Origin of the sequence: Hymenobacter negativus (assembly GCF_016056375.1) — a bacterium.
In the GTDB taxonomy this organism is placed as follows: Bacteria; Bacteroidota; Bacteroidia; order Cytophagales; family Hymenobacteraceae; genus Hymenobacter; species Hymenobacter negativus_A.
In genome coordinates this window covers 568,156-625,377 of sequence record NZ_JAEDAE010000001.1, presented here as the reverse complement: position 1 = coordinate 625,377, position 57,222 = coordinate 568,156, and the positions used below count along the sequence as shown (strand labels likewise).

General features: G+C 61.4%; 50 protein-coding genes (2 of these 50 cut by a window edge). 30 read left to right on the top strand and 20 right to left on the bottom strand.

What is annotated here, in order from left to right; genetic code table 11:
• Positions 1–1,088: the 5' portion of a BON domain-containing protein gene (locus I7X13_RS02750; RefSeq protein WP_198068237.1), read on the bottom strand. It extends 331 nt beyond the left edge of the window; 1,088 of the gene's 1,419 nt are visible here — the first part of the coding sequence; it begins with the start codon at positions 1,086–1,088; the stop codon falls past the left edge of the window.
• A 465-nt stretch (positions 1,089–1,553) separates the two neighbouring features.
• Between I7X13_RS02750 and I7X13_RS02745 the strand changes: the two genes are divergently transcribed.
• From I7X13_RS02745 to I7X13_RS02715, 7 genes are all read left to right on the top strand, one after another.
• Positions 1,554–2,402 carry a hypothetical protein gene (locus tag I7X13_RS02745; protein ID WP_198068236.1) on the top strand — a complete coding sequence of 283 codons (849 nt, stop codon included), beginning with the start codon at positions 1,554–1,556 and terminating at the stop codon, positions 2,400–2,402.
• A gap of 110 nt (positions 2,403–2,512) precedes the next feature.
• Positions 2,513–2,980 carry a hypothetical protein gene (locus tag I7X13_RS02740; protein ID WP_198074255.1) on the top strand — a complete coding sequence of 156 codons (468 nt, stop codon included), beginning with the start codon at positions 2,513–2,515 and terminating at the stop codon, positions 2,978–2,980.
• Positions 2,981–3,106: 126 nt separating this feature from the next.
• Positions 3,107–6,526 carry a methylmalonyl-CoA mutase family protein gene (locus I7X13_RS02735; protein ID WP_198074254.1) on the top strand — a complete coding sequence of 1,140 codons (3,420 nt, stop codon included), beginning with the start codon at positions 3,107–3,109 and terminating at the stop codon, positions 6,524–6,526.
• A 105-nt stretch (positions 6,527–6,631) separates the two neighbouring features.
• Positions 6,632–7,894, top strand: coding sequence for a putative phage abortive infection protein (locus I7X13_RS02730; RefSeq protein ID WP_198074253.1), 1,263 nt, complete (start codon positions 6,632–6,634; stop codon positions 7,892–7,894).
• Positions 7,895–8,232: 338 nt separating this feature from the next.
• Positions 8,233–11,346, top strand: coding sequence for a T9SS type A sorting domain-containing protein (locus I7X13_RS02725; RefSeq protein WP_198074252.1), 3,114 nt, complete (start codon positions 8,233–8,235; stop codon positions 11,344–11,346).
• 398 nt (positions 11,347–11,744) lie between these two features.
• Positions 11,745–12,785 (top strand): Fic family protein, encoded by a 1,041-nt coding sequence (locus I7X13_RS02720; protein WP_198074251.1) that lies wholly within the window; start codon positions 11,745–11,747, stop codon positions 12,783–12,785.
• Between the two features lie 316 nt (positions 12,786–13,101).
• Positions 13,102–13,776 carry a hypothetical protein gene (locus tag I7X13_RS02715; protein ID WP_198074250.1) on the top strand — a complete coding sequence of 225 codons (675 nt, stop codon included), beginning with the start codon at positions 13,102–13,104 and terminating at the stop codon, positions 13,774–13,776.
• A 205-nt stretch (positions 13,777–13,981) separates the two neighbouring features.
• Here the strand turns inward: I7X13_RS02715 and I7X13_RS02710 are convergent, their stop codons facing one another.
• The gene (locus I7X13_RS02710; RefSeq protein ID WP_198074249.1) at positions 13,982–14,893 is read right to left on the bottom strand and encodes an outer membrane beta-barrel protein; all 912 of its coding nucleotides are present in this window, start codon (positions 14,891–14,893) and stop codon (positions 13,982–13,984) included.
• Positions 14,894–15,108: 215 nt separating this feature from the next.
• On the opposite strand from I7X13_RS02710, the gene I7X13_RS02705 reads away from it, so the two are divergent.
• A complete protein-coding gene (locus tag I7X13_RS02705) occupies positions 15,109–17,046 on the top strand; it encodes an acyl-CoA synthetase (protein ID WP_198074248.1) in 1,938 nt (645 codons plus the stop codon).
• Between the two features lie 139 nt (positions 17,047–17,185).
• Here the strand turns inward: I7X13_RS02705 and I7X13_RS02700 are convergent, their stop codons facing one another.
• Positions 17,186–17,623 (bottom strand): hypothetical protein, encoded by a 438-nt coding sequence (locus tag I7X13_RS02700; RefSeq protein ID WP_198068230.1) that lies wholly within the window; start codon positions 17,621–17,623, stop codon positions 17,186–17,188.
• A 72-nt stretch (positions 17,624–17,695) separates the two neighbouring features.
• The gene (locus I7X13_RS02695) at positions 17,696–18,784 is read right to left on the bottom strand and encodes an adenylate/guanylate cyclase domain-containing protein (protein WP_198074247.1); all 1,089 of its coding nucleotides are present in this window, start codon (positions 18,782–18,784) and stop codon (positions 17,696–17,698) included.
• Between the two features lie 109 nt (positions 18,785–18,893).
• On the opposite strand from I7X13_RS02695, the gene I7X13_RS02690 reads away from it, so the two are divergent.
• The 8 genes from I7X13_RS02690 (at position 18,894) to I7X13_RS02660 (ending at position 26,129) form a co-directional block, all read left to right on the top strand.
• A complete protein-coding gene (locus I7X13_RS02690) occupies positions 18,894–19,766 on the top strand; it encodes an aldo/keto reductase (RefSeq protein WP_198074246.1) in 873 nt (290 codons plus the stop codon).
• Positions 19,767–19,907: 141 nt separating this feature from the next.
• A complete protein-coding gene (locus I7X13_RS02685) occupies positions 19,908–20,390 on the top strand; it encodes a DUF1572 family protein (RefSeq protein ID WP_317191515.1) in 483 nt (160 codons plus the stop codon).
• A 78-nt stretch (positions 20,391–20,468) separates the two neighbouring features.
• Positions 20,469–21,578 (top strand): OmpA family protein, encoded by a 1,110-nt coding sequence (locus I7X13_RS02680; RefSeq protein WP_198074245.1) that lies wholly within the window; start codon positions 20,469–20,471, stop codon positions 21,576–21,578.
• 9 nt (positions 21,579–21,587) lie between these two features.
• On the top strand, positions 21,588–22,151 hold the full coding sequence (locus I7X13_RS02675) for a pseudouridine synthase (RefSeq protein ID WP_198074244.1): 564 nt from the start codon (positions 21,588–21,590) through the stop codon (positions 22,149–22,151).
• A gap of 113 nt (positions 22,152–22,264) precedes the next feature.
• Entirely contained in the window at positions 22,265–22,399 is a 135-nt protein-coding gene (locus I7X13_RS21725; protein WP_262894965.1) for a hypothetical protein, read from the top strand.
• Between the two features lie 238 nt (positions 22,400–22,637).
• Positions 22,638–23,267, top strand: a complete 630-nt coding sequence (locus I7X13_RS02670; protein WP_198074243.1) for an FKBP-type peptidyl-prolyl cis-trans isomerase — start codon at positions 22,638–22,640, stop codon at positions 23,265–23,267.
• Positions 23,268–23,363: 96 nt separating this feature from the next.
• Positions 23,364–24,047, top strand: coding sequence for a hypothetical protein (locus tag I7X13_RS02665; protein WP_198074242.1), 684 nt, complete (start codon positions 23,364–23,366; stop codon positions 24,045–24,047).
• 117 nt (positions 24,048–24,164) lie between these two features.
• Positions 24,165–26,129 carry a KUP/HAK/KT family potassium transporter gene (locus I7X13_RS02660; protein ID WP_198068223.1) on the top strand — a complete coding sequence of 655 codons (1,965 nt, stop codon included), beginning with the start codon at positions 24,165–24,167 and terminating at the stop codon, positions 26,127–26,129.
• 111 nt (positions 26,130–26,240) lie between these two features.
• Here the strand turns inward: I7X13_RS02660 and I7X13_RS02655 are convergent, their stop codons facing one another.
• Positions 26,241–28,052 carry a M61 family metallopeptidase gene (locus I7X13_RS02655; protein ID WP_233454641.1) on the bottom strand — a complete coding sequence of 604 codons (1,812 nt, stop codon included), beginning with the start codon at positions 28,050–28,052 and terminating at the stop codon, positions 26,241–26,243.
• Positions 28,053–28,187: 135 nt separating this feature from the next.
• Here I7X13_RS02655 and I7X13_RS02650 point away from each other — a divergent pair, with 135 nt between their 5' ends.
• The 3 genes from I7X13_RS02650 to I7X13_RS02640 all read left to right on the top strand — a co-directional run bounded on the left by I7X13_RS02650 (position 28,188) and on the right by I7X13_RS02640 (position 30,990).
• Entirely contained in the window at positions 28,188–29,105 is a 918-nt protein-coding gene (locus I7X13_RS02650) for a C40 family peptidase (protein WP_198074241.1), read from the top strand.
• Positions 29,106–29,717: 612 nt separating this feature from the next.
• On the top strand, positions 29,718–30,158 hold the full coding sequence (locus I7X13_RS02645; RefSeq protein WP_198068221.1) for a DUF2147 domain-containing protein: 441 nt from the start codon (positions 29,718–29,720) through the stop codon (positions 30,156–30,158).
• A 196-nt stretch (positions 30,159–30,354) separates the two neighbouring features.
• On the top strand, positions 30,355–30,990 hold the full coding sequence (locus I7X13_RS02640; RefSeq protein ID WP_198068220.1) for a hypothetical protein: 636 nt from the start codon (positions 30,355–30,357) through the stop codon (positions 30,988–30,990).
• 78 nt (positions 30,991–31,068) lie between these two features.
• On the opposite strand, the gene I7X13_RS02635 is transcribed toward I7X13_RS02640, so the two are convergent.
• Positions 31,069–33,141 carry a M1 family metallopeptidase gene (locus I7X13_RS02635; protein ID WP_198074240.1) on the bottom strand — a complete coding sequence of 691 codons (2,073 nt, stop codon included), beginning with the start codon at positions 33,139–33,141 and terminating at the stop codon, positions 31,069–31,071.
• A gap of 188 nt (positions 33,142–33,329) precedes the next feature.
• Between I7X13_RS02635 and I7X13_RS02630 the strand changes: the two genes are divergently transcribed.
• Positions 33,330–35,624: a T9SS type B sorting domain-containing protein gene (locus I7X13_RS02630; protein WP_198074239.1), complete on the top strand. Its 2,295-nt coding sequence runs from the start codon at positions 33,330–33,332 to the stop codon at positions 35,622–35,624.
• A 99-nt stretch (positions 35,625–35,723) separates the two neighbouring features.
• On the opposite strand, the gene I7X13_RS02625 is transcribed toward I7X13_RS02630, so the two are convergent.
• The 3 genes from I7X13_RS02625 to I7X13_RS02615 form a co-directional block, all read right to left on the bottom strand.
• Complete coding sequence (locus I7X13_RS02625) at positions 35,724–36,377, bottom strand: cytochrome c oxidase subunit 3 (RefSeq protein ID WP_198074238.1); 654 nt, start codon at positions 36,375–36,377, stop codon at positions 35,724–35,726.
• Positions 36,378–36,462: 85 nt separating this feature from the next.
• Positions 36,463–36,801, bottom strand: coding sequence for a hypothetical protein (locus I7X13_RS02620; protein ID WP_198068216.1), 339 nt, complete (start codon positions 36,799–36,801; stop codon positions 36,463–36,465).
• On the bottom strand, positions 36,794–37,039 hold the full coding sequence (locus I7X13_RS02615; protein WP_198068215.1) for a hypothetical protein: 246 nt from the start codon (positions 37,037–37,039) through the stop codon (positions 36,794–36,796). The genes I7X13_RS02620 and I7X13_RS02615 overlap by 8 nt, the downstream gene beginning before the upstream one ends.
• Positions 37,040–37,219: 180 nt before the next feature.
• Here I7X13_RS02615 and I7X13_RS02610 point away from each other — a divergent pair, with 180 nt between their 5' ends.
• The 4 genes from I7X13_RS02610 (at position 37,220) to I7X13_RS02595 (ending at position 40,734) form a co-directional block, all read left to right on the top strand.
• Positions 37,220–37,753 (top strand): TapB family protein, encoded by a 534-nt coding sequence (locus I7X13_RS02610; RefSeq protein WP_198074237.1) that lies wholly within the window; start codon positions 37,220–37,222, stop codon positions 37,751–37,753.
• Between the two features lie 67 nt (positions 37,754–37,820).
• Entirely contained in the window at positions 37,821–38,672 is an 852-nt protein-coding gene (locus I7X13_RS02605; RefSeq protein ID WP_198074236.1) for a hydroxymethylglutaryl-CoA lyase, read from the top strand.
• Between the two features lie 12 nt (positions 38,673–38,684).
• Positions 38,685–39,428: a (Fe-S)-binding protein gene (locus I7X13_RS02600; protein WP_198074235.1), complete on the top strand. Its 744-nt coding sequence runs from the start codon at positions 38,685–38,687 to the stop codon at positions 39,426–39,428.
• A 46-nt stretch (positions 39,429–39,474) separates the two neighbouring features.
• A complete protein-coding gene (locus I7X13_RS02595; protein ID WP_198074234.1) occupies positions 39,475–40,734 on the top strand; it encodes an O-antigen ligase family protein in 1,260 nt (419 codons plus the stop codon).
• Positions 40,735–40,770: 36 nt separating this feature from the next.
• Here the strand turns inward: I7X13_RS02595 and dapA are convergent, their stop codons facing one another.
• Positions 40,771–41,655: a 4-hydroxy-tetrahydrodipicolinate synthase gene (gene dapA, locus I7X13_RS02590; RefSeq protein ID WP_198074233.1), complete on the bottom strand. Its 885-nt coding sequence runs from the start codon at positions 41,653–41,655 to the stop codon at positions 40,771–40,773.
• A gap of 191 nt (positions 41,656–41,846) precedes the next feature.
• Between dapA and I7X13_RS02585 the strand changes: the two genes are divergently transcribed.
• Together I7X13_RS02585 and I7X13_RS02580 are read left to right on the top strand one after the other, a co-directional pair.
• Entirely contained in the window at positions 41,847–42,782 is a 936-nt protein-coding gene (locus I7X13_RS02585; RefSeq protein ID WP_198074232.1) for a polysaccharide deacetylase family protein, read from the top strand.
• Between the two features lie 12 nt (positions 42,783–42,794).
• Positions 42,795–43,130, top strand: a complete 336-nt coding sequence (locus tag I7X13_RS02580; RefSeq protein WP_198074231.1) for a hypothetical protein — start codon at positions 42,795–42,797, stop codon at positions 43,128–43,130.
• Positions 43,131–43,223: 93 nt separating this feature from the next.
• Here I7X13_RS02580 and I7X13_RS02575 read toward each other — a convergent pair whose 3' ends face one another.
• The 9 genes from I7X13_RS02575 to I7X13_RS02535 all read right to left on the bottom strand — a co-directional run bounded on the left by I7X13_RS02575 (position 43,224) and on the right by I7X13_RS02535 (position 53,175).
• Complete coding sequence (locus tag I7X13_RS02575) at positions 43,224–43,745, bottom strand: hypothetical protein (RefSeq protein WP_198068208.1); 522 nt, start codon at positions 43,743–43,745, stop codon at positions 43,224–43,226.
• Positions 43,746–43,883: 138 nt separating this feature from the next.
• Positions 43,884–46,004, bottom strand: a complete 2,121-nt coding sequence (gene ligA, locus I7X13_RS02570) for an NAD-dependent DNA ligase LigA (protein WP_198074230.1) — start codon at positions 46,002–46,004, stop codon at positions 43,884–43,886.
• A 145-nt stretch (positions 46,005–46,149) separates the two neighbouring features.
• On the bottom strand, positions 46,150–46,521 hold the full coding sequence (locus tag I7X13_RS02565) for a hypothetical protein (RefSeq protein WP_198074229.1): 372 nt from the start codon (positions 46,519–46,521) through the stop codon (positions 46,150–46,152).
• Positions 46,522–46,655: 134 nt separating this feature from the next.
• Positions 46,656–47,267, bottom strand: coding sequence for a DUF4920 domain-containing protein (locus tag I7X13_RS21385; RefSeq protein WP_233454640.1), 612 nt, complete (start codon positions 47,265–47,267; stop codon positions 46,656–46,658).
• A 93-nt stretch (positions 47,268–47,360) separates the two neighbouring features.
• Positions 47,361–47,981 carry a hypothetical protein gene (locus tag I7X13_RS02555; RefSeq protein ID WP_198068205.1) on the bottom strand — a complete coding sequence of 207 codons (621 nt, stop codon included), beginning with the start codon at positions 47,979–47,981 and terminating at the stop codon, positions 47,361–47,363.
• 244 nt (positions 47,982–48,225) lie between these two features.
• Entirely contained in the window at positions 48,226–48,978 is a 753-nt protein-coding gene (locus I7X13_RS02550) for a hypothetical protein (protein WP_198074228.1), read from the bottom strand.
• Complete coding sequence (locus I7X13_RS02545) at positions 48,978–50,696, bottom strand: S8 family serine peptidase (RefSeq protein ID WP_198074227.1); 1,719 nt, start codon at positions 50,694–50,696, stop codon at positions 48,978–48,980. Before I7X13_RS02545 ends, I7X13_RS02550 begins: the two co-directional genes overlap by 1 nt.
• Positions 50,697–50,886: 190 nt before the next feature.
• Positions 50,887–52,308, bottom strand: coding sequence for a M28 family peptidase (locus I7X13_RS02540; protein ID WP_233454639.1), 1,422 nt, complete (start codon positions 52,306–52,308; stop codon positions 50,887–50,889).
• Positions 52,309–52,554: 246 nt separating this feature from the next.
• On the bottom strand, positions 52,555–53,175 hold the full coding sequence (locus tag I7X13_RS02535; protein WP_198074225.1) for a phosphoglycerate mutase family protein: 621 nt from the start codon (positions 53,173–53,175) through the stop codon (positions 52,555–52,557).
• A 184-nt stretch (positions 53,176–53,359) separates the two neighbouring features.
• Here I7X13_RS02535 and I7X13_RS02530 point away from each other — a divergent pair, with 184 nt between their 5' ends.
• The 3 genes from I7X13_RS02530 to I7X13_RS02520 all read left to right on the top strand — a co-directional run bounded on the left by I7X13_RS02530 (position 53,360) and on the right by I7X13_RS02520 (position 55,822).
• Positions 53,360–54,040: a response regulator transcription factor gene (locus tag I7X13_RS02530; RefSeq protein ID WP_198068200.1), complete on the top strand. Its 681-nt coding sequence runs from the start codon at positions 53,360–53,362 to the stop codon at positions 54,038–54,040.
• 117 nt (positions 54,041–54,157) lie between these two features.
• Complete coding sequence (locus tag I7X13_RS02525; protein WP_198074224.1) at positions 54,158–55,537, top strand: sensor histidine kinase; 1,380 nt, start codon at positions 54,158–54,160, stop codon at positions 55,535–55,537.
• A gap of 36 nt (positions 55,538–55,573) precedes the next feature.
• Complete coding sequence (locus I7X13_RS02520; protein WP_198074223.1) at positions 55,574–55,822, top strand: hypothetical protein; 249 nt, start codon at positions 55,574–55,576, stop codon at positions 55,820–55,822.
• A 28-nt stretch (positions 55,823–55,850) separates the two neighbouring features.
• On the opposite strand, the gene surE is transcribed toward I7X13_RS02520, so the two are convergent.
• Entirely contained in the window at positions 55,851–56,717 is an 867-nt protein-coding gene (surE, locus tag I7X13_RS02515) for a 5'/3'-nucleotidase SurE (protein ID WP_198074222.1), read from the bottom strand.
• 258 nt (positions 56,718–56,975) lie between these two features.
• On the opposite strand from surE, the gene I7X13_RS02510 reads away from it, so the two are divergent.
• On the top strand, positions 56,976–57,222 hold the beginning of the coding sequence (locus I7X13_RS02510; protein WP_198074221.1) for a M14 family metallopeptidase. Its footprint extends 1,514 nt past the window's final position; 247 of the gene's 1,761 nt are visible here — the first part of the coding sequence; the start codon lies at positions 56,976–56,978; its stop codon lies beyond the right edge, outside the window.

The following is a 57,222-nucleotide window of genomic DNA, read 5'->3' as shown; positions in this document are numbered from 1 at the left end:
TGCTGGTCGAAATGCGAATCGACGGAGCCGCCCACCTGCACCCGGCCCTGGTCCACGCTCACCAGCAGGTGGTAGCCCGTCAGGTAGGCATCGGCGGTCAGGGCCGCCTTCACCTGCTGACGAATCACGTCATCGTCCACGGATTTGGCGGGGTGAACTTCGAGCTGGTTGTGCACATCTGTCACCCCCAGCACGTTGCGCGCATCCTGGCCGGCGGCGCGGCGGGCGCGCAGGTTGCTCACCGCACCGGTCAGCGTCACGGTGCCGTGCTCGACCTGTACGGTGGGCGTATCGGGGTGGCAGCGGGGGTCATAGCGCAGGGCATCGCGCACGGCCTGGGCCACGTCCTCATCGGCTTTCGGCGCGTAGCGCTGGTGCCGCAGCACTTTGTCAAGCGCCCACGGGGCCACTTGCAGCTGCGCGGCATCCACGCTGGTGGCCCCGGCCCGGTGGGCGGTGGCCAGCACGTGGTCGAACTCGGCCGCCGTGCCCACGGTACCGGTCAGGCGCACCGCGCCGTGGTCGGCATCGACGGATACCAGCGGGCTTTTCACGCGCAGGTCCCACGCCAGGCAGTTGCGGATATGGGCGGCAATGTCCTCATCGGCAGCGGTTACCGGGCTGCCCTGCACCACCAGGCGATTGTGCAGGTGGCGCACGCCGGGCACGCCGCGCAAGGCCCGCAGCACCAGCAGTTCTTCGGCCCAGGTTTGCACGTTGCCTTCCAGGATTACTTCGCCGTCGTTGGCGTAGCTGCGCACTTGGTAGCGGCGCACGGCGGGGTCGTTTTGCAGGGCCCGCACCACCCGGCGCTGAAGCTCGGCATTGGGCACGTCGGGGGTGCGGATGACCAACTCGTTCACCACGCCGCGCACGCCGCGCACGGCTTTGGCTATTTCGGCCGCCCGCTCCCGCGCCAGCAGGTTGTCGGTGAAGCCGCTCAGTACCACAATGCCATCGTGCGTGGCCACGTCCACCAGGTGCGAAGTGACGCCCTTTTTGAGCATGAAGAGCAGTTCGATGGCCGCCGTAATGTCGGCATCGGCCAAATGCTCATCCGTATGAATGGTGACGGGTTGGCTTTTCATGGCGAAGAGACAAAAACAAAGAGGAATGCGCGGGCGCGGGCAGCGCGCGGGGCGCTGTCCACTGCCGCGGCCAGTTGGGCCGTCCCGGGCGGCTTAATAAGCTGCAGACGGTGATGAGGCCGTAGCGCCCTTGCGTAGGCTAATTGCTAGCAAGCCTAGCACCAGCATCAGGGAAAACAGAAGCGAGGACGTAACCATAACCGAGCGATTTAAAGGCCAGCAGAACAGTGTTAATCGGTAGCTTACCAATTACTGCAAGTTGCACCTTTCAGCTACTCTGGCGCGGTGACAACAATCATATATTTCTATGATTTTGATTACCCCTCCTACGATTCAGCTATACGCCACCCAAGTGGTGCTCCCAGGGCCCGATGCGCTCTTCCCACGTAGCGCGGCATCGCAATTGCAGCCCAACTGCTTAGTTTTGCTGATTCCCCAATTTTGCCCGCCTTAGTAAAGCTGCCTATGCAACCGGAAACCACTACTTACACTTCACTTCAAGCCGACCGCCGCAAGTTCTACATCGTAGCCGCCAATGGCACGGCGCTCTATGTGCTGGCCTATTATCTGGTGTGGGGGCTGCACCAGGCGGCCAAGCTGGCCGTGTCGCACCACTTCCAGCTGCGCGGCATCTGGGACCCCAGCACCATTCGCTACACCCTGGCCGATAACGAGTGGTGGCGCACGGCCATCATCGCGGTGTACGGCAGCGGGCCGGTGGTGTGCCTTGTGCTGGGGCTGGTGGCGTTTCGCTGGTATTGGCGGGGCGAACGGGCCCGGCGGGGGCAATTTAAGCTGCTGCTGCTGTGGGTTGCTTTTCACGCCTGCAACGCCGTATTCGGCGCCCTGCTGGCCGATACGTTCACGCATTCGGGCTTCTGGTACGTGCCCGATTGGCTCCTGGGCCTCGGCGGGGCCATGAACGTGGTGCTGGCGCTGCTGGCCGGGCTGGTGCAGCTGGGCCTGGGCTATTTCGGGGCCATCGCCTTCCTGCAGGCTCACGATTCGCACACGGTGATGCGCTACGACAAGCGCCAGCTCATGGTGGTGAGCACGCTCATTGTGCCCTGGGTGGCGGGCGGCATCTTCATTGCCCTCACCAAAATGCCCTACCTCACCGTGCAGGAGACCCTGCACCTAGCCATGATGGGCCTGCTGGTGACCCCACTGGCCCTGGGCTGTCTCAACGAAGTATTCTCGGAAACCGTGAAACGCCCCCAGGCCACGCGCGTGGCCTGGGGCTTGGTGGGCCTGGCCATCGTGGTAGCCGTGGTGTGGCGACTGGCCCTTAGCCCGCCGCTGACGTTCGGCTAAGGCTTCGGTGAACGAGTATCTCCTAAAATATCCAAAACCGAAACGCCCCGGCCCGCCCGCCGGGGCGTTTTTCGTGCCTTTTAATTGCTTACTTTATTTCACTGCTTCAAATGTCACATTCCTTCTTCAAACGCAAGCAAAACCAAGAAATCTCTCGAGACGATGCCTTCTTTGACCGGGTGGTAGACGCCCGAAAATTGATTGGCTTTATGAGCAATCCGAAGTGGGTCAAGCTGCTTCACGTCATGGTTGAAAATCATAGCTTAATCAGGGAATGTCATGTCAAATTGATTTGGGAGCAAGAATACACTGGCCGCTGGCTTCTTATAAATGAGTTCACTGACTACCAGTTTGATTATTACGACAAGTCGATGGAGGCCATGATTACCGGCAAGCCGCGCGGATGGTATGATTATCGAGAAATTGAGTGGCTGGAATTTCAGTGCCATCTTACAGACCAACCTGGGAAACAAGACCTTGAAGCTATTCAGTCAGCACTTGAGCAAGTCGGTCAGCTTCCACTTGTTCTAACCGATGGCTCATTAAGACTTGAGGCTTATCGAGTCACGGCTGCCTAAGATTCTGTTCTCACTAATACCTGCGTACACCCTGCCCCGGCCACCCCGCCGGGGCGTTTTTCGTACCTTCGCCCACGGTTTCCACCCTCACGGTCGCGGACTATTGGTCCGCCCTACTCCTACTATATGCATCCCGCCCCAGTAGCACCCTACAAGCCCAAAAACCACGTTCGCATCGTCACGGCCGCCGCTTTGTTTGATGGCCACGATGCTGCTATCAACATCATGCGCCGCATTATTCAGAGCAGCGGTGCGGAGGTGATTCACCTCGGGCACAACCGCTCGGTGCAGGAAATTGTGGACTGCGCCATTCAGGAAGATGCCCAGGCCATTGCCATTACGAGCTACCAGGGCGGGCACAACGAGTACTTCAAGTACATGTATGACCTGCTGAAGGAGCGTGGCGCGGGCCACATTAAAATCTTCGGCGGCGGCGGCGGCGTGATTCTGCCCACCGAGATTGAAGAACTGATGGGCTACGGCATTACCCGCATCTACTCGCCCGACGATGGCCGCGCCATGGGTTTGCAGGGCATGATTAACAACCTGCTGGAGCAGGCGGACTTCCCGACGGGCCAGAACCTCAATGGCGAGGCCGGCCACATTCAGGACAAGGATGCTCGCAGCATTGGGCGTTTGATTTCGGCGGCGGAGAACTTCCCCGAGGAGTTTGAGCGGGTGAAAGGGCAGCTGGTGGCTGACTTCCAGCAGAGCGAGGCCGACCAGAACCAGAAGCTGGCTTCGAAGTCCTCCGCTCCTATTCTGGGCATCACGGGCACGGGCGGCGCGGGCAAGTCGTCGCTGGTGGATGAGCTGGTGCGGCGCTTCCTGTTCGACTTTCCGGAGAAGACCATTGCCATTATTTCCGTCGACCCCAGCAAGCGCAAGACGGGCGGCGCGCTGCTCGGCGACCGGATTCGGATGAACTCCATCAACTCGCCGCGGGTGTATATGCGCAGCCTGGCCACGCGCCAGAGCAATTTGGCATTAAGCCGCTACGTGCAGGATGCCGTGGACGTGGTGCGCGCCGCCAACTACGATTTGATTATTCTGGAGACTTCGGGCATCGGCCAGTCCGACACCGAAATCATTGAGCATTCCGATGCCAGCCTGTATGTGATGACGCCCGAGTACGGCGCGGCCACGCAGTTGGAGAAAATCGACATGCTCGATTTCGCCGACGTCATTGCCCTGAACAAGTTTGACAAGCGCGGCGCGCAGGATGCCTTGCGCGACGTGCGCAAGCAGTACCAGCGCAACCACGGCCTCTGGGATTCGCCCACGGACCAGATGCCGGTGTTCGGCACCATTGCCTCGCAGTTCAACGACCCGGGCATGAACCGGCTGTACCGGGCGGTGCTGAAGATGCTGGAAACCAAAACCGGCGCCACCTTCGCCTCGCACCTGGAAACCAGCGCCGAGGATTCGGAGAAGATTTACATCATCCCGCCGCACCGCACCCGCTACCTCTCCGAGATTGCCGAAACCAACCGCGCCTACGACCAGCGCGTGCGCGAGCAGGCCCAGATTGCGGAAGTAGCCGGCGCCTTTGCCAAGCTCGAAGAGCACTACCGCGACGAGAAAAAGAGCAGTGATAGCATGGTAGAGGAGTTTGCCAAGAACAAGCAAACCCAGCTCCGCCGTCTCGACGCCGACAGCCAGGCCATCCTGGAAAACTGGGAAAGCACCCTGCAAAACTACCGCAACCCGGAGTACGTGTACTCGGTGCGCGGCAAGGAAATTCGGGTGAAGACGCACACCAAGTCACTGTCGGGCAACGACATTCCGAAGGTGGCTACGCCGCGCTACTCCGGCTGGGGCGACCGCCTGCGCTGGGCCATGCAGGAGAACTTCCCCGGCGAATTCCCCTACACGGCGGGCGTGTTCCCCTTCAAGCGCGAGGGCGAAGACCCCACGCGCATGTTTGCCGGCGAGGGCGGGCCGGAGCGCACCAACCGCCGCTTCCACTACGTGAGCATGGGCCTGCCGGCCAAGCGCCTGAGCACGGCGTTTGACTCGGTGACGCTGTACGGCGAGGACCCCGACCACCGGCCCGACATCTATGGCAAAATCGGCAACGCGGGCGTGAGCATCTGCTGCCTCGACGACGCCAAGAAGCTGTATTCGGGCTTCAACCTGGCCAACCCCAGCACGTCGGTGTCGATGACCATCAACGGCCCGGCGGCGCAGCTGGCGGCGTTTTTCATGAACGCGGCCATCGACCAGCAGTGCGAGCTCTACATCAAGGAGCAGGGCCTGGAAGCGGAGGTCGACGCCAAAATCGACCAGATTTACGCGGAGAAAAACCTCTCCCGCCCCCGCTACCAGGGCGAGCTGCCGGCCGGCAACGACGGCCTGGGCCTGATGCTGCTGGGCGTGACCGGCGACCAGGTGCTGCCCGCCGACGTGTACGCCGACATCAAGGCGCGCACGCTGACGCAGGTGCGCGGCACCGTGCAGGCCGACATTCTGAAGGAAGACCAGGCCCAGAACACCTGCATTTTCAGCACCGAGTTTGCCCTGCGCCTGATGGGCGACGTGCAGGAATACTTCATCCAGCAGAAGGTGCGGAATTTCTATTCCGTGTCCATCTCCGGCTACCACATTGCCGAGGCCGGCGCCAACCCCATCACCCAGCTGGCCCTCACGCTCTCCAACGGCTTCACGTTTGTGGAGTACTACGTGAGCCGCGGCATGAGCGTGAACGACTTCGCGCCGAACCTGAGCTTCTTCTTCTCCAACGGCATCGACCCGGAGTACGCCGTGATTGGGCGGGTGGCGCGCCGCATCTGGGCCAAGGCCATGAAGCTGAAGTACGGCGCCGACGCCCGCAGCCAGATGCTGAAGTACCACATCCAGACCTCGGGCCGCAGCCTGCACGCCCAGGAAATCGACTTCAACGACATCCGCACCACGCTGCAGGCGCTGTACGCCATCTACGACAACTGCAACAGCTTGCACACCAACGCCTACGATGAGGCCATCACTACGCCCACCGAGGAATCGGTGCGCCGGGCCATGGCCATTCAGCTCATCATCAACCGGGAGCTGGGCCTGGCCAAGAACGAAAACCCGCTGCAAGGCTCCTTCATCATCGAGGAGCTCACCGACCTGGTGGAGGAGGCCGTGTTGGCCGAATTTGACCGCATCACGGAGCGCGGCGGCGTGCTCGGGGCCATGGAAACCATGTACCAGCGCGGCAAAATCCAGGAGGAAAGCATGCACTACGAGATGCTGAAGCACACGGGAGAGTACCCCATCATCGGCGTGAACACCTTCCTCTCGTCGAAGGGCTCGCCCACGGTGGTGCCGGCCGAGGTCATCCGCGCCACGGAGGAGGAAAAGCAGTACCAAATCGAGATGCTCAACATCCTGCACACCCGCAACGCCGACCAGACCGAGGCCCGCCTCAAGCGCCTGCAGCAAGTGGCCGTGGCCAACGGCAACCTCTTCGCCGAGCTGATGGAAACGGTGAAGTTCTGCTCGCTGGGGCAGATTACGAACGCGCTGTTTGAGGTAGGCGGTCAGTACCGCCGGAATATGTAGGATTGGGTAAGAAGTTTGAAAAATCAGCTGTCTCAAGCGTTAAAGCTGCTTAGTATAACGTGCTAAGCAGCTTTAACGCTTGAGACGAAAATGCATATCAGTAAAATGAATAACAAAGTCATACAATTGCTTGCTTGGGGGTTGGTAGTTATAGGGGTTTTAGTATTCGCTTACTTAATATATGCTTCGAAGTTAGGCGGATATCACATAGCAAATAGCAGTGACAGTCTACTTAAGCCTGTTAATGCCACTGATTTCGCTGTAACAGGGCAATTCGGCGATTTTATTGGAGGAGTAGTAGGAACTCTTTTCACACTATCGGGCACATTGTTAATATTCCTTTCATTCCAGGAACAGGTTAAGCAAAACGAGGAACAGGCCCAGCAGAACAGGGAGCAGTCCGAACAAAACAAACAGCAAGCAATTCAAAATAGACGACAGATTTTTGAATCATCTTTCTTCGAGATGCTTCGGTTACATCGTGACAATGTGGGTGAACTATCATATACTTATTATGAACCTGCAGGAATCACAACTGCATTAAACAGAAAAGTTTTTCGAGTTATTTTCAAAGATTTCACGGATTGTTATCGAGAAATTACCAAATTTTCAGACTCCATAAATCCAGCCGATTATTTATCAGGACCTCATCAGAAGTCTTTAGAGGACATAATAAAGCAAAACAATCTGAAAACAAATCCAATACAATTATCGATAATTGATTTAGCATATCAAGTTATATATTTTGGATTAAGCAATGAAGGTGAGACTGTACTCAGAGACCGGCTAAAAAGAAAGTATAACACTGAGTACCTTTTTAGGGTACTACTTTTTCTTAAGCTAAAACCCAAAAGAGAAAATTCAGTCGTTTTCTCTGAATGGAAATCTATGCGGGGACTTCCTATATCTGATTTCACTAAGCTAATAAATCATATCTATGATTTGCATAGAAATAAAAAACAAAGTAATATCCCTGATGAAGCTATAACATTATTTGAATCATTAAAAACCTCGTACAAGTATTATGGTGGACATCAACATAGACTTGGCCATTATTTTAGACACTTATTTCACACTTACACTTTCATTAATCAATATCCTGAATTATCAGATGACAGAAAGTATTTTTACGCAAAAACACTAAGAGCTCAGCTTTCAACGTATGAGCAAGCATTATTATTTGCGAATTCTGTATCTAGCTTGGGCTGGGACTGGGAATACAGAGACGTTTCGAACAACAGGCCTTGTTCGAAGTCAAATCAGATAATAACTAAATTTAATTTGGTTAAAAACTTGCCCGGCAAGCACATATATGGCATTACATACAATTACTTTTTTCCGGCAGTTAAGTACGAATCTGAGGAATAAAGATTAATTTCTCTCCTGCTTCCCCACACCCTGCCATTCTCACATTGGATTGGCAGGGTGTTCTGTTTACAGGGGGCCGTCCATGCAAGCCACAGGCACAACTTGCGTCTGAAACCGCTTCCCTCGCCTCATCAGCCACGCAAGAGGCGGCGGGGGCGCGGGAGGCCATGACTGGCAATTCGTGCTTGCAACTAAGCACCTATATTTAATGCACCAACATCATCCCCTGCTCTACACGGTGGCGCGGTGCTTGGTGCAACGGGCGCAGAGTACCGACGCCTGTTTTTCACTGCGAACGACCCTTACCTTCTGAAACAAACTTCCTTTCCTGAAAAATTATGCTGAACTCTACTGTAATTACTTCCGAGGTGCGGCGCGCCGGGCACGTATCGGGGTGGCTTGTGCTTCTGCTGGTGTTGGTAGGCGCTTTTCCGGGGCGGGTACGGGCACAATTGCCCGTCTGGACTGGGGCGACCTCCTTCGCAACCAGCAACCAGTATGCTTTTTACCCTTTTGAGTCGGTGGTTGATGCCAACGGCGACATTATCATGGTAGGCAAATTTCAGGGCTCCATCACGCTGGGCACCTTGCCCACCCTCACGGCCCAGGGATTCAACGATGTGTATGTGGCCAAGATGAATGGCCAAACGCGACAATGGATGTGGGCCGTGCGGGGCGGCGGGGGCGAGGTTCACATCAACAAAGTGCTGCTGGATAGCAGCGGCGATATTTTACTGGCGGGGGCTTACGTGGGGACCGCGAGCTTTGGGAACCTGCCCGTGCTCGCAACCAATGCTTCCAACGGCGCCGCCCACGACCTGGTGGTAAAGCTCTCGGCAGCCAACGGAACTTGGCTGTGGGCTACCGGCTCGACGGGGTTATCGTCCTACGACGCTGACCTTAGCGCCATGGCCATTGATGCGGCAGGCGATGTTATCGTGTCCGGCAACATTACAGGAACTGCTCGGTTCGGCACCCTGCCAACAGTCACAAACCAAAGGTTCGTGAACAAGCTAAGCGGAAGCACTGGCCAATGGCAGTGGGTGCAGACGGTGCCGTCAGCTATCAGTTATATCTCGGCGGTGGCCGTGGAAGCTTCCGGCAACGTGGCCATAAGCGGGAATTTTACAGGGCCGCTCACCCTTGGCAGCTTGCCCGCCTTTCCCGGCAATAGGTTCTTCAATTTGGTAGTGGCCAAACTGGCACCGGCCACGGGCCAGTGGCTGTGGGCCGCACAGGCCACGGGCAATAGCACCACGTCGGCGACCAGGGCAACATCGCTGACATTCAGTCCGGCGGGCGAGGTAGTGGCAGTAGGGTACATGGATAACAGTGCTTCCCAGTTCGGTAGCTTGCCAGCCGTGACTGGAACCGGCATTTTTCTGGCCAAACTGGATGGTGCAGCGGGTGCTTGGCAATGGGTGCAGACGGCATCGCCGCGAACCTTTACGTACCTCACCAGCGCGTACCGAACCATCGCGTTCGACGCCACCGGGGACATTCTGACGGCTGGTGCCTTCACCGGCACCTTGACGTTTGGGCCTTCTATAAGCCTGACCAGTGCGGGTAGCCAAGACGTTTTCGTGAGTAAGGTGGATGCGGCTACTGGCCAGACCGTATGGGCGACCCGGGCGGGTAGCACCGGCCAGGAAACCGTGCACAGCCTGCGGCCCACCAGCACAGGCGAACTATTGCTAACGGGCTCCTTTGAAAGCCAAACGGACTTTGGCTTTCTTCCCACACTGGTAGGCACCCCTTCACCCAGCGGAGGCGCCTCCGCCTTTCTGGCCCACCTGAGCACCAACCAATTTGCCGTTACCACGTTTACGCCGGCCCGCAACGCCTCGGTGGCCGCGGCCAGTCCCGTGCAGGTGGCATATAGCCGCTCACTGGCGGCCACCTCCCCGGCCTTGACGGTGTTTGGCGACTTGCGCCAGGGCCGCAAATCGGGCACCGGCAGCCAACCGAGCACCGGAGGACTCGCCAATAATGCCGTACGGTTTGTAGGCACGCAGCCGTTCAGTCCCAATGAGTTGGTGAGCGTATCGGTGGCAGGAGCCACGGCCGGTAGCGGGGGCGCGTCCCTGCCGGCCTGGATTTATCAGTTTCGGGCGGCGGTTGGCGGAACGGGCCGCGGCCTTTTCACCGGGGCCGATAGCGTGGCCGGCGCGTGGCAGTCGACTTTTCTTACCACCGGAGATTTGGACAACGACGGGGACTTGGACGTTATTTCGGCAGGCTCCCAGGGCCAGGGAGGCGCGTTCACCTTGGGCCTGAACGACGGAAGCGGCCGTTTTGCCGCCGGGTCCGGATTTGCCGCCCGCGGCACGGTGACGGCCCTGGCGCTGGCCGATGTGGATGCTGACGGCGACCTGGATGTGGCCTGGGCCGCGCACTACCCTTCCTCCGATTCGGTACTCGTCCGGTTCAACAACGGCAGTGGCGGCTTCACGGGACTTTCCAAAGTTTTGGTGAGTGCCAACCCGCGCAGCCTCCTGTTTGGCGACCTGGACGCGGACGGCGATTTAGACCTGCTAACTACCAGCTACCTAACGGCCGGAAGCGCGAGCGTCCGCTTGAACAACGGCGCGGGCGTATTTACCGGGGCCGGAACCATCAGTTTGGGGGCCAATACTTTTGGCGCGAGCTTAGGCGATTTGGATAACGACGGCGACTTGGACATTGTGGCCACAAACGAAGGGGACGGAACCGTTTCCACCGTGCTAAACGATGGCACCGGAAGCTTCGGCACTGCCGTCGCCACCACCGTTGGGGCACTACCGCATGGGGTGATGCTATCCGATATCGACAAAGACGGGGACTTGGACATAGTAATATCTTCGGCTCAGCCCAGCGCAACTACGCTAGCCATTGGGTTCAACAACGGGGCCGGACATTTTTCAGTAGGCTTTTCTCAAGTGGGCAGTGTGAGCAGCTTTTCTTTGGCTGATATTGACGCCGATGGAGATTTTGACCTCCTAACCCTTGATAAAACCGTGCGCACCGTCCGGACTTGGCTAAACGATGGCAGCGGAACGTTTAATCGGGCTCCTGCAAATAGGATTACCTCCGTGCCCGCAACCTTGATTCTGGGTGATTTGGACGGGGACGGGGATATTGACTGGCTCACGGCCAATACCTCCGGAACCCTCAGCGCGCGTTTTAATACGGGAACTGCGCTGGCCACGCAGGCCAAGTCCACTCCTTCCACAATTGCTATTTATCCCAATCCAGCTCATCAACAAATCACTGTTGATATTCCGGCCGGCACTGCGTCTGTTCAGCTTAGCCTTATCAATGCGATAGGCCAGGAAGTACTGCATTACCAGAGCATAAGTGAAAAAGCAGGAAAGAGCGTTGTATTGGATATTAAAAGCATACCACCAGGCGTATACCACTTGCGCATGGTTACGGATGCTGGCAGTGTGTCAAAAGCTCTTGTTATAGAATAGTTACTCGCCAGACGCATATTCGGCCGATTGTAATACTAAACTCCAGCAACAGCCCATCTGCCCAAAACGGATGGGCTGTTGCACTGAGTGGCAAAACCAGTGGCATTGGGAAACAGCTTCCCCCTACTTCCATCGCCACGCAAGAGGCGGCGGGGGCGCGGGGGGCGGGCGTGCCCCCAAGAAGCACTAAGCTTCACCAGCGGCCCTAAGCGGTGCCGGGGGCACGGGGGCGGGCGCGGCTAGAGTTTCAGCAACAGCTTCCCTAGCCTCTTCAGCCACGCAAGAGGCGTCGAGGGCGCGGGGGCGGGCGTGCGATAGGCGCTTTTCCATCGTATCGCTACTAGCTCCTATCGTATCGTACCGTATCTGGCGCGGCGGGCGGCGCGTACTTTTGCGGCATGGAAACGCAGGTACACACGGTGGCGGTCACGCTGGATTGGGGGCTGCTGGCGGCAGTGAGCAAGCTCGATAGGTTTGATGCGTCGTGGTCGGCCATTGAGCGGCGCGAAGGCCAGAACCTGAAACAGCTCAAAGCCATTGCCACGGTACGGAGCGTGGGGGCCTCAACGCGCATTGAGGGCTCGCGGATGAGCGACGCGGAGGTGGATGTGCTGCTGCGCAACACCGACATTACCAAGCTCGAAGACCGGGACTCGCAGGAGGTGGTGGGGTATTTTCAGGCGCTGGATTTGATTGCGGATTCCTACGCCGACATCGACCTCACCGAGAACAGCCTGAAAGGGCTGCACAGCGAGCTGCTGCGCTTCAGCCGCAAAGACGAATGGCACCGGGGCAACTACAAGCAGCACCCCAACTCCGTGGAAGCCCACCTGCCCGACGGCACGAAGCGGCTGGTGTTTGCCACCACCGCGCCGGGCTTCGCCACCGAGGACGCCATGCGGGCGCTGCTGGCCTGGTATGCGCAGGACACGGCCACGCACCCGCTGGTGAAATGCGCCCTGTTCTGCTACGAGTTTTTGAGTATCCACCCGTTTCAGGATGGTAACGGGCGGCTCAGCCGGCTGCTGGCTACCCTGCTCCTGCTCAAGCAGGGCTACGTCTGGATTCAGTACGTGAGCCTGGAGCACGAAATAGAAAGCCGCAAAACCGAGTACTACCGCGAGTTGCAGCGGTGCCAGTCGCAGCGGCCGGGCGAGAATATCTCGTCGTGGCTGACGTTCTTTTTCAGTGCGTTGGGCAACGTGCAGCAGCAACTGTTGCAGAAACTCACGGCCGAAGGCGCGAACAGCCAGCTGCAGCCCCGCGAAAAAGCCGTTTTGCTATTCGTGGAAAACAATCCCGGCTGCCGGTCTGGGGTCATCGCCGAGCGGCTGGCCATTCCCGCGCCTACGGTAAAAAAGATACTGGCTATTCTGGTTGAACGCCGTCTAATTGCCCGACACGGCAGCGGCCCGGGGCTTAATTATACGCTGAGTTAGGCACGACCGGTAACTTACAAGGCCCATTTGAAACTACGCCGCGATGCCGTGAGCTTTATTCACAACAGCTTCCCCTGCCTCTCCGGCCACGCAAGAGGCGGCGGGCGCGCGGGGGACGGCGCACCACCCAGCTACGCTCAGCTTCCCAAGCGGCAATAAGCGGTGCCGGAGGGCGGTTGGGCTAGGCGCTGAGGCACGCGCCGGCCTTTTGAAAAGCAACATCGATTTTAAAGTAGTGCATCGCGCCATTTGTTATTTTGCCCGCATGCCTCCATCAAAGATTGTCTTACTGACTTGCATACTAGCCGGGCTTCTCGTGAGTAGCTGCCAGGCACCGGCTGTGCGCCTGGAAGGCAAAACCACGGCCAGCGGCCGGCAGTACTCGATTTTTTATCCGCAAGCGCTGCATATCCGGGTCTTAACCCGCCGGCCCGAAGCGGCCGGCCCGCGCGTGCAGCTGAGCGTGGCCGCTGCTTACACCGATTTGGACAGCAGCGAGCCGCTGGATTTGCTGGTGAGCCCGGGCCGCGCCGTGCAGCCTAAAGCCACGGTGGGCTTTCTGGATGGGGCGCTGACAATTACCGGCGACTCGCTGCGTATTTCCCTGATTCCCAGAGGGCAGTCGCCGCCCGGCGCGGAACTGGCGCGGGTGCAACGGCAGCACGGCACGCTGCTATTGCAGGAGCTGCTGGTGTTTCGGGGCCGGAATGTGAGGGGGCCTGGCGGCAGCTTTTTCCAGCGCCGGGCACTGACGGAACTACCAAACCATCGGTTTGCGGTGGTGGAAAGCCAAGCCGACGACCTCACGATGCAGCAATTCGCGGCCGACCTGCTGGAGTTGGGCGCGCTCAATGCCATCAACCTGGACATGGGCGGCTGGGACGAGGGCTGGTACCGGGCCGGCACCCAGGTGGTGAAGCTGGGCCACCGGCGTACCGACACCAACCGGCAGTCGAACTGGTTGGTGTTTGAGGACCCTACAGCCCAGTAGAGACGATGCCAGACAGAACGGTTTAGGGACTGGCGCGAGCATAAGCGCGTAGCCGAAACACACGCCGATGGCGGCCAGCGGCAGCCGAAACCGGGCCATATTGCCATTGGGCACTTGTGGTCCAACAACGCGTCCGGCCCTTGCGGAAACCGGACGCGTTGTTGGACCACAAGTGCCCGCGCAGGACCGACGGCGCGCGAACTGTTTACAAGGCGCTGCCGGCCTTGAAGAAATAGGTGGCCGTGAGTTGGGCCACCCGCTGGCAGTAGGCCGTGGGCTCGGTGCTGAAGGCGGGGGCCTTGCCGGTTTGCTGGTTCACAAGGCCCAGGCCGTAGCCTAGCTGCACCTGCACGGCCCGGAAGCGGTAGCCGATGCCGGCATTGAGGCCGGCATCGAAGCGGCGGGCCACGATGGCGCCGCTGTTGGCGTCGTAAGGAGCGGGGTTGGTGGTGCCGCTGGTACCCGTGCCCGAGTTAGTGACCGGGCCACCGGGATAGGTGTCGCGGTAGATGAAGAAGGTGTTGCCGTAGCTATAGTAGTTGTTGGTGCTGCTACTGCCGCCGCTACCGTTAGTGCTGGTGGTGTTGCCCTGGTTTTCTATCTCGGTGCGCCCGCCCAGGCCGAAGGCCACATACGGCCCGGCAAACACTTGGAAGCCGTGGTCGCCGCCGGTGGTATACACCAAGTTGACAGGGATTTCGAGGTAGTTGGCGCGGCTGGTGCTGTGCAGCTTCTCGGTAAAGGTGCTGCGGTTGAAGACATTGCTACCGAAGGAGTAAGTGGTGGTGGTGGTGGCGTCGAGGGTTTGCTCTACCCCTTTTTGGGAGAACAACACCGCCGGCTGCAGGGCCAGCTTGCCAAAGTTCACGTCGAGCACCGCGCCAAACTGCGGGGCGATGATGGCCTGGCGATTGTAGCTCTGCTGGGTATTGACGACGATGGTAGCCGTACCGCTGTTGCTGCCGGTGTTGGCCAAATACGTAGGGTCGTCGCCGGCGCGGTTGGCCAAGTTGGCCCCGGCGCGCAGGCCCAGGCTGAAGGTGGTCTGCGCCCGGGCAGCAGGCGCGGTGGCCAGCAGCGCGGCCACGGTGGTAAGGGAAAGGAAGCGGAAAGTCATTAAAATGAGCAGTTTTTAAAAAAGGTGAAGCAACAATGATTTCGGTGAAGGTAAGGTGCGGTTTCCGTCCTGGCGGGCCCGCACTGGTGCGCGCCGGGCGCAGCCATAGCCCCGCTCCGGGCTAAGGCCAGGTGCGCTCGGGCTACTTCCTGCCTACTTTTGAAGGAGAACCTCATCCCTGCGGCCTTCGCGGCCGCTTCCCCTACTTGCTTCCTATGCCGGGCTACCGCAACCTCGACGACATTCTGACCATTGAGCAAACGCCGCTGGCTGCCCAGCCGGTGCCCGCCCACACCCTGGCCCTGCTGGAGCGCGGCCGCGACCGCAACCCCGCGGCGCTGGCCCTGCGCTTCGTGTTCAGCGGCGAGCGGCCCACCGAGTCGGTCGACTTCACCTACGCGCAGCTGGTGCAGCGCTGCTACCAAACGGCCAACATGCTGCACGAGTTGGGCGTGGGCGCCACCGACGTGGTGTCGTACCTGCTGCCCAACCTGCCCGAAACGCACTTCACGCTCTGGGGCGGGCAGGCCGCCGGCATCGTCAACCCGCTGAACCCGCTGCTGGAACCGGCCCAGATTGCCGAAATCCTGAACGCGGCCGGTACTAAGGTGCTGGTCACGCTGCGGGCGTTTCCAAAAACCGACATCTGGCAGAAGGTGCAGGCCGTGGCGCCGCTGGTGCCCACGCTGCGCACTGTCGTGACCGTGGATTTGCTGGAGTATTTGCCCCGCATGCAGCGGCTGCTGGTGGGGGCCCTGCGGCTGACGCAGCCCAAGCCCGCGCTGCCAGGCATCCGGGTGGTGGATTTTGCGCAGGCCAGCCGCCGCCAGCGCGGCAACCGCCTGGTGTCGGGCCGGCAAATTGCTTCGGCCGATGTGGCCTGCTACTTCCACACCGGCGGCACTACGGGCACGCCCAAAATCGCGCCGCTCACGCACTATAATATTACGAGCACCACGTTTGCCGCCTCGCAGCTGCTGGGCGGCGAGGCCGCGCCCGAACGGCTGGTGTTCTTCTGCGGGCTGCCGCTGTTTCACGTGAACGGGGTGGTGGTGACGGGCAGCGTGCCGTGGCTGCTGGGCCACACGGTGGTGCTGGGCAGCCCGGCGGGCTACCGCGGGCCGGGCATTCTCGATAATTTCTGGAAGCTGGTGGCGCACTACCGCCTGTCGCTGTTCAGCGGGGTGCCCACCATTTTCAGCCGCCTGCTCACGTTGCCGGTGGAAGGGCACGACCTGAGTTCGCTGCGCTACGCCATCTGCGGGGCCGCGCCGCTGCCGGTGGAGCTGCTACGGGCCTTCGAGCAGCGCACCGGGCTGCGGCTGGTGGAGGGCTACGGCTTCACCGAGGGCAGCTGCATCAGCGTGGTGGGGCCGCTGGCGGGGCCGCCCATGCCAGGCAGCATCGGCCTGCGTGTGCCCTACCAGGACGTGCGGATTGTTATTCTCGATGAGCAAACCGGCGACTTCCTGCGCTTCGCCGAAGCCGAGGAAAGCGGCGTGCTGGTGGTGCGGGGCAGCAACATTTTCCACGGCTACCTGCAGCCCGAGCACAACAAAGGCATTTGGGTGGACACCGGCGATGGCCAGGGCCCCTACTATAACACCGGCGACCTGGGCCGGATGGACGCGCAGGGCGGCTTCTACATCACGGGCCGCAAGAAGGAGCTCATCATCCGGGGCGGCCACAACATCGACCCCAAAGTCATCGAGGATGCCCTGATGACCCACCCTGCTGTGGCCCTGGCGGCCGCCATCGGCAGCCCCGATGCCCATGCCGGCGAGCTGCCCGTGGCCTACGTGACGCTGCACCCCGGCCAGGAGGCCACCGAGGGCGAGCTACGCGCCTTCGCCGAGGCCAATATTCCCGAACGCGCCGCTTGGCCCAAGCAAGTGTACACGGCCACCGAGCTGCCGCTTACGGCCATTGGCAAAATTTTCAAGCCTGCACTGACCAAGCAGGAAATCAGCCGGGTGTATCATCGCCACCTGGCCGTGGTGCCAGAGCTGACCGTGGATTCCATCAGCGTGCGCGACGACAAGCAGCGCGGGCTGGTGGCAGAAATTTCAATGAGCGGCACGGCTTCGGACGAAGCTATTGCGCAGGCCCTGCTGGGCATGGCCGTGCCGTATGACGTGCAGCGGGCGGGGTAGAACGTCATGGGCAAAAAAGCCGTCATGCCGAGCGCCGCGAAGCATTATTACCGTGCAGCTAATCGATTCGATTGGATTGCGTTGAGCGGTAAAGATGCTTCGCGGCGCTCGGCATGACGGGCTGCTTTTTATCGTCCCTTCACGCCAGCAGACGGGCCTGGTGCGCGATGTTGATGAGCGCCGGCGCATTCTGCAGCGTGGCCAGCACCACTTCCTTGGCCGCCTGCTTCAGCTCGTCTTTGCTGATGTCGCGGGTTTCTTCCTGCACCAGCTCGGCTAGCGCCTGAAAGGCGTGAACCAGGGCTTCGCGGCGCGGGCGCTCGGCGTGCAGCTCGGCATATACTTCGGTGAAGTGCTGCTTGATTTTCTTGCGCCGGATGCGGAACACTGACTCTTTGCTCACGGACGGCTGAATGGAATCGAGCAAGGCTACCAAGGGCAGCAGCTTGGTGGCGGTGCTGGTCAAGGCGCCGGTGAGGCTGGGGCGGCGAGTGTTTTCGGCCGCCACCGGTGCCGCACCACTTCGGACAACCGAGCTTGCATCGGGCTCCGCAAAATCATCGGAATAGATAGACATAAAAGCTTCGTTCAGGAAATCGGTGCCAAGTGGCGCAAAGACGAAAATAACAGGTAGCCGGCCACAAACTATTCACGCTATTTCGGCTGAGTACAGCGCCACGGTGCCGGCCTTGCCCCGCAGCGGAAACGCACCCAGCGCCTCGAATCGAAATTCGGGCGGGTGCGGCAGCGCCTCGTAGAGTGCCGCCGAGAGCAGCAGGCGGCTGTGCAGGGCGTTGCACTGGGCCTCGATGCGGGCGGTGGTATTCAGCACGTCGCCGTGAAAAACCAGCTCGGTTTTTACCGCACCCACCTGGGTGGCCATCACCGGGCCGCCGTGCAGCCCGGCTTTGAAGGCGGGCACGGCCCCGTAAGTGCGCAAGTAATAGTCGCGGCGGCGGTCAATAGCCTCCTGCATGGCAAAGAAGCAGCGCACGCAGCGGGCCTGCTCAATGCCGGGCCGCCACTCCCAGGTCACAACCACTTCATCGCCCACATACTGATAAATTTCGCCCCGATGGGCCACGATGGGCGCACCCATGTCGAAGAAAAAGTCGCGGATGAGGTGGCTGTACTGCTCGTTGCCCAATTCCTCAGCCAGCGCGGTGGAGCCCTTCACATCGACAAACAGGAAGATGCGCTGCTCGGCCACCGGGTGGTGGTAGCGGCCCAGAAACAGGCGCAGCAGCGCGGGGCGGCCTATTTTATTACTAAGCTGATAAAGCAGGGAGGTGAACAAACTTAGAATGCCGTAGCCCGTGAGCAGGCGCACAAAGGCCTTGCCCTCGGGCCGAATGGCCAGGGCGCGCCAGCTCTGAAACCCCTCGGCATCGAGGGCAGCCAGCAGGGTGTTGTCGACGGCATTGCCGAAGATGCGGCGGATGAGAAAGAGCAGCAGCCAGAACCCGGCCAGGTAAAACAGCATGCCCAGGCCCAGCCGCGCCGCCAGCCGCACCCGCGCAAACAACTGGGGGTACACGTACACTTCGAGCGCGGCCACCAGCAGGCCCACCGGCCCGCCCACCTCCAGCGCCAGCCGCACATCGAGGCCCGAAAGCGTGCCGCGCACCAGCAGCACGAGCAGCAGCGTGCCCAGCACAAAAAACAGCGTGAGCGCCAGCACCGAATGCCAGTAGAACCGCTGCAGGGGCCGCCGCCAGGGCGAGGACGTTGATTTCATAGAGTGCGAATTACGCAGGAATTGTGCTTTCCAAGACTCCGTTTTGGGATTGGTCAAACATCCCTGCCCCCAAACCGTCTTCTGGTTATCGAACCCCATAACCCCCCTCATGTCCACCATCACCATCGCCCAAAACTCCGCGCAGCCGCTCACCGTCAACCGTCTTGGCTACGGCACCATGCGCCTTACCGGCCCCGAAATCTGGGGCGAGCCCGCCGACCGCCCGCAGGCGCTGGCCATCCTCAGGAAAGCCGTTGAATCGGGCGTCAACTTCCTCGACACGGCCGACTACTACGGCGAGGACGTGACCAACCGCCTCATTGTGGAGGCCCTGCACCCCTACCCGGCCGACCTCGTTATCTGCACCAAAGTGGGCGCCACCCGCAAGCCCGACAAAAGCTGGGTGGCCTTCAACACCCCCGAAAATCTGCGCACCGCCATCGACAACAACCTGCGCACCCTGCAGCGCGAGCAGATTCAGCTCGTGCACCTACGGCTGATGGGCCACGGCGCGGTGCCGCTTGATGAGCAGCTCGGGGCCATGTTTGAAATGCAGAAAGAAGGCAAAATCCTGCACGTGGGCCTGAGCAACGTGAACCGCGCGGAGCTGGAAGCCGGCCTGAAGCTGGGCGAAATTGCCACCGTCGAGAACATGTACGGCTACGCCCAGCGCACCAGCCTAAGCGCCCCCTACGGCGAAACCCGGGGCGGCGAGGAAGTGCTACCTCTCTGCGAGCAACACGGCATTCCGCTCATTCCGTTCTTCTCACTGGTGCACGGCCTGCCCAACGCGGGCAACAAGCTGGCCGAAATAGCCCGTAAGCACCACGCCACCGAAGCCCAGCTCAATATTGCTTGGCTGCTGCACAAGTCGCGCTGGATTCTGCCCATTCCAGGCACGTCGTCGCTGGCGCATTTTGAGGAAAACATGAAAGCGGCCGATATCAAGCTGAGCGCAGAGGACATGGCGTACCTGGGGTAACCGTGCAGGGGTTTTATTATCATAAAATGATGTCATGCTGAGCGCAGTCGAAGCGTTTCTACCGCACGAGTAAATAGATTACTTGCACGGTAAAGATGCTTCGACTGCACTCGGCATTGCGTTTTCGGTTTACTTAGCTTTATGCCTGAATTATCCTCCGAAACCATGCTACTCGACACCCTCCGCCAGATTTTCGCCCGCGACCTGAACCGCCTGCAACAGGAAATCGAGCTATATGAAGACGAGCACCGCATCTGGCACGTCGAACAAGGCATCGCCAATTCGGCGGGCAACCTGTGCCTGCACCTGGTGGGCAACCTGACCACCTACATCAGCGCGGAGCTGGGTGGCGTGGCGTACACTCGGGATAGAGACGGCGAGTTTTCCCAAAAGAATATTCCCCGGCCCGAGCTGATTCGGCAAATCGAAAAAACCCGGGCCGAGGTCGACCAGGCCCTGAGCCGGCTGCCCGCCAGCGCCCTGCCCGCCGAATACCCGTTGCAGGTGTTGGAGAACAAGACTTCCACCGAGTATTTTCTGATTCATCTGGCCACGCATCTGGGCTACCATTTGGGCCAAGTAAACTACCACCGACGCTTGCTGGATGCCGGTAGCCAAGCGTAGCCGGGGCAGGGCTGAACGCAGCATTTAGGTTCGCGCCGGGCAACTTTCGGGCTGCCCGGCGCGTCTTTTCGGTGTGAAATGTCAACCCAACTTCTGAGCTTAGCTGAGCGCATGAAACGCAGCTTTTGGTATGGCCTGGGGGCGTTACTGCTCGCCGCCCCGGCATCGGCCCAATCCCTGACGGGCGTATGGCAGGGTGTTGAATCGGAAACGGGAAAACCCAACGGGTACTGGCCCGCCGTGCTGCGCCTGCAGAAAAGCAAGGGCACCGACGTGTTTGGGGTGCTGTACCAGGAAGTGGGCGGCAACCCCGGCGTTTCAGTCACCTTCCAGATGCGGGGCAGCGGCAGCGCCACCGGCCTGCGCCTCACCCACCAAAGCAAGCTGAACGAAACCGGCCGCAGCCTCACCAGCTACTGGTGCGACGGCGCCATCACCTTCACCTACGACCCCGCCCTGGAAAAACTGACCGGCCACGCCACCTACCGCCCCGTGGGCGACTGCAGCGTGGGCACCTTCATCTTCTACCGCGTCAAGCTGAAATCGCCGGCCACCGTGCCGGCTGGCACCGAAAGCACCATCCGCGTGTCGGGCCGCAACGTGCTCTGGTACGCCGATGCCGAATTGCAGCAGCCCCTGGCTGCCGGCAACACCTACCGCACCAAGCTCAGCAAAACCACCACCTTCTACCTCAAGCAGGCCTATTACCCAACGGAGCAAAGCCCCGTGGTGCCCATCACCATTCAGGTGAGCGGGGCCAAACCGGCTCCGGCCCCCTCGCCCCCGCTGCCACCCACGCCCCCGGCCGACTCTGTTGCCAAAGCACCGGCCACGGCCGCCCCCATTCTGCCCGCCGCGCCGGGCCCGGTGGTGCTGCCCACGGTGCTTTTCCAGCTGGGCACGCCCGAGCTGATGCCCACCGCCGCCCCGGCCCTCGACCAGCTGGCCACCGAGCTCAAAGCCCGTCCTACCTTGCGCCTGCGCATTGCCGGCTACACCGACAAAATAGGCGAGCCCGACAAGAACCAGCTTCTCTCCGAGCAACGCGCCGAAGCGGTGAAAGCCTACCTGGTGAAAGCCGGCATCGCGCCCGAGCGCCTCAGTACCATCGGCTACGGCGACTCGCGCCCGCTCCACCCCTCGCCCGACGCCCGCAACCGGCGCGTGGAGGTTGAGGAAATAAAATAAGCCATCCGCATGCCCCACCGCCACTTTCTTATCCATAAGCCCTACGGCTACCTCAGCCAGTTTGTGGGCGAAGCCAAGAAGAAAAAGCTGGGCGAATTCCACGATTTCCCGGAAGGCATCATGGCCATCGGCCGGCTCGACGAGGACAGCGAAGGACTGCTCCTGCTCACCACCGACGGCCGGATGAGCGAGTACGTGCGCAGCCAAAAGGTCGAAAAGGAATACTACGCACAGGTTGACGGCCTGATGACCGAAGCGGCGTTAAACCACATGCAGGCCGGGGTCGAAATCGGCATTCATGGCGAGAAATTCCTGACCAGCCCCTGCGTCGCCCGCCGCCTCGACCCCGCCCCGGCCTTCGCCCCGCGCACCCGCAAAATCCGCGACGACCGGCACGGCCCCACCTCCTGGGTCAGCATCACCCTCACCGAAGGCAAATTCCGCCAGATTCGCAAGATGACGGCCGCCGTGGGCTTCCCCACGCTGCGGCTGTTTCGGGTGCGGGTGGGCGCTATCTGGCTCGGCGACTTAGCTCCCGGAGCTGTGGTAGAAGTGCCGGATTTCGGTTTGTAGGGTGCGGGGCTTGCCATTATCAAACCATTATTTTATGCTGCATGCATAACATTTAACAGCGTGTGTCGTATCTTTGCCCCAGCATTCGACACTAGCCTTATGCCCTATCCAATATGAAAAAAACCACTGCTTTCTCGGTTTCCTCGTTGCTGCTGCTGGGCGGCGTGACCTACCTGGCTGCCAAACTGGCCGACCTGGACCTGACGTTTTTCTTCGATGGCGACGACGACCAGCACCACTACTGCTAAGCCCTATTTTATCGTTACGCAGCGTTCTATCCGCGTTATTACCGCAAAAAGCCCGGCCTATTAGCCGGGCTTTTTGGTTAGCGCACCGGCCAATGCGGCGGGGCCGGACGGTTCGGCGCGGCTTTTGGAACCTTGGCCCTGCAACGGCGTAACCCGTTCAACACTTTTTTCACCGGCTGGCGGTGGCGGCCCTCGTGGCCGCAGCCGTGGCAGCTTCACCAATCCCCCTCCTGGTTTTATGAACCTTGATTCCCACCAAGCTCAGGTGAGCTACATCATTGGCCGCGACCTGGCCCGCAATTTTGCCCAGCAGGGCCTCGAACTGGACATTGATACCCTGGCCGGCGCGTTGAAAGAAGGCCTGCAGGGCCTCCCCAGCCGCCTCACCCAGGAGCAGATGCAGGCCGCCATGCAGCAACTGCAGGAGCAAATGGGCGGTGCCGACGAAGACAATAACCAAGACCCCGAATCCATGAAAAACAACAAAGCCGAAGGCGAAGCCTTCCTCGCCGAAAACGCCAAGAAACCCGGCGTCACCACCCTGCCCAGCGGCCTGCAATACGAGGTAATCACGCAGGGCACCGGCCCCAAGCCCACCCTGCGCTCGTCGGTAACCACGCATTACCACGGCACCCTGATTAACGGCACCGTGTTCGACAGCAGCTACCAGCGCGGCCAGCCCGCCACCTTCCCCGTAAACGGTGTGATTGCCGGCTGGACCGAAGCCCTGCAGCTGATGCCCGAAGGCTCGAAATACCGCCTCTACATCCCCTCCGACCTGGCCTACGGCAAGCGCGGCGCGGGCCGCGACATCCCCGGCGACACCGCGTTGATTTTCGACGTGGAGCTGCTGAAAGTGAACAACTGAGCGAACGTAGCGGCGGGGTACGCCCCCGCCGCTACCCGCACGGCGGCCCCTACCTGGAGCCGCCCCACCAGCACCATTCCGGCTGTTTCCAAGACCATGAACCCCTTCGAAGCTCAGCCCCCCGCTGACCCGCCCAACGTGGCCCCGGAACAACCTTCCGGGGCCTCTTTGCTGCCTATGCCCGGTGCGGAAGCAGCGCCCACGCCAACCGCCCCGCACTACCAGCCCGCCCCGCCCCCCGAGCCGCTGCCGGAGTTGCCGCCCCTGCCCGAGGAACGGTCTGCCGACGGTCGCGTCATTCTCACGGATAGCAGCGTGACGGTACGGGGCCGGCAGTTTTCGCTGCGCGAGCTGGAACGGGCCGAAATCACGCCCGTGAAGTGGATACTGTGGTATTTGCTGGGCGGCCTGGGCCTGACCTTTGTCATGATTGCCTTCCTACAAAACCAGCTGCGCACCGGCCCGGCCATGCTGGGCATGGTGGCCACGGCCCTGCTGCTGGCCTACGGGCACCGCGGCACCAACCGCCTGCGCCTGCACCGCCTGGGCCGCGAAGTAGTCAACTTTGCCCTGCCCGGTGATACCGCACCCTGGCAGCGCCTAACCGCCGAGCTGAACCGGCGCATCTTCCGCGTGCACGACTACGATGCCCGCCAGGCCGCCGCCCTGCTGGCCGCCGCTGATGAAGCCACCCGCCAGGCGGCCCAGGCCGCTGCCGATGCTCAGGCCGCCGCCGACCAGCTGAACCAGCCCAACGCGGGAAATGATTTTCCCGGCTAACCTCCTCCTTTCGGGGCGTGCTGCCGTAAGGCTTTTGGCCGGGGCGCGTATGCTACCTTCGCGCCCCGTAAAGCAATTATAGCCCAGCCTCCCTCCGATACCTGACCTTTACCCCCTATGAGTTCCGACACGAAACATTCGCACACCGCCATTTCCGGGGCGGGGTTGCTGATTGCCCTGGGCATCATTTACGGCGACATTGGGACCTCGCCGCTCTACGTGATGTCGTCCATTCTGAAAAGCGGCCGGGTGCCCGACCTGATTGACGCGCACCTAGTACTGGGCGGCATTTCCTGCGTTATCTGGACGCTGACGCTGCAAACCACCGTGAAGTACGTGCTACTGACGCTAAATGCGGACAACAACGGCGAAGGTGGCATTTTCTCGCTTTATGCGCTGGTGCGGCGGCGCGGCACCTGGCTTTCGGCCGTGGCCATCATCGGTGGCTCGGCGCTGCTGGCCGATGGCGTCATTACACCGCCCATCTCGGTGTCGTCGGCCGTGGAAGGGCTTAAAAACGTATTTCCAACGCTCACGCAGGACATTGTCGTTTACATTGTTATTGGCATCATTGCGGGGCTATTTTTGCTGCAAAGCTTTGGCACTCAGATTGTGGGCAAAGCATTTGGGCCAATTATGTTCCTGTGGTTCACCATGCTGGGCGTGCTGGGCACCAGCTGGATTATTCAGAACCCGGTGATTCTGAAAGCCATCAACCCGTACTACGCCTATGACCTGCTGGTGCGCTACCCGGGCGGTTTCTGGCTGCTGGGTTCGGTGTTTCTGTGCACCACCGGGGCCGAAGCGCTGTATTCGGACCTGGGCCATTGCGGCAAAGGCAACATCCGCATCAGCTGGACTTTTGTAAAAACCACGCTCTTGCTCAACTACCTGGGCCAGGGCGCCTGGCTGCTGGCCCACCAAGGCCAGATGCTGAACGGCAAAAATCCGTTTTATGCGCTCATGCCGCAGTGGTTCCTGCTCATTGGCATCAGCGTGGCCACCATTGCGGCCATCATTGCTTCGCAGGCCCTCATCACGGGTTCATTTACGCTGGTGGCCGAGGCTATCCGCCTGAATATGTGGCCCAAAGTGAAGCTTAACTACCCCACCGACGTGAAGGGCCAGCTCTTTGTGCCCAGCATGAACCGGCTGCTGCTGTTGGGCTGCATTGGCGTGGTGCTGTATTTCCGCGAATCGACGAACATGGAAGCCGCCTACGGCCTGGCCATCACCCTGACCATGCTGATGACCACCGTGCTGCTCACCATGTGGCTGAAGATGAAAAAGGTGGCCTTGCCCCTCATCATCCTGTTCGCGGTGGTGTATGGCATCATCGAAGGCTCGTTCCTGATTGCCAACATGATTAAGTTTCCGCACGGCGGCTGGGTATCGCTGGCCATCGGTGGCACGCTCGTAGCTGTAATGTACGTGTGGCTCAAGGCCTTCTACATCAAGCGCCGCCTCACCGAATTTGTGCGCCTGGAGCCTTACGTAGATGCCCTCAAGCAGCTCAGCGACGACGATTCCATCCCGAAATACTCGACCCACCTTGTGTTCCTGACCTCGGCCGAGCGCAGCACCGAAATCGAGCAGAAAATCATCTACTCCATCTTCCAGAAGCGGCCCAAGCGGGCGGATATCTACTGGTTTATCCACGTCGATACCACTGATGAGCCCTACACGATGGAGTATAAAGTGACCGAAGTAGCCAAGGACGACGTGTTTCGCATCAATTTCCGGCTGGGCTTCCGGGTGCAGCAGCGCATCAACCTCTACTTCCGCAAGGTGATTGAGGACCTGGTGCGCAACAAGGAAGTGGACATCACCTCGCGCTACGAGTCGCTCAGCAAGCAGCACGTCACCGGCGATTTCCGCTTTGTGGTGCTAGAAAAATTCCTCAGCATCGAGAACGACTTCCCCACCGTGGAGAAGCTGGTGATGCAGGCCTACTTCTACATTCGCCAGTTCATCGCCTCTGAGGACCAATACTTTGGCCTCGACACTTCCTCGGTGAAGGTAGAAAAGGTGCCGCTGGTAATTGCGCCTGTGCGTGAAGTGGCCCTGAAGCGGATTAAGTAATATCCTAATTCCAGTTTATTGACAAAAGAAACGGCCCCGCGCGAATGCACGGGGCCGTTTCTTTTGTCAATTATGAATACGAGTTAACCGCTAATCACTAACCGTTAACCACTATTTTCCCAGCCACTTGGCCAGCACTTTTTGCTGGGCGGCAGTGGGGCTGGCCACGGGCTGCACTGTGAACTTGCGGTCCGGGTTGGGCAGCGCCTTCAGCGTAATGTCGCGGGTGAGGCCGTCGCGCCGCACCTGCAGCTTCACGTCGGTACCTACGGGGCTGCTAATGAGACTCTTCACGGTTTCGTCGCTGGGCGCAGCCCCGTTGATGAGCAGCACCTCGTCGGTGGCGCTGAGGCCGGTGTTCCAAGCCGCGCCGTCGCGCACCACGCTGGTCACGAGCAGCTTGCCGGTGCGGTTCGAGAAGTTGGCGCCAAGCGTGCCATCGGTGCTCAGCGGGGCGCTGGTCAGCGTGAGGCCCGCGTAGCCGAGGGCGGTGGCAAAGTCAATGGGTTTGGTGCCGTACACGCTGTTCTGGAAGAACTCATCGAAGCGGCGGCCGGCTACAGTGGCCACGGCATCCTGGTATTCCTGGTCGGTGAAGCCGCGCTTGGCCTTCACGTAATACGTGTCGTAGAGAAGGCGCATCACGTCGTCGAGGTGTTTCGCGCCGTTGGTGGCCTGGGCAATGCTCAGGTCGAGCCAGGTGCCAATCAGGTCGCCTTTCGAGTAATAGCTGATTTGGGTGTTGTTGGCGTTTTCATTGGGCCGGTAATACTTAATCCAGGCATCAAAGCTCGACTCGGCAGCCGACTGAATGCGGTTGCCGGGCGTGTTTTCTACCTCTGTAATGGCGTTTCCCAGCTTGCCCAGGTACTCGTCGCGGGTCAGCACCCCGGCACGTTCCAGGATCTGCTTGGAGTAGTATTCAGTCATGCCCTCGCTCACCCAGAGCATGTGGGTGTAGTTTTCCTGGTCGTAGTTGAACGGCCCCAGCGCCACCGGCCGGATGCGCTTCACGTTCCAGAGGTGGAAATACTCGTGCGCCACCAGGCCGAGGAAGGACTTCATGCCGGCATCGGTGCCGTAGGTGGTGCGGCTTACTTCCAGGGTGGTCGAATACAGGTGCTCCAGGCCGCCGCCGCCGCGCTCCAGGTTGTGCACGATGAACACGTAATGGTCGAGTGGATTCTGGCCCACCACGCGGTGCGCTTCTTCGCACACACGCTTCATATCGGCCACGATTTTGGCGTCGTCGGCGGTGTAAGTGCCGTACATGGCCACCTGGTGCGGGGTGCCGTTAGCGGTGAATTCCAGCACTTTCTGGTTGCCGATTTCAATCGGCGAATCAGCTAGTTCGTCGTAGCTCGCCGCTTTGTAGGTGAACTTGCCGGGGCCGGGGCGTAGGGCAGTGCTCACCTTCTCCCAGCCGGCGGCGGGCTGCACGGTGAGCGTGCTGCCCAGCATCTTGTTGTCGGCCGGATACATAAACACACTGCTGCCGTTCAGGTAGCCGTGGTCGCCGTCGATAAACGACGTGCGTACGCTCAGCTCAAACGCGTACACGCGGTAGCTCACCCGGAAATTGGCCTGCTTGGGGTGGCGCACCCGCCAGGTATTCTTGTTGATTTTCTCTACCGTCAGGGCCTGTCCGCCGCTGGTTTGGGCTTGGAAGCCTTCCACATTCTTGGCGTACTCGCGCACCAGATACGAGCCGGGCGCCCACACGGGCATTTTTACGTCGGTGTAGTCGGCCGGAAAACCGCCCAGTTCCATCTTCACCTCGAAGTAATGGGACTGCGGCAGCGGCATTGCCAGCGTGTAGCGCAACGTGGGCACCACGGCCGCCGGGCGGGCGTTTGCACCGGTAGTTAACAGCAGTCCCGCCAAGCCAGCGGCACTCATCAATACGTTTGAATTTCTAAGCATTCGGAAAATGTATGAATTGGAAGCAAGGGCACAAAGTAAGCCCCACGGGTTGCCTCCAACCTAGCGGGCGGCCCTGCCGTTAGGAGCTAGCGTGGCGCTTATCCGGCGGCCCCGCCCTTTTTGCCGGGATTTTGTATGCGATATATCTGGATGATTTTTGTGGGGCTGCTGCTGTCGATGGTGGCTATTCTGCCGCGCTTGGGCAAGCACCAGCCCGCTCAACCCGCGACGGACGCCCCATTAGCCGACCCCGCATTGCGTGCCCAGCCCACCGCTCTGCGCACTGCTGCCGGCACTGCCCTCCCGCCCCGCGCCGACAGCATCGTGGCCTTCGGGCTGGCTCAGCGCGGCACGCCCTACGTGTACGCCGGCACCTCGCCGCTCACCGGGTTCGACTGCTCGGGTTTCATCATGTACACCTTCGCCCATTTTGGCGTTCAGGTGCCGCATTCCACCGCGCTGCTCATTGATGTGGGCCGGCCCGTGGCCCGCGCCGAAGCGCAGCCCGGCGACATCGTCGTGTTCACCGGCACGGCCGCTACCAGCACCACGCCGGGCCACGCCGGCATTGTTATTTCGAACCGGGGCGAACTGCCGCTGCGCTTTGTCCACGCCTCCTCCTCGCGCCGCGAGCCGTTTGTGAAGGTGAGCCAAGTAGAAAACTCCGACTACGAGCGGCGCTTTATGCAGGTGCGGCGGGTGCTGGGGCCGGGCACGGGCATCGTAGCCACGGCGCGGCCAAAGCTGCTGCCGGCCCCAGCCAGCACGCCACGCGTAGCCGCGCTGCCCGCCCGCCGGGTAGCCCTGGAGGAAGTAGCTGAGCCAGTTCCGGCGCTTCCTCAGCGGCTGGCGACGAAGAAATACCCAAACGCCACAACCACCGCGAAAAAGAAGGTCACCGCCAAGAAACTGACTGCTAAGGCAACGGCTAAGAAAGTGCTGGTGAAAACCAACGTCTCAGCCAAGAAGGCCTCCACCACCAAGCGCAAGCTGCCAGCCATGCCTGTTCATACAACTGCTACGAAACGCCCGGCTGCCAAAGCGCGAAAGTAGACCAATCGAAACCGCTTAAACGCAGCGATGCCCGGCCTGCCTTTGCCGTCCCACTAAAGGGCGGCTGGGCAAACCGGGCATCTAATCCTTCAAATCTTACCAAGCGGCGAAACTGGGGTGCAGTTCCGGCGTCTTCAGATAAGACCTGGCCGAATGTGGGCAGCCTTAGGAGCTACCCCACGAAGCTGTTGTTAGGCGCGTACTGCGGTGAAGCGTACGACATTCGACAGGCTTGGCAGGATTTGTTTGGGACTACTAGACATTTTGTACCTCCTTTCTTTACGTTCGAAATAGCCTCATTTGCGCAGCCCAGCACCTTAGGGCCGCTTAAATGGGGTCGTAGCACTCACTACTGAGCGGTAAAGTTAATAGCGGGGGCTAAGGTTCAAAATTTGCCCGCCTTTTTTAGGGCGATACAGCCCCAAAAGCAGCTTTAGGGCTGATTAACAGCCTTATTATTTTTTCGGGTATACTGCCGAATTTCTTGTAAGCAGCGCGGCGCATAAACTTGGCCGTAAACTTGCCATATCGCCGATAGGCTGCCCGCCAGCTTGGTCTCTGATTTTTTTGCTTACCTTTTCCCCTCAAACCCACCTCATCCAACCTTCAGAAATGAAAAAAACCTTGCTCTTACTGGTTGCCCTCGTGCTGGGCCTCGCTGGCATGGCTTCTGCCCAAACCATGTCGCCACTGGGCATCTGGACCAATTCGGAGAAGAAAGCCACCTTTGAAATCTATAAATGTGGTGACAAGCTGTGCGGCAAAATCGTGAGCCTGACCATCCCCAACGACCCCGCCACCGGCAAGCCCAAAACCGACTCGCAAAACCCCGACCCCAAGCTGCGCAGCCGCCCCCGTCTGGGCCTGGTATTCATGCAGGGCTTCAAGTACGACAGCGACAATAAGTGGGACGATGGCAAAATCTACGACCCCGAAAGCGGCAAAACTTACTCCTGCTACATGAAGATGGAAAGCCAGAACACGATGGAAGTGAAAGGCTACATCGGCTTCTCGCTCATCGGTAAATCGCAGACCTGGACGCGGGTGAAATAACCCCGAGCAATCTGCTTCCTTCCTCGCTAGTGCTCCGGCCGGCCTTCTTCCCAGAAGGCCGGCCGTTTTTGTAGCACGGTATCGGCATTGCGGCGGCCAATTGGGCTTATTTGAGCATATTTGAAGGTTCAAGCCGCCCGTTGCGCCTAAACTATTTGCCCAAGCCGGTGTTTCGACTCCACTAACGCCCCCTGTTTTGTTCGATTTCATTCAGCAGTTGTTTCGCCCCAAAGCGGCCGCCCCGGCCGCCTGGCACGCCGTGGCCTTCACGGCGGCGCAGGCCCGGCGCCACGCCCGCTGGGTAGAGCAGCAGGTGTTTCTGAACTGGCTGGAGCCCTACTACAAAGCCTACCACCTGCGCAAAGGCGGGGCCGGCGGCAGCCGGGGCCTGCAAGTGCAAATCCTACACGAGGCGGGGCGCCAGGGGGCCATGTTTTTCTTCGACCCCACCATCGGGCCGGGCAATTTCCGGCACTTCTATGAGTACTTGGGCGAGCGCCTGCTCGGGCTGGGCTACCACCGCGCCTGCGCCGACCAATGCACCCAGCGCAAGCAGCACCTGCGCGAAACCGTTCTCAAGCAGCTCTTCAAGCCCAACCCTACCGACTGCCCCGAAACGGGCAACTGCAACCAGCGCTTCGGCCTGGTCACCATCGACCTGGTGGCGGTGAATGGGCATCCCATGTTCATCCGCCTCAGCAGCAACGCGGTACTGCAGCCCGGCTTCACACCGGCCAGCTCGTTCGATGAGCTGCTGCAGCAGCTGTTCGATGCCCCGCCGCCCACACCGGCCACCCAGGCGTTGATAGCCGAATACCACAGTCAATTCTGACGCCCCGGTACATTTGTTTCAAACACAAAAAAGCCGCTCCCGGATTGGGAGCGGCTTTTTTTGTGCGCGAGCGCAAAGCTATTCCCGCACGAAATGCCCCCGGCCCAGCATGTCGCCTTCGGAGCCGAGCAGGCGCAGGTAGTACAGGCCCGGAGCGAGGGCGTGGGTATCGAGTTGCGGCTGGGCGGCGCGCAGGGCCTGGCGCAGCACCACGCGGCCGGTAGCATCCACTACCTCGGCGCGGGCGGTGGTGGCGGGCACGGCGGCAAGTTGGAGCTGGTCGTGGCAGGGCACGGGGAACAAGGTGAGCGGGGCCACGCCGGCAGTGGCGCGGGTGGCCAGGGCGAGGCTGTTGTCGCGCACAGGCGCGGCGGCGGGCAGGTCCAGAATCCACTGGTCGGGGTCGACGGCGATGCTGGATACCGTGCCGGCAGCCGCAAACTGAAACGTCTGGGTGGCTTGCGACTGGCGCAGGCGCACGGTTTGCGTGGTGCCGTTGGTGAAGGTGAGGCGATAGTCAACCTGTGTGTCGAAGAACGGCGTGACGGAGGGCACCGAGGCCGTTTCGGTCACGCGGAGCACGACGGTGTTGCCCACCTGGTTCCACCGGCCGTTGAAGGTGGGGTAGCCATTGCCCCGAAACCACTGCTGAAAGAAATAGGTGAGCGAGAAACCGGCTTCGGCCTCGAAGATGCGCTGCAGGTCGGCGGTGTGCGCGGTGGAGGCGCGGTACGTGGTCTGGTAGGTGCGCAGGGCACGGAAAAACTTCGTGTCGTCGTTCAGCAGATAGCGCAGCATGTGGATGACGGCCGCCCCCTTCTTGTACGTCAGGGCAGTGCTGAAAATGCGGTTGACGTTGGTGGTATCGGCCACGTACACACTGCCGGAGCTCTGCTGGGCCGTGGCGTGGGCATTGTCCATCCAGTTGCGGGCGGTGGCGGGGGTAGTAAAGGTCTGATAAGAAATGTATTCGCCGTAAGAAGCGAAGCCTTCGTTCAGCCAGATGTCTTCCCAGGAAGCGCAGGTCACGTTGTCACCAAACCACTGATGGAACAGCTCGTGGGCCGTGAGGTTGAAGAAAAAACCATCCTGCGTGGTCATGGTCTGGTGCTCCATGCCGCCACCCAGGCCCAGCGGGGCCATGCTGTGGCCGTATTTCTCGTTGGCAAACGGGTAGAGGCCGACCAGATTGGAGTAGTTTTCGATGAAGCCGGGCGTCCGGTCAACTTCGCTCTGGTAGTAGGTCAGGGCATCCTGATTGTATAGGTAGTTGACGATGGGGATGGTGGGCCCGCCCGTGGGATGGGCGTAGTTCACGTACTCCACGTAGGGCGCCACCGCTACCGAAATCAGGTAATAATCAATCGGATGGCGTGATTTCCATTCGTAGCGCACTTTGCCATTAGGCAGGCTCACGGTGCGCGTGAGCACGCCGTTGGAGCCCACCTTGTTGGGGAGCGTGGTGGTCACCCACACGTCGCTGGAATCGGCCTTATCGGTCAGCACCTGCTTGCACGGGAACCACTCGTGGGCCGAAAACGGCTCCGAGAGGCTGTAGGTAATGTTGTACGGAATGACATTTGTGTAGCCAATCTGGCCTTGGGTGCGGTTGCTCAGGCCGTTGCCGATGGCGGCTGAGTTTCCACTCGGGGCCGTGCCGTGGTAGTAGATGCGGGCATCGGCCAAGGCATTGGCGGGGGCCACCTGGGCCAGCTTGGCGTTCACGTCCTGCCCCACCCGCCGGATGCCGGGCGAGCGTTTCCCGTTCACCACCACCGAGTCGATGAGTAGCGTGGCCGTGCCGGCGGGCGAGCCCGCCGGGGCCTGATACAACTCAAACGCCAGCGAATCGAGCGCCTGGCTGCCTACCCGCACACGCATCAGCACCGAGCCGGACACGTTCAGCGAGGTATTTTCAAGGGCCAGGTCGAGCTTGTAGTACTTGACATCGTAGCGGTTCATTTTGGCGCGGTGGGCCACCGAGGAAGTGGCCGTGCGCTGGGCATTGGCGATGCGGCCCGCCGCACAGACCAGGCCGGCATCTGGCCCCGCGGCAATCTGTTGGGGCGCGGTGGGCGTAGATTGGGCCAGCAGCAGCCCGGGGGCACCAAGCAAGGCACTGGTAAAGAGAGCGTAGAGATGACGACGCATAAGGGAAAGATGTGGAAATGCGGAGAAATAAAAGCCGGTTCGGGCCGGTTGCGAATCAAGCATTCGAAGGTACGTTGGCTAAGATAAAAATGGCTTTATTGGCCTCGGCCATTGTTCGGCTTACTATTGGTCTGGGCAGCCGTATATTTCGGCTTTATCAGGATTTAATTTGCTTTTTTCCTTTTGGCATGCTCTACCGCCCCCGCCTGCTCCACCCGTTTCCGCTTGGCTTCCTGCTGTTTATAGCGAGTTGGCTGGGTTTGGCAGAGCCAGCACGCGCTACGCACATTGTGGGGGGCGAAATGGAGCTGGTGCACAATTCCGGCGATTCTTACACCCTCCTGCTCAACCTTTATTTTGATGCCTACAACGGCAGCCCCAGCGCCCTCGATGCCGACCTGACGGCCAGCATTTTCGACAAAGCCACCAATGCCCGGATGATGAACGTGCTGCTGCCGCTCACTAGCAATACCTTCGTCAGCTATACCAACCCGGCCTGTGCCAAGCCCACGCTCAGCACCCGTAAGCTGGTGTACAGCAAGGCGATTACGCTCCCGGCCGGCACGTACAACGGCCCGCAGGGCTATTACGCTGCCGTGGAGCGCTGCTGTCGCAACAACTCCATCAGCAACATCGTGGACCCCGGCGGGGCGGCCCAGACCTTCTATCTCGAATTCCCATCGGTGGTGCGGCGCGGCCAGACTTTCTACGATTCCACGCCGCGCATTTTCCCGCCCCTGGCCGATTATGCCTGTCGCGACGAGCTTTTCTATTACGATTTCGGCGGTCAGGATGCCGATAAGGACTCGCTGGTGTATGAGTTAGTGACCCCGCTCAACGGGCATTCCAATGCCACCACTCCCAAGCCGGCGTCAGCTTCGCCGGGCCCCTACTCAACCATCACCTGGCAGCCGCCCGCCCCGGCGCTGCCGGGCCAGCCCGCTCTTCCTCCGCTAGGCACTCTTAATCAGATTCCGGGCACGCCCACGCTCCAAATCAACCGGTTCACGGGGCGGCTCACGGTGCGCCCCAGCAATCTGGGGCTGTTTGTGTTTGGCGTGAGCTGCTCGGAATACCGGAGGGGCGAAAAAATCGGCGAGTCGCGCCGCGATTTCCAACTGATGGTGCTCAACTGCCCCACCAACACTAAGCCCAGCATGGTACTGCTGCCAGCTGCCGCCAGCAACGTTCCATACCGGCCGGGCCGCGATACCCTGCATCTAGTGCCGGGCAGTAACCACTGCGTGCGCCTGCGCTTCACCGACCCAGACCCCAATTCGCGCCTCTCGTTATCGCTCAGTCCGGTCAATTTTTCGGGTCTGCTGCCAGCTTTCACCACCGCCACCAGCGGCGCGGTGCGCAGCCCCGGCCAGCCCGATACGCTCACAGCCACCCTTTGCTTTCCTGATTGCATCAATACCCGGGGCCGGGTTTTCCTACTGGATGTGGTGGTGGGCGACGACGGCTGTAGCCTGCCCAAGCGCGATACCGTGCGCGTGGCTTTCACCTCGGTGCCCCCGCCCAACTCGCCACCTACGCTCACTACCACGGCCGGGCCGGGCCTGCCTTTACATGTGCGGGTGGGCGACCTGGTTACCTTCAACCTGACCGGCACTGACCCTGACAACGACCCCATCCAGCTGGAAATGACCGGGCAGGGCTTCAATCCTGCCAGCCTGGGGGCCACCCTCACGCAGGCCCCGGCCGGCAACCAGCAGCAGGGGCGCTTTTCCTGGCGCGTGGACTGCCGGGCCGTGGGGCCAGATTCGGTTCTGGTATTTCAGTTCGCGGCAGCCACTTCGCCGTGTACCGAGCGGCAGGCCGCCATAATTTCGGTGCCCGTTGTGGTGCGCTACGCCAATACCCCACCGGTGCTCACGGCCAGCCCACTGTTCCCGCTGCCTGCGAGCCCTGGAGTGCTGCCCGTGGTGCGCCTGCCGCTGGGCGCTACGTTCACCACCGCGCTGGCCGGGGCTGATGCCGACCGCGACGGCCTGACGCTGACCGCCACCAGCGAGAATTTTGCCCTGGCCGAAGCCGGCATGAGCTTCACGGCGCAGAACGGCACGGGCGTGGCGGCCGGCACTTTTCGCTGGGACGTGAGCTGCGATGCCGTGGTGCTGCACCGCCCCCTGGACGTGACCTTCCGGCTGGTGGACGCCACCTGCCGGCCCGTTCCTCAGGCACAGACCGTGCGCTTCGAAGTCATCCGGCCCGAGTCGCCGGAGCTGAAGCTCTACAACATCATCACTCCGAACGGCGACCGTGTGAACGATGAGTTTCGCTTGCCGGAGCTGCCGCTCAACTTCTGCGATGAGCAGTTTGCCAGTGTCCGGATTTTCTCGCGCTGGGGGCAGCAGCTGTTCGAGTCGCACGACCGGGAATTCCGGTGGCCCGGCGAAGGAAGCGGCAGCCTATACTATTATTTGGTGACATACACTGACGGCCGCTCTTTCAAAGGCTGGCTGGAAGTGAAGCCTTAATCTGATTCAGCACCTCTCCATTTTCAGCACAAAGGCCCGCTACAACTGCAGCGGGCCTTTGTGCTGAAAATCATTATTATATAATCCGAAATTTCGATTTTAATACATAAATAGAAAGACGGCAAACAGCACCACCCACAGCACGTCGATGAAATGCCAGTAGGTGCCCATGAGTTGTAATTGTCGGCGGTGATAGGGGTTGCGAATGAACACAAGCGAGCGCACGGCGTCGCGGTCGGCGTGGGCGACGCGCAGCAGCAGCGCCAGCAGAAACAGCACCCCACCCAGCAAATGGGCCACGTGCAGCGCCGATATGAGGTAGATGAACTGGCCGCTGCTGGTGCTGGTGCGCCCCTGAAAAAACACGCCCTGCGTCATCAGCTCGCGCCAGCCCAGCACCTGCAACCCGGCAAACACGCAGCCCAGTAGCAGGGTGGCGCCCAGGCAGCGGGCCAGGCTGCCCAGGTCGTCCTGAGCATAGAGGCGCCGTGCCTGCCCGATGGTATAGCTGCTCAGGAGCAGCACGATGGTGCTAAGGGAAAAGTAGCGGGGCAGCGGATGCAGCCCGGTGGGCACCCCGCTCCGCAGGCGAGTGGTCACGTAGGCTGCCACCAGCATTACGAACATGATGGCGATGGCAACCATGGCCAGATATCCCGCCACCAGGAGCGGGGGCATGCGTTCGATACGGCCAAACGACGAGGAATTTCGCCGCGCCCCAACCTGATTATTGCGTTCGAATTCGGAGTTCATGGGGTAGCACCAAGGGAGATACTACCGAAACTAACGCGGTGATAATTAGTTGCACACCCGCCCAAATTTGCCCGAAAGTTGCGCCCTATTTGAAGAAGGAGCCAATCTTGCCCAGCACGGCGTTGAGCGTGATTTTGGGGGTGCGCTGCACGCCAAAGGTGACGTAGGTTTTGCCGCCCACGCGCAGGTCGAGCACCCAGCCCAGCTGCCGGGCCAAATCGTTGATTTGCTGGAGCGGGTCGGGGCCGCTGGATTTGGGGGCTTTAGGGGTGCCCGGCGGCTTGGGCGGACCGGCCGTGAGCTCGTCGAGCACCTGCTGGCTGGGAATATTCAAAATAAGGTAGGTACCGGCGGCGGCCAGCTGCAAGGCGTGGCCATTCCAGTTGATGACCAGCTGAGCCTCAATTTCGAGCGTGCTAGGCACCGGGGTTGGGGGTGCTGCTGGTGGGCAATTGGGGTGCCGAGGCGGGCTGCTCGCCCCGCGTGCGGATGCGCAGCGAGCCATTTAGCTTCCAGGTGGCGGCCGGGGCGTTGGGGTTTTGCGGGTTGGGCACTTGCAGCTCCATTTGGTCGAAGGCACAGCTTAGCTCCACACCGCCCGAAAGCTTGCCGAGCAGCGAGGCGGCCATATCGGCCCAGTTGGGAGAGGAGGAATCAGGCATAAAACAGCAAATGGATGGTGAAAACCTAGGAGTCAAAATACCCGTCAGCGCGGGCCAGCTGGCCGCAAAGTACGACCTTTGCCCCTGCTAACGCAACGCGCAGGCCAGAGTTGCTGTTTCATCCGCCACGCAGGAAACCTGCGTAGAGCACCTCCGACTGCTATTGTTATTTATTGTTCGATGCATCTTTCCACTATCCGCCCGCTTCACGCGGCAGCCTTTTTCCTGTTGATTTCGGTTCCTGCCCATGCCCAGCTTGCTGCCGAATCCGCTCACGCCCCCCGTGTTGCCGACATTTCAGACCTTGCTTTTGAGCCCAGTGGTCCATTTGCCAGCCAGGCCGCTACGATGGGAGTGTACGAAGGCTCAAATATTAAATACGTGCTGCTTGATGCGGAGGGCAAGACAATTGCAGACCCGACCGGGGCAATTGCCTTGGCGGGCAGCACTGCGTCGGCTAGTGCTGAGCTGGACTCCCTGCTGAAACAATGCCGGGCGGGCGCGGCCCCAACACAGGTAACCGTGCCGGCCGGCACTTTCAGCTGCTACCCGGTTACCGGCCAATATACCCCGACCAACACACCCCAGCCCGGCCCAAAAAGCGGCGGCAAGCAGGTCGATTATTATGCCCCCATCATCGGCCTTATTAAAACCGATTATTACGATAGCAACGGCAAGCTGCTGCAAAGCCGGGTGCTGAGCAAGCTGCGGTAGCACCCGGCCACGGCGCGGGCTGCTACCTTTGGGGCCTTCCAAACCCGCCCCCTCACTCCTGCTGCCCATGAAGCTTATTGAATGCCCGCGCGACGCCATGCAGGGCCTGCCCGACTTCATTCCCACCGCCACCAAAACCGCCTACCTCAACTCGCTGCTGCAGGTGGGGTTTGACACGCTGGACTTTGGTTCCTTCGTGTCACCCAAAGCCATTCCGCAGCTGCGCGACACCGCCGAAGTGCTGGCCGGCCTCGACCTCAGCACTACCCAGACCAAGCTGCTGGCCATCGTGGCCAACCTGCGCGGGGCCGAAACCGCCCTGCAACACCCCGAAATCAGCTACCTGGGCTTTCCCCTCTCGGTGTCGGCCACCTTCCAGCGGCGCAACACCAACCAGAGCCCCGCCGAAGCATTGGCCGACGTAGCCGCCATGCACGAGCGTTGCGAGCAGCACGGCAAAACACTGGTTACCTATCTGTCCATGGGTTTCGGCAACCCCTACGGCGACGCCTGGAATCCGGAAATCGTAACCGATTTCACGGCTAAGCTGGCGGCGCTGGGCATTCGCATCGTGGCGCTGTCCGATACCATCGGAGCCAGCACGGCCGCCACCATTGAGCCCCTGTTTTCGGCGCTGATTCCGGCTTTCCCGGCCATTGAGTTTGGCGCGCATTTGCACACCACGCCCACCTCCTGGCACGAGAAGGTGGCCGCCGCCTACACGGCCGGCTGCCGCCGTTTCGACGGCGCCATTGGCGGCATTGGAGGCTGCCCCATGGCGGCCGATGAGCTGACGGGCAACATGGCCACCGAGAATTTATTGGCTTTTCTGGGCGAAAAGGGAGTAGATTCGGGACTGAACCTGCAGGCGTTCGGAGAGGCCCAGGCGGCGGCGGGCCAGGTTTTTGGGTTTCATTAAAACTTCGTGCTGATGGCGACCACCGTCGATATTTTCATTCCCTGCTTCGTCGACCAGCTTTACCCGGCCACGGCCATGCACATGGTGCGCGTGCTGGAGCGAGTGGGCGTGGCGGTCAATTACAACCCTAACCAAACCTGCTGCGGCCAGCCGGCCTACAACGCCGGCTACGTGGACCAGAGCCGCGCCGTGGCCGACAAATTCCTCGCCGACTTTGCCGCCCCGGCCACCGATGCCCAGCGCTATATTGTGAGCCCGTCGGCCTCGTGCGTGGGCATGGTACGCAACAGCTACTCCGATTTGTACGCCGGCCGGCCCGAACAGGCCGCCTGCCGGGCCGTGCAGGGCCGCGTGTACGAGCTGACCGAATTTCTCGTCGACGTGCTGGGCATCACGGCCGTGCCGGGCGCGCGGCTGGCCGGCAAGTACACCTACCACGACTCCTGCTCGGGCCTGCGCGAATGCGGCCTACGGGCGCAACCACGCCAGCTGCTGGACGCCGTGGCCGGCCTGGAGCGCCTCGAAATGGCCGAAACCACTACTTGCTGCGGCTTCGGTGGCACGTTTGCGGTGAAATTTGAAGCCATTTCGGTGGCCATGGCTCAGCAAAAGGTGGAGCACGCCCTCGACACCGGGGCCGACTTTATCGTGAGCACCGACGTGAGCTGTCTCATGCACCTCGAATCATACATTAAAAAGGAAAAGCTGCCGTTGAAGTGCCTGCACGTGGCCGATGTGCTAGCCAGCGGCTGGTAAGTTGGTTCTTCGTATTATCCCTGTTTCTCCCCTCCTTATCATTTTCGTGCAGCATTATTTATCCGGCCGGCTCTCGCAGTATCTGCTGCTGCTGGCTTGTTTGGCGGGCATTGCGGGCCTGCTGGCTTCCCGGGCGCTGATTGCCATTGCGCCCATTGTGGGCGTGGTGGCGGCTCTGGCCAATCCGCAGCTGCGACGTGCCATTCCGGGCTATTTCCGGAACGGGGCGGCCATGCGGGCGGCGGCGGTAATCGTCTTTCTACTAATTAGTGGCCTTTACACTTCGGAGTTGCTGGTGTGGCGGCACGAGTTATTCCGCGACCTTACCTGGCTGGCGGTACCGCTGGCCTTCACGCTGGCCGTGCCCCTCACGCGGGGGCAGCGCCTGGCGGTGGGCAGCGTGTTTGTGCTGGGTGTGGCGGCTGCGGGCCTCGCCACGCTGGTACAGTACTGGCAAAACGCCGCCTTTGCCAACGAGGAAATCATATTTGGGAAGAACATGCCGGCCTTCACCCATATTTTCCACATCTCGTTCGGGGTCATGCTGGCCCTGGGCTGCTGCTGGGGGCTGCTGCTGCGCCGCGAGGCGCTGGCCGGCCGGCTGCTGCGCGGGGCACTGCTGGCGGCGGCGGCGGCGGCGGCTGTCACGCTGCACGTACTGGCTTACCGCACGGGCCTTCTGGTTTTCTACACGGCCTTATTTGCGGTCGTGGTGCGCCTGTTGCTGCGCCGCAATCTGGCGCTGGGCCTGGGCTTGCTGGCGCTGCTGGTGCTGGGGCCGTGGGCGGCCTACCACGGGCTGGAGTCGGTGCAGCAACGGGTGGAGGCCACACACTGGGACCTTGAACAGTTCACTACAGGCCACGACATCAACCACTATTCGTTGTCGCGCCGGCTGGCGGCCATCGAAACGGCGGTCCACGTCATTGCCCAGCACTGGCTGATGGGCGTGGCCCCGGCCGATGCCCGCGCCGCCATGATGACCCAGTACGATTGGCAGGGATTCGGCCTTGAGCCCGAAAACCGCATCGAAGTGCACAACCAATTCCTGCAAGCCATGGTGGGCGGTGGCATAGTGGGCCTGGCCTTGCTGCTGGCCGTAATGTTCTGGCCGCTCACCCGGCCCTGGGCCCGGCGGCAGCCGGCCATTGGGGTATTCATGCTAATGCAGGCCACTAGCATGCTGGTGGATGCGCCGCTGGACCTGCAGTTGGGCCTGAACCTGTTTGTGTTTGGCTACGGCTTTCTGGTGGTAGCTGGCGAGCGCCGCGCCACCGAAGCGCTGACCGAGCCACAAGCCAACTGATAGTGCTTCCGTGGCGCGGCATTTGTGCTCATTGATTTACAGCGCCTTCCGAATCCGGTCTTTCAGGCCCTCGGTGGCTTCCAGCAGGGGCAGGCGCACAGCCGCGCCGCATACCCCCAGGGCCTCAAGCACGGCTTTCACGCCCACGGGGTTGCTTTCCTCATACATGAGCGGGTTGAGGGGCAGCAGGTGAAACAGGCCCTCGCGGGCGGCGGCAAAGTCGCCGGACAGCGCGGCGCGGGTGAGGTCGGCAAAGCGCTTGGGGAAGGCATTGGCCAGCACCGAAATGACGCCTTCGCCACCGCAGGCAATGAGGGCGGGCGTGAGCATGTCATCGCCGGAGAGCAGCAGGAAGTTTTTGGGCTTGCGGGCCGCGATGGCCAGGCACTGTTCCATGAGGCCGCTGGCTTCCTTGATGCCGATGATGTTGGGGTGCTGGGCCAGGCGCAGCGTGGTTTCGGCGGTGAGGTTGGAGGCCGTGCGGCCGGGCACGTTGTAGAGGATAATGGGCAGCGGGCTGGCATCGGCCAGGCGGGTGTAATGCGCGATAATCCCGGCCTGGCTGGGCTTGTTGTAGGCCGGACTAGCCGATAGAATGGCCGCCACGCCGGTGAGGTCGGTGGTGCGCAGGGCCTCTTCGGCGGCGGCCGTGTCGTTGGAGCCAATGCCGTAGACCAGCGGCACGCGGCCGGCCACGTGCTCCACGGCCACGCGCAGCAGCTCGGTTTTCTCAGCCGCCGTGGTGGTGGGCGACTCACCGGTAGTGCCGTTCACCACGAGGTATTCCACGCCGCCGTCGATGCAGAAATCGAGCAAGCGGCGCCAGCCGGCGTAGTCCACGGCTTGTTCCGGGGTGAAGGGGGTGACCAGGGCCACGCCCGTGCCATGAAACGCGGGAAGACGGGAGCCAGATTTGTTCATGCCGGGAGTTTGGGAGTTAGTTTTGTGGGCTGCAAAAGTAGTAGGTAGGCCCGCTTTCACCCGCCTGAACTTTACGGAACGTCATGTAGCGCGCAGCGAAGCATGACGGGCTGGTTGCCTGACTTTCTTACTCTCCTGAATCCATCCCCTTATTTTCTCTGGTTGCGAAGCCCGGCTTCGTGCGCGTTTCAATGAAATTTACTTCTGCTTCCCTCCTGCTGGCAGCCCTTGCAGTGGCCGCCTGCGATTCTAAAACCGCCACCACCGGCGAAGCTTCCAAAAGCAACGCCACGGTAGAAGCCGCCCCCGCCGACTCGGCCACCGACCCCGCCGCAGCCGAAACCTCCGGCACCCGTGCCACGGCCACCGACGAGGCCAACGCCACGCCCGCCCCGGCCCCTAGCTCCATCCCGGCCAGCAAGGCCGGCGACGCGGCCGCTATTCTGGCCCGGCCGCAGGTGCCCATTCTCTGCTACCACCAGATTCGGGATTGGACGGCCCGCGACTCGAAGGGCGCGAAGGACTACATTGTGCCCATCGCCGCCTTTAAGGCCCAGATTAAAATGCTGGCCGACTCGGGCTACCACACCATCTCGCCTGACCAGCTCTACGCCTACATGACCACGGGGGCCAAGCTGCCGAGCAAGCCCATCATGCTCACCTTCGACGATACCGACCTCGACCAGTTCACCATTGCCCGGCCCACGCTGGAGCAGTACGGCTACAAGGCGATGTACTTCGTGATGACCGTGAGCCTGGGCCGCCCCCACTACATGACCAAGGCCATGGTGAAGCAGCTTTCCGACGAGGGCAACGTCATCGGCTCGCACACCTGGGACCACCACAACGTGAAGAAATACCAGGGCAAGGACTGGGAAACCCAAATCGACAAGCCCACCAAAACGCTGGAGGAAATCACGGGCAAGAAAATTAACTACTTCGCCTACCCCTTCGGCCTCTGGAACACCCAGGCCTTCCCGGAGCTGAAAAAGCGCGGTTTCGTGGCCGCCTTCTCGCTGGCCGAAAAGCGCGACCAAACCGACCCGCTGTTCACCATCCGCCGCATCATCGCCAGCGGCTACTGGAGTCCCAAGACGCTGCGCAACAACATTGTGCAGTCGTTCTAGCCCGCAAAAAGCATGAGTTTCCGGGCTGGCTCTGCCCGCATCTGGATTCACGAAATAGCCTGGCTGCTCGGCAGTTGGGCTTTTTCGTGGCTATTGCTGAGCCTGTTGATGGGGTTTAACTACCTGTGGCAGCCCAAGCTTGACATTCAGATGCACAACACGTACTTCGTGCTTCCGCCGCTGCTGCTTACGACGCTGGTGTGGTTGCCAGTTGCCACGGTAGTTACCGGCGTGCGGGTGCTAACGTCAGCTTTCCGGAACTCTGGCCCTAATTCCGTACTGGTTATTTTAGTCGGCATCTGGACGCTATTTACCTTACTTATTGCATTACGTGGAGTGATAAGCTAATCGCAATGCAGCATTTATCTTATCAATTAAAAAGCCCGGTCATGACAATGACCGGGCTTTTTAATTAAAACCGAATAGAATGAATGACATAACTCACGGGGCTTTCACGCCGCCGGTACCGCTGGCGGCGGGCGGCATACCGGGCGGTACCTGATGCACAACTATCACGAAGGGAAATTCGCCTTTCATCTGGCTGTAAATGGTGGCCTCGTAGTCGGGGCCCTGGTAGCGCACGGCTTCGCAGCTGGGGCAGGTCACGGGCTGGGCAGTGAGCTTGTGGCTTTTGAGCTCCCGGGTTAGTTCGCGCACGCAGCTGGCCTGGGTGGTTTTCAGCACCACGTCCTGGCCGGGGCGCTGGACGCGCATTTGTAGGCGGGCCGAGGGCGCGGTGGCACCCGACGGCACAAACGTCCAGGCGGACTCGCGCATGGTGGCGGTGGGGCCGATGTACGTCCACTCGAAGGTGAGGTGGTCCGTCACCACTTTGGGGGCAGTAAGGGCCGTAGGCTCGGCCCCGATGGCCAGCAAATCAGCCAGCCCGACGCACTGCGCCCGCACCACCGGGGCACAAATGGCCGAGCCAATGAGGAATGCAAAAAGAAGTAGTACGCGCATGGATGGGAAAATGGAGGTCAAAGGTCGGTATTTCAGGCCATAGACAAAAACTTAGCCGAATTATTTGCATCGAACCAAGCTAAATCTATCAATTTTGTCCTTCCTTCTCCCTTTTCCGGATTTCCCCGGTGGCTCGCCCTAGAAAAGGGAGCCTTGCTGGCCGGGCCCCGCAGCGGGTGCGGGTGGCCCCGCCGCTTCGGTGTCAGCAGCCGTATCATCCTGCGCACCCGCATCGGCAGGTGGCAGCATACCCATCAGGTCCGTTTCGGAGATGATGGGCACTTTGAAGCCCAGGGCTTTTTCACGTTTGGCGGGGCCCATGTTGTCGCCGGCCACGAGGTAGCTCAGCTTTTTGCTGATGGAGCCCGTGATTTTGCCGCCGTTGGAGGTGATGAGGAGCTGCAACTCCTCGCGGCTGTGCTGCTCAAACACGCCCGAGATGACAAACGTGAGCCCGGCCAGCCGGTCAGAGGCGGGCACGGGCGCTTCGCCGGTTACTTCCAGCTGCACGCCGGCCTGGCGCAGGCGCTCAATCAATTCACGGTTTTCGGGCTGCTGAAACCAGTGGGCGGCGGCCACGGCAATTACGCCCCCCACTTCGGGCACGGCGGCCATGTCCTCGGCGGTGGCGGCCATCAGGGCATCGATGCTGCGGTAATGGGCGGCCAGCTTCTGAGCCACGGTTTCGCCCACGTAGCGAATGCCCAGGCCAAACAGCACACGCGGAAACGGCACCTGCTTGCTGGCTTCGATGCCGGCAATGAGGTTGTCGATGCTCTTTTCACCGAGGCGTTCCAGCGTCACCAGCTCGGGCCGGCGGGCGGGCAGGTCGTAGATGTCGGCGGGCGTTTTCACCATGCCCAGCTCGAAGAACCGGCCCACGGTTTCGGCCCCCAATCCGTCAATATTCAGGGCTTTACGCGACACATAGTGCTCCAGCCGGGCCTTGAGCTGGGGCGGACAGCCGCGCTCGTTGGGGCAGCGGAAGTGGGCTTCGCCCTCGGGCCGCACCAGCGGGGTGCCGCAGGCCGGACAGGCCGTGGGGTATTGGATGGGCACCGTGTCGGCGGGACGGGCCGTCAGGTCTACGCCCGTGATTTTGGGGATGATTTCGCCGCCTTTTTCCACGTACACCATGTCGCCGAGGCGCAGGTCGAGTAACTCAATCTGGTTGGCGTTGTGCAGCGTGGCACGCTTTACCACGGTGCCGGCCAGCGGCACGGGCGTGAGCACGGCCACGGGCGTCACGGCCCCGGTCCGGCCCACGTTGTAGAGCACGTCGTTGAGGCGGGTGCGGGCGGCCTCGGCGGGATACTTGTAGGCGATGGCCCAGCGGGGGCTTTTGGCGGTGTAGCCCAGCTGGTCCTGCTGACGCAGGTTGTCGACTTTAATAACGATGCCATCAGTCGCCATGGGCAGGTCGAAGCGCTTTTTGGCCCAGTAATGCACGAATTCTAGCACTTCCTCGATGCTGGAGGCCCGCCGCCAGGTATTCGACACGGGCAGCCCGTAGGCCGTTAGCGCCTCCAGCGCGTCGCTGTGGCTGGCGAAATGGCGGCCCGGTGTGAGCAGCGAGTAGGCGTAGAAGCGCAGCTTGCGGGCTGCCACCTGGGCCGAGTTCTGAAGTTTGAGCGTGCCGCTGGCGGCGTTGCGGGGGTTGGCCAGCAGGGCTTCTCCGTTTTGCTCCCGTTCGGCATTCAGTTCCTCAAATACCGGCAGCGGCATAAATACCTCGCCACGCACTTCGAAATCCTCGGGCTGGCCGGGGCCGGGGCGCAAGGCCAGCGGCAGGGTTTTGATGGTGCGCACGTTGGCCGTCACCACGTCGCCGCGGGTGCCGTCGCCACGCGTCACGCCCTGCGTGAGCTGGCCATGCTCGTAGTGCAGGCTCATGGCCACGCCGTCAATTTTCAGCTCGCACACATAGCCGTAAGGCGCGCCTTCCAGCCCCTTTTGCACCCGTTCGTCGAACTCGCGCAGGTCGTCCTCGGAATAGGTATTTCCCAGGCTGAGCATGGGAAAGCGGTGCACCGCGGTGGGAAATTGCTTGGTGATGGTGCCGCCCACGCGCCGGGTGGGCGAATTGGGAAGGGCGAGGTCGGGGTGCGCGGCTTCGAGCTGTTGCAGCTCGGCCAGTAGCTGGTCGAATTCCTGGTCGGGTATTTCAGAGATATCGAGCTGGTAGTACTGGTGATTGAGGTGGTGGAGCTGCTCGGTGAGGGCCTGAATGCGGTGCTGAATGGCGGGAGTATCGGGCATGGCGGGAGTGCCGGACGCGGCAAATCGAAGTCAATTAAAACAAGAGCCGCAAGCTACGGCGGCGCGCCAAAACAAGCGGTAAAACAGAAAAAGCTGCCCGATTGGGCAGCTTTCCTAATTTGGTGACGGGCAGTAGCCTAGCCCGCTACTGATACGAAACGCGCCCGTTAGCAAACGAAAGTTTGTGGGTTTTCCGGGCCGAAGCCAGGCCCTCAGTCACCATTACGTACTCGCCTTGGGCAGAGCCTTTATCGGCCACAATCTTTGGATTCATCAGGGGGCCAACCTTGAAGAGCCGGCTCGCGGGGTGCTCGCCGTATTCCGACACGCTCACTAACAGGCTGTGCGACGTTTCATCCGATTCCGGCAGTTTGGCGCTGCCGGAGCCGTTGCCGACTACATACACCTGGGCGACAGCTTGGCTTAATTTATAGGTTGATACAGACTCAATGGAAGCCAGGATTTTCTTCAAATCAGGGTTGCTTACTTCAACCGTCTTTGGCTTGGCCTGGGCCATTGCCAGCGCTGGGGTAGCCAGCATCAGAAGGAAAAATAGCCGGCTGGGCCGGTTGGTAGTATTTGGCAGGTTTGTGGTCATTGATTGGAAAGGATGGAAAAGTTAAATCCTGCTAAATATCAAGTATTTATTTTCTAGTTCTGCACGAGCACGCCGTCGGCCATAAAGTTCAGCTCTTGCTTGGGCTGGGTGATGGCGGCAATTTCTTTTTCCGGCTTGCCGGCATCGCGCAGGTAGTGCTGCTGGTCGGCCACGCTCACGGTTTCGCGGTGTGCCCAGCCGCTCACGACTACGGTGTGGCCGCTGAGGTCTTTGGGCACGAAAAAGGCGTAATCGCGGAAACGGACGCGCATCTGCTGGCCATCGGCGGTGGGTAGCGTCATCCAGCAGCCTTTGGCCTGGCACACGGCGGTGGCCTTGCCCACCAGCTTCACCTGGGCCGAATCGCGGCTGCCGAGGGCAGTGGCCAGGGCACTCATGGGCACCGCGCCGGCGGGGTCAACGGCCGCGCCGTAGGTCTGGCCGGGCGTGGCCGGGGCAATGCGGGTGTTGCCCGGGGCTTCGCCTTCTTCCTCTTCACCCTCGGCATTGGCACCGGCCCCTTTGGGTACTTCGGAGTCGTGGCCGTTCACTTCCTGCTGGCCCTGAGGCACCGGCAGCACGGGGTTGATGGGAGCCGAGGGGAAGAACTTAAGCAGTAGCAGAATAGCGACGAGTACGCCAGCGAAAGAGAGCAGAAATTTCATGATTCAGGAAATGGGGTTTTGAAGCAAGTGCATGGCTGCCATACTAAATCAGTCCGGCAGCCAGCTTAAGGCAATAAGTGAAGCAAATGGTTATTACTGGCTAATAACGACTGCTTTATGCAGCTTACGAGCATAGGCCATGCGGCGCTCCGACCCGCCCGCACCCGTGTAATCGAAGCCCACTGTGGTGGGGTCTTCGCGCAGGGCCGCCCAGGTTTTGGCGTCTACTTCGGCGGGTTGCTCGGTACCGGCCGGAATGGCGGGCTGCATGAAATGGGCATCGGCGAAGAAGCTATTCATGCCCTGCAAAATGGCAATTTCCTGGTCGCGCACGCTGGCCGACTGCGGGTCGGCAATATCAGTGTGGGTGAGCAGGGCGCGCGCCGGCAGCACTTCGTGGCGCAGGGTATCGCCGGTGCTGCTGGTTACGATGAGGTGAGCCTGGGCCGTGAGCACGCGGGGTCCGCGCAGCTGCAGAATGAAATTATCCTTGGTGGCCGGGTCCGAAAACGAGTGGGTGGCGCTCACGGTGTTGAGCACCGTTTTGCCGCTCACACGCACGCGGCTGCCGGCAGGCGGCGGGGTGTAGGTAGTGCGGGGGTCGGTGGCGGAACTGCTTACCTCGCGCTCGGTGCTCACGCAGGAAGCCAGTTGGAGCGTGAGGCCAGCGGCCAGCAGCCCCAGGGCAGAAAGTCGAAGACGTTTGATTTTCATAAAATGAAGCGCGGCCGAGAATAGACCAGTGCACGAAGGTAAGGTGGAAAATGAAGCCGATGCTATATAGAAAACCTGCATAGGCGGCCTGCGCGTGGGATTTTACGGCAAATACACATTATTGGGTTTGACTTCTGCTTTTTAGAACCCAATCGGTCATCCCGATGCAGCACAAATCTGACTATGCCCGTCGTAAGAATCCCCTTGGTTTCCTCCCGCGTCGGAATGCCAGGGGCCTCCCTTCTTAAAACAAGCCTATTTCAAACCCTAGCGTCCAGCGAGGCAGTTCGGGCCAGGCCGCGTAGCCGGCGGCAAAAACCGGCGAAAGCCGGTAGTGTGCTGTGAGGGCGTAGCGGTCGATGCCCACGCGGGCCCCGGCGGTGCTCGACCAGCGCCGCAGATAAGGCAGCCCGCGCTCGGTGGTTTCGACGGAGCCGATGCCCGGGGCGGGGGCGTCGTCGGTGGTATGGGCAGTGGCGGCGGCCCAGCTGCCACCGGCCAGCAAGTCGAGGTAGCTGCCCACGGCGTTGCCCCGACGGCCGCAGTTCAGGCGCAGGCTCACTTCGGAAAACAGTTGGTGCAGGGCCAGAATTTCGCTGCGGTGCAGGCTCGGGCCCGGCACACGCTTCTGCCCGTCTTGCGCCAGGCTAAAGCGCTGATAAGCATAGCCCAGGTCAGCATTGAAGGCCAATACCTGGCTCACCCGAAACTTGAGTCGCCCGCCAACGCGCAGCTCGGCCGAGCTCAGCCCGTAGCGCACGGCCGCACCAGTGCCGGCCGGACCCGCCAGTAGTCCGTAGCCAACGTAGGCATGCCCGAAATAGCGTCGGTTCGGGCCAAATGTCGTTTTTACGGTATCATCGGCCACGTTGGCGTGCACCAGCACCTGCTGGGCGCGGGCGGCGGGCAGCGCTCCGGCCAGCAAGCCCAGCAGCACCAGTCCCCGGCGCATCGCCCCGGCCGGTACCCATTGCCTATTCGGTTTTGAGGGCTGCATTATTCTGAATAGGTGGCCGTATAGCCTTTGAAATGGACGCGCAGCACATTGCCGCCGCCGAGGAAACGGCGCGGCACCTGCACCACCAGCCGCTGCGTGACGGCCCGGGTTTCATAGCGCCGCAGCACGCCGCGCCGGTCGGCCAGGTTCCAGTAGAGGTAGGCCGGGTAGTTGGGCTCGGGCAGCGGGGCGGGGCTGGGCGCCACGGGTTGCTCGCGGCCCACCCGGGGCACGTTGTCGGTAGGATTTTTGGCTTCCGGGATGGGCGCGGTAGCAGGCAGCACAGGTTCGCTCTGGTCGGCCATGAGGGGCAGCATTTCGGCCGGCCGTAGCGCGGCCTCGGGGCGAATGATGACAGCAACAAGGCTGTCGTGGGGCACAAAATCGAACGTAGGCCCGGTAGCAACGGCCGGTTGCGACGGTGCGAAGTGCGCGAAGCGGGGCCGCCCCAAGCCGTGGGCGTAATCAAAATACGGGTACAGTTCCCCCGATTTTTCCAGTCCCCGAAACACCTGCATGGCTGTGAGCTCCCGGTGCTGCTGCCACAGGCAAGCCGCAAAGCCCGCCACCAGCGGCGAGGCAAACGAAGTACCTTCCAGCCGCTCGTAGCCGCCAGGCGTGGTGGTGAGCACGATGCCGAAGGCGGCCAAGTTGGGCTTAGGCCGGCGGTCGGCGGTGGGGCCGTAGGAACTGAAATCGACGTGCAGGCCGGTTTCGGGGTCCAGCCCGCCGATGGCCAGCACCGAGTCGGCATCGGCGGGCGTGCCGATGCGCACCCAGTCGTCATCCCCGTCGTTGCCGGCGGCACTCACCACCAGCAGGCCCTTGCGGGCGGCCAGGTTGGCAGCGCGGGCAATGAGGCTGCGGTGGCCGTCCATCTGCTCGGGGAAATAGCGCTGCTCGGTGTAGGCCAGCGACGAATTGATAATGTCTGCCCCGAGGCGGTCGGCCCATTCCACGGCGGCCAGCCAGGCTTCTTCCTCGGCGTAGCGCTCGCGGTGCAGCTGCTCGGTGCGGGCCAGCAGGTATTCGGCGGCGGGCGCGAGGCCCAGGGCCACGCCGGGTGCGCCGCTGCCGCCGGGCAGGCGGCCGGCCAGGCAGCCCATCACCTCGGTGCCGTGGCTGCCGCCGATGAACACGTCGTCGCGGTTTCTGAGAAAATCGTGAGTGGCCACGATGCGCTTGCCCGCCATCAGTTCCTGAAACGCCGGATGCTCCGGCAGCCCCCGAAATCCCACATCGAATACCGCAATCCGCATCCCCTGCCCGGCCAGGCCGGCGGCGCGCAGCGCGGCCCCGTCGAGGTGGCCGGTTTGGCGGCGCGCTAGCAGGTAGTCGTTGGCCGTGATGGGCTTGGGCGAGCTGGCGGGTAGGTGGATTGTTGAGTTGGTGGATTGGTGGGTTGGCGGAATAGTGGATTGGTGGGCTGCAATTGCAACGTTGCGCAGCGGCCACTCCTCGACTTTAGCCACGCCCGGCAGCACCCGTAGCGCAGCGGCCTGAGCGGGCGTAGCGCGGCAGGCCACGGCATTAAACCAACGGCTAACCAGCGTCACGGTATCGACCTGCGCCGCGACGGCGGCCACGTAATCGGGCCGCACGGGCAGGTCGGTGGCATCGAAAGCGGGCAGATGCTGCCGGGCGCGGCGGGCCTGTGCGGCGGGCGAAAAGTACCGGGCCGGGTCGAAACCCACGCCGCTTTTGTCGCGCAGCGTCACCCAGTAGCGGGCGGTAGGCGGGGCGCTTCGGGCACGTATTCGACTGGCAGCAGGATTCGCCCACAACATGCTACCCACCAAAAAGCTAATCCAGAACTTTTGCAAACTACTTTATCGGGCAGGTAATTGAAACGGAGCAATGGCAGGCATTTAGCTAGTACACAAGCCTAAGCATATGCTACACGGGCTGCTACAAACCGTACTTGCTGAGCAGATAAATCAGTGACGCCATGCTGGCACCGCCGAGCTCCAGCTCGCGGCGGTTCACCTTGTCGAAGGTATCGGCAGCGGTGTGGTGGATGTCGAAATAGCGCTGCGAGTCGCACTTGTAGCCGATGAGGGCTTTGGGGTGCACGGCAGCTTGCAGAGGTTCAATGTCGGTGCCGGAGTGGCCAGCCGTTACGTCGGCGGCGTGGTAGGGCAGCAGCAGCGGGGCCAGCCGGGCCAGCTTGGCCACGGTGGCAGGGTCTCCCTCCACGGTGAAGCCGCGCGGCGTAAACCCGCCCCCGTCCGACTCGATGGCGGCGAGGTGGGTTTCCTTGTTCTGAGCGGCCAGGCGGGCGTATTCGTTACCGCCGCGTGTGCCGTTTTCTTCGTTCATGAAGAGCACGGCGCGCAACGTGCGCTCGGGTTTAAAGCCGGCGGCGCGCAACAGGCGCAGGGCCTCAATGCTTTGTACGCAGCCGGTGCCGTCGTCGTGCGCGCCCTGGGCGAGGTCCCACGAGTCGAGGTGGCCGCCCACGGTGATGATTTCCTGCGGGTATTTGCTGCCTTTGATTTCGCCCACCACGTTGTAGCTTTTTTCTTCGGGCAGGGTGATGCACTCCATTTCCAGCTCGAATTGCAGGTCGGGATTGGCCTTGAGGAGCTGGCTGAGCTTGTCGGCGGCGTTGGTGCTAAGGGCCGCGCCAGGTACTTTGGTCACGCCCTCGGCGTAGCGCATGGTGCCGGTGTGCGGGTTGTCGTCACGGGCCGAGGTCATGGAGCGCACCAGGGCGCCCACGGCCCCTTTTTTGGCGGCTTCAATGGCCCCGTTGGCGCGTTGGTCCACAGCCCCGCCGTAGGCCGCGCCCGGCTCGATGAGGGCGTCGTTGAAGGGCCGGTTGTAGAACACAAACTTGCCTTTCACGGCCGCTTCGGGCAGGTTTCTGACTTCCTCCAGGCTGTGAACTTCCACCACGCCGGCCTTCAGCTTGCCGCCGGTGCCAACGGAGCCGCCCAGCGCGCACACGGCTACCTTCACGCCTTTGTCCTTATTCCCAATGATTTCGCCGCGCTCCCGGCTGCCGCGCACCCAGTGCGGCACCATCACCTCCTGCAAATACACGCGGTCGAAACCGGCTTTTTCCATGGTGGCTTTGCCCCAGTCCACGGCCATCTGGGCCTGCGGCGAGCCCGACAAACGCGCCCCGATGTTGCCGGTGAGGTAGCGCAGATTTTCGTAGCTCTCGCCGCGCAGCAGGGCCTCATCAAAAATTTTGCGCAGGGCCAGCGAGTCCGTTTGGTCGGCTTTAGCCGTAGCAATGGGTGCGGGAACTGCTCTGCTTTTTTTGCGCGACTGCGCTTCAATTGGAGCGTTGATTACCAACAGTGCGCCGGCCAAAACCAGCATTTTTTTAACGTGACAATGCATAAAGCGACGGCCTGAAGCCGCGACCAAAGTGGCCGGGCATGGGCGAAAGTACGGCAACGAGCCATTGCGGGGTGCGGCACGGGCCATATTCAAGATGTATTAGCCGTGCGGCCACCCGCCGGTCCGCCATCGCAGCCGCACAATGAATAAGGCCGTAACCCCTGCCGCAATGCGTCGAAGGATTACGGCCTTGCGCGACTTTATCGGTTAGGGCAGCGGTAAAGTTTACTTCACTGGCGGCACCGGGGCCATGGGCGTGGCCTTGCCAATTTTGATGCCCGGCCGGCGCTCGGGGCCGTAGCCGCGCATGTCCACGGTGGGCATAAGGCCTTCCGCTACGCGCACCGTGAAGAGGTACTCATAGTCCTGCTCGCCAATTTCTTCCACCGGCGGGGTGGCCCCAAAATCATCAATGAGCGACAGCACGGTGTTGGAATGGCCCACGATGACCACCGATTTGCCGGCGTATTCCTTCAGAATGCGGTCGGCCAGGTCGCGGCCGCGTTTGGGGTCGTAGGTCTGCGGCTCCAGTTTCAGGGCCTCGGCCAGAGGGGCCAGGGTGGCGCGGGTGCGCTTGGTATCGGTGGTGAACAGGGCGGCGGGGTGGTGGCGCAGCAGCGTCTGGCGCAGGGCCAGGGCGCGGGTCTGGCCCAGGGGCGAGAGCGTGGGGTCAGCGCGGTCGGAGGTCGAATCTTTTTCGGCGTGCCGCACAATATATATCGTGGTCACCAGGGGCTTGATTTTGGATTTGACTTTGATAGGGGCCGGGGCCTGAGCGGCGGCAGGGCCGACAAAAGCGGCCAGACCGGCCATCAGCCACAAAATGAAGGAGAAGCGTTGGGTCATTGGAAACGGAAGAAGCGGTGAATGTGTTCAGCAAATTACGCCGCAATCGGGAATGAAGGTTGATTCTGGAGCGGCTTCATGTGCTGTTCAGACGGCTATGCCGTATGTTGCTGACGGAATCCGGGCCTTTCAGACGCTCACCGCTGAAAAGTCCCTCCCCGCACCTCAACCCCCAATCCCCTTCATGCACGTTCTGCTCATCGAAGACGAAAAAAGCCTGCACCAGGAAATGCGGCAATTTCTGCTGCAAGCCCAGTACCTGGTCGACTCGGCCTACACCTACGCCGAAGCGTCGGAAAAACTGTACGTGAGCAGCTACGACTTCGTGCTGCTCGACCTGGGCCTGCCCGGCGGCGACGGCCTCGACCTACTCCGTGAGGCGCGCCTGAATGAAAACCAGGAGGCCTCGTTCATCATCCTCACCGCGCGCGGCGCGCTCGATGACCGCATTCGCGGCCTCGACCTCGGGGCCGATGACTACCTGCCCAAGCCCTTCTCGCTGCTGGAGCTCACCAGCCGGATGCAGGCCATCACGCGCCGCAAGTTCAACCTCAAGCGGCCCGAAATCACCTTCGGCCAGGGCTTTAGCATGGACCCCAACGCCCGCATTGTGCGGCACGGCGGCCAGGAAGTACCCCTTACCAAAAAGGAGTTCGACCTGCTACACTACCTGCTGCTGCACCGGGGCCGCGTGCTCACGCGCCTGCAGCTGGGCGAGCACCTGTGGGGCAACGTGCTGGAAGACGACTCCGACTCGAACTACATCGACGTGCACATCAAAAACGTGCGCAAGAAGCTGGCCCAGTTCGCCTCGGCCGACTTTCTGGAGACGGTGCGCGGCATCGGCTACCGGGCGGCGGAGTAACTTCGTTGAGTGACTGAGTGAGGGAGTGACTAAGTGACGTTCTGAACAATCACTTGGTCACTCCTTCGCGCAATTATTAACCACTCAGTTGCTCCCTTACCCAGTCACTCGCATCGCATGCGTCTCGAAGCCAAGCTTGCCCTTTTCAACGCCCTATCCAAGCTGCTGCTGGTGCTGCTGGGGGCACTGGTGATTCCGCCCATTGTGCAGCGCGTGGCCGTGGCCCACACCGACCTGCACCTGCGCGCCAAGAAGAAGCAGGTGCTGGCCCTCATCGCCCGCGACGGCTTGCGGGCTTTCGAACGCGGCGAGCGGGCCGAAACCTACGCCGACTACAACATCTTCAAGCAGGAATACATCACCCTGACGCCCCTGCCGGCCGGAGGGGCCCTGCCGCCCGAGCGTATTTTTGAAGAGCCCCGGCAGGTAGACCAGCAGGTGGAGGATTTTCGAATTCTGAGCTTTGCCCGGCCGGTTCAGGCGCCGGGGCAGCCCGCGTTTCGGGTCGAGATTGGCTCGTCGCTGGAGACGGTAGAGCTGCTCACGGGGACGCTCCGCAACCTGGCCCTGTGGGTGCTGGTGGCGGCCTCGCTGCTCACTGTGCTGTCTGATGCAGCCTTTGCCCACTACCTGCTGGCGCCCCTGCGCGAGCTGATTGTGCGCAAGCTGCGGGGCATCCGGCAACCATCCGATTTTCAGTTTGAACCCATTGATACCGATACCACTGACTTTCGCCGGCTCGACGACCGGTTGAACTCGCTGATGCGGCAGGTGCAGTCGGCGTTTGCCAAGGAGCGGGAGTTTATGAGCAACGTCAGCCACGAGTTGCTCACGCCGGCCAGCATCCTGCAGTCGCGCTTCGAAAACATGCTGCAGGACCCCACCCTGCCCGAGGCCCATGCCCAGCAAATTGTGGAATCGCAGCGCACGCTCTACCGCCTGCGCAACACCGTGCGCACCCTGCTGCTCATCGCCAACATCGAAAATGAGCAGTACCTGCGCAACGAATCGGTGCGGCTGAGCACCGTGGTGGCCGAGGTAGCCGAGGAGCTGGACGACCGCCGGCAGCAGCGCGACATCGCTCTGGAAGTAGACCTCACCGGCAACGACACCCGCCCCCTAGCCAACGCCAGCCTGCTGCACACGCTGCTGCGCAACCTGCTGAGCAACGCCATCAAGTACAACCGTGAGGGCGGCAGTATTCGGGTGTTGGGCCGTGCCCTGTCCACCGGCGGCTACACGCTGCGGGTGGAGGATTCCGGCCCCGGCATCGCGCCCGAAAACATCCCGTACCTGTTCGACCGGTTCCGGCGCTTCAACTCCAACGCGCCCGGCTCGCCGGAGGGCTACGGCTTGGGGCTGCCCATTGCCCAGACCATTGCGGGCTTCCACGGGGCCACGCTGCGGGCCGAGTCGGAAGTGGGCCGGGGCACGGCGTTTATTCTGGATTTTCAGCCCGCTGCCAACTTACCGGTGGGGTTCATGCCGGCTTCATAGGCGTTGTGGTAGCTTCGGGCAGTTATTCAACTTTCCGTGCGTACTCTGCTGAAAATCCTGCTTGGAAGCCTGCTACTGGTGCTAATAGTAGCCCTGGGCACCGAGGTAGTGGCTCTGCACCGCATTGCCCCTGCCCTAACTGCTCAAACCGCCCCGGTTGTGGTGCGCAAGTCGACCACGGCACCCGTGCCGCCCAAAACAGTGCGGCCGGTTGCCACTCACCGGCCTCCCTCCAAACTGCGCAAAACCGCGCTTCCCATTCACCACAAAGCCCCGGCTAACTAGCCGGGGCTTTTCATTTTACTTGGATTGGCTACTCCTGATTGGCCACGCCGTAGTCTTCCGAGGGCACGGGCTGGGGCGGGGCGGGCGCTACCTGCGCTTCGGGCAGCGGCAGCTGCCACTGCTGGCTGAGGTGGGCCAGGCCGTGGGCAGCGGTGAGGTCGAACTTGCAGGGCACGATGGATACGTAGTTGTTGGCGAGGGCCCACTCGTCGGTATCGGTGCCGGAGTCCAGGTTCACGAACTGGCCCACCAGCCAGTAGTAGGGGCGCTGGTAGGGGTCGAGGCGACGGTCGAATTCCTCCTGCCACTTGGCGCGGGCCTGGCGGGCCAGGCGCAGGCCGGCAATGGGCGTTTCGGAGTTTTTGGGGATGTTCACGTTGAGAGCCGTGCCGGCGGGGATGCCGTGGTCAAGGGCGTGGCGGCACACCTGCGTCACCCACTCGCCTACGTGCGAGAAATCGGCGTTGGGGCCGTATTCGCAGAGGGAGAAGCCCACCGCGGGCAGACCTTCAATGGCGGCTTCAATGGCGGCCGACATCGTGCCTGAGTACAGCACGTTTACCGAGGCGTTGGAGCCGTGGTTGATGCCGGATACCACGAGGTCGGGCGTGCGGTCTTTGAGCACGTAGTGCTTGGCAATTTTCACGCAGTCGGCCGGGGTGCCGGAGCATTCGTAGGCATCCACGTCAGGGCCAAAAACCGGGTTTTTGGTAAGGCGCAGGGCGTGGCCGATGGTGATGGCGTGGCCCATGCCGGACTGCGGCGAGTCGGGCGCAACCACGACGACTTCGGCCCCGAGAGCCACCATGGCCTGCACGAGGTGGCGGATGCCGGGGGCGGTGATGCCGTCGTCGTTGGAGACGAGGATGAGGGGGCGCGGGAGGGCGGCGGACATAAGCAAGGGGTGTTTGGGGAATGGCAAAGGTAGGCGGCAGGAAAGCCGAGTGGAAGAACTCTCCTCCTTGCCAAGGAAGGGATGTTCGCGCGAAGCGCGTACGGGGGTAGTTGTGGCGTTGCTACGGCTTCGTTTAGAATTATTCCAACGTTAGCAAACGCCACAACCACCCCAGCCGGCGCTTTGCGCCGGCGTCCCCTCCTTGGCAAGGAGGGGAGTTTGTTCTGCCGTTCCCTTTCCAACCGTTCCTTTGCACCTATGTTCACCTTGCTCCTCGCTTCGCTCATGACCCTCGCTCCCACCCTACCGGGTACGACCCCGGCCTGGCGCACGCCCTTCGAAAACGACCCCGCTGGTAATACCACCGCCACCTACGCCGAATGCGTGGCCTATTACCAGAAGCTGGCCGCCGCCTACCCCGCGCACCTGCACCTGGCCGAAGCCGGGCCCACGGATGCCGGCCAACCGCTGCACGAAGTGGTGCTGAGCGCTGACGGCGACGGCG

Excerpts from the sequence above, each read along its gene's own strand:
- I7X13_RS02665 (WP_198074242.1), top strand. The coding sequence starts at position 23,364 with ATGAACCCCTTCGAAGCTCAGCCCCCCGCTGACCCGCCCAACGTGGCC.
- I7X13_RS02580 (WP_198074231.1), top strand. The coding sequence starts at position 42,795 with ATGAGTTTCCGGGCTGGCTCTGCCCGCATCTGGATTCACGAAATAGCC.
- I7X13_RS02635 (WP_198074240.1), bottom strand. The coding sequence starts at position 33,141 with ATGCGTCGTCATCTCTACGCTCTCTTTACCAGTGCCTTGCTTGGTGCC.
- ligA (WP_198074230.1), bottom strand. The coding sequence starts at position 46,004 with ATGCCCGATACTCCCGCCATTCAGCACCGCATTCAGGCCCTCACCGAG.
- I7X13_RS02550 (WP_198074228.1), bottom strand. The coding sequence starts at position 48,978 with ATGCAGCCCTCAAAACCGAATAGGCAATGGGTACCGGCCGGGGCGATG.
- I7X13_RS02645 (WP_198068221.1), top strand. The coding sequence starts at position 29,718 with ATGAAAAAAACCTTGCTCTTACTGGTTGCCCTCGTGCTGGGCCTCGCT.
- I7X13_RS02615 (WP_198068215.1), bottom strand. The coding sequence starts at position 37,039 with ATGCCTGATTCCTCCTCTCCCAACTGGGCCGATATGGCCGCCTCGCTG.
- I7X13_RS02585 (WP_198074232.1), top strand. The coding sequence starts at position 41,847 with ATGAAATTTACTTCTGCTTCCCTCCTGCTGGCAGCCCTTGCAGTGGCC.
- I7X13_RS02685 (WP_317191515.1), top strand. The coding sequence starts at position 19,908 with ATGCCTGAATTATCCTCCGAAACCATGCTACTCGACACCCTCCGCCAG.
- I7X13_RS02710 (WP_198074249.1), bottom strand. The coding sequence starts at position 14,893 with ATGACTTTCCGCTTCCTTTCCCTTACCACCGTGGCCGCGCTGCTGGCC.
- I7X13_RS02575 (WP_198068208.1), bottom strand. The coding sequence starts at position 43,745 with ATGCGCGTACTACTTCTTTTTGCATTCCTCATTGGCTCGGCCATTTGT.
- I7X13_RS02740 (WP_198074255.1), top strand. The coding sequence starts at position 2,513 with ATGTCACATTCCTTCTTCAAACGCAAGCAAAACCAAGAAATCTCTCGA.
- I7X13_RS02695 (WP_198074247.1), bottom strand. The coding sequence starts at position 18,784 with ATGAAATCAACGTCCTCGCCCTGGCGGCGGCCCCTGCAGCGGTTCTAC.
- I7X13_RS02530 (WP_198068200.1), top strand. The coding sequence starts at position 53,360 with ATGCACGTTCTGCTCATCGAAGACGAAAAAAGCCTGCACCAGGAAATG.
- I7X13_RS02705 (WP_198074248.1), top strand. The coding sequence starts at position 15,109 with ATGCCGGGCTACCGCAACCTCGACGACATTCTGACCATTGAGCAAACG.
- I7X13_RS02605 (WP_198074236.1), top strand. The coding sequence starts at position 37,821 with ATGAAGCTTATTGAATGCCCGCGCGACGCCATGCAGGGCCTGCCCGAC.
- dapA (WP_198074233.1), bottom strand. The coding sequence starts at position 41,655 with ATGAACAAATCTGGCTCCCGTCTTCCCGCGTTTCATGGCACGGGCGTG.
- I7X13_RS02565 (WP_198074229.1), bottom strand. The coding sequence starts at position 46,521 with ATGGCCCAGGCCAAGCCAAAGACGGTTGAAGTAAGCAACCCTGATTTG.
- I7X13_RS02680 (WP_198074245.1), top strand. The coding sequence starts at position 20,469 with ATGTCAACCCAACTTCTGAGCTTAGCTGAGCGCATGAAACGCAGCTTT.
- I7X13_RS02660 (WP_198068223.1), top strand. The coding sequence starts at position 24,165 with ATGAGTTCCGACACGAAACATTCGCACACCGCCATTTCCGGGGCGGGG.
- I7X13_RS02670 (WP_198074243.1), top strand. The coding sequence starts at position 22,638 with ATGAACCTTGATTCCCACCAAGCTCAGGTGAGCTACATCATTGGCCGC.
- I7X13_RS02700 (WP_198068230.1), bottom strand. The coding sequence starts at position 17,623 with ATGTCTATCTATTCCGATGATTTTGCGGAGCCCGATGCAAGCTCGGTT.
- I7X13_RS02535 (WP_198074225.1), bottom strand. The coding sequence starts at position 53,175 with ATGACCCAACGCTTCTCCTTCATTTTGTGGCTGATGGCCGGTCTGGCC.
- I7X13_RS02610 (WP_198074237.1), top strand. The coding sequence starts at position 37,220 with ATGCATCTTTCCACTATCCGCCCGCTTCACGCGGCAGCCTTTTTCCTG.
- I7X13_RS02555 (WP_198068205.1), bottom strand. The coding sequence starts at position 47,981 with ATGAAAATCAAACGTCTTCGACTTTCTGCCCTGGGGCTGCTGGCCGCT.
- I7X13_RS21725 (WP_262894965.1), top strand. The coding sequence starts at position 22,265 with ATGAAAAAAACCACTGCTTTCTCGGTTTCCTCGTTGCTGCTGCTGGGC.
- I7X13_RS02600 (WP_198074235.1), top strand. The coding sequence starts at position 38,685 with ATGGCGACCACCGTCGATATTTTCATTCCCTGCTTCGTCGACCAGCTT.
- I7X13_RS02625 (WP_198074238.1), bottom strand. The coding sequence starts at position 36,377 with ATGAACTCCGAATTCGAACGCAATAATCAGGTTGGGGCGCGGCGAAAT.
- I7X13_RS02525 (WP_198074224.1), top strand. The coding sequence starts at position 54,158 with ATGCGTCTCGAAGCCAAGCTTGCCCTTTTCAACGCCCTATCCAAGCTG.
- surE (WP_198074222.1), bottom strand. The coding sequence starts at position 56,717 with ATGTCCGCCGCCCTCCCGCGCCCCCTCATCCTCGTCTCCAACGACGAC.
- I7X13_RS21385 (WP_233454640.1), bottom strand. The coding sequence starts at position 47,267 with ATGAAATTTCTGCTCTCTTTCGCTGGCGTACTCGTCGCTATTCTGCTA.
- I7X13_RS02725 (WP_198074252.1), top strand. The coding sequence starts at position 8,233 with ATGCTGAACTCTACTGTAATTACTTCCGAGGTGCGGCGCGCCGGGCAC.
- I7X13_RS02735 (WP_198074254.1), top strand. The coding sequence starts at position 3,107 with ATGCATCCCGCCCCAGTAGCACCCTACAAGCCCAAAAACCACGTTCGC.
- I7X13_RS02745 (WP_198068236.1), top strand. The coding sequence starts at position 1,554 with ATGCAACCGGAAACCACTACTTACACTTCACTTCAAGCCGACCGCCGC.
- I7X13_RS02690 (WP_198074246.1), top strand. The coding sequence starts at position 18,894 with ATGTCCACCATCACCATCGCCCAAAACTCCGCGCAGCCGCTCACCGTC.
- I7X13_RS02675 (WP_198074244.1), top strand. The coding sequence starts at position 21,588 with ATGCCCCACCGCCACTTTCTTATCCATAAGCCCTACGGCTACCTCAGC.
- I7X13_RS02630 (WP_198074239.1), top strand. The coding sequence starts at position 33,330 with ATGCTCTACCGCCCCCGCCTGCTCCACCCGTTTCCGCTTGGCTTCCTG.
- I7X13_RS02655 (WP_233454641.1), bottom strand. The coding sequence starts at position 28,052 with ATGCTTAGAAATTCAAACGTATTGATGAGTGCCGCTGGCTTGGCGGGA.
- I7X13_RS02730 (WP_198074253.1), top strand. The coding sequence starts at position 6,632 with ATGAATAACAAAGTCATACAATTGCTTGCTTGGGGGTTGGTAGTTATA.
- I7X13_RS02650 (WP_198074241.1), top strand. The coding sequence starts at position 28,188 with ATGCGATATATCTGGATGATTTTTGTGGGGCTGCTGCTGTCGATGGTG.
- I7X13_RS02540 (WP_233454639.1), bottom strand. The coding sequence starts at position 52,308 with ATGCTGGTTTTGGCCGGCGCACTGTTGGTAATCAACGCTCCAATTGAA.
- I7X13_RS02720 (WP_198074251.1), top strand. The coding sequence starts at position 11,745 with ATGGAAACGCAGGTACACACGGTGGCGGTCACGCTGGATTGGGGGCTG.